This window comes from Oceaniradius stylonematis (genome assembly GCF_965223445.1).
Taxonomy (GTDB): domain Bacteria; phylum Pseudomonadota; class Alphaproteobacteria; order Rhizobiales; family Rhizobiaceae; genus Roseitalea; species Roseitalea stylonematis.
In genome coordinates this window covers 170,362-226,650 of sequence record NZ_OZ244994.1, presented here as the reverse complement: position 1 = coordinate 226,650, position 56,289 = coordinate 170,362, and the positions used below count along the sequence as shown (strand labels likewise).

At 64.6% G+C, this 56,289-nt stretch carries 52 protein-coding genes, 1 tRNA gene and 1 pseudogene (2 of these 54 cut by a window edge); 33 read left to right on the top strand and 21 right to left on the bottom strand.

What is annotated here, in order from left to right; translation table 11 throughout:
• Positions 1-1,058, top strand: the 3' portion of a protein-coding gene (locus tag ACOQOU_RS01160) for a hypothetical protein (protein ID WP_306025626.1). It extends 67 nt beyond the left edge of the window; 1,058 of the gene's 1,125 nt are visible here — the last part of the coding sequence; its start codon lies beyond the left edge, outside the window; its stop codon occupies positions 1,056-1,058.
• Between the two features lie 10 nt (positions 1,059-1,068).
• Here ACOQOU_RS01160 and ACOQOU_RS01155 read toward each other — a convergent pair whose 3' ends face one another.
• From ACOQOU_RS01155 to uvrA, 3 genes are all read right to left on the bottom strand, one after another.
• Positions 1,069-1,875, bottom strand: a complete 807-nt coding sequence (locus tag ACOQOU_RS01155; protein ID WP_420578765.1) for a DUF72 domain-containing protein — start codon at positions 1,873-1,875, stop codon at positions 1,069-1,071.
• 61 nt (positions 1,876-1,936) lie between these two features.
• A complete protein-coding gene (locus ACOQOU_RS01150; protein ID WP_306025624.1) occupies positions 1,937-3,697 on the bottom strand; it encodes a DUF3422 family protein in 1,761 nt (586 codons plus the stop codon).
• 47 nt (positions 3,698-3,744) lie between these two features.
• The gene (uvrA, locus tag ACOQOU_RS01145; RefSeq protein WP_306025623.1) at positions 3,745-6,675 is read right to left on the bottom strand and encodes an excinuclease ABC subunit UvrA; all 2,931 of its coding nucleotides are present in this window, start codon (positions 6,673-6,675) and stop codon (positions 3,745-3,747) included.
• 308 nt (positions 6,676-6,983) lie between these two features.
• On the opposite strand from uvrA, the gene ssb reads away from it, so the two are divergent.
• Both ssb and ACOQOU_RS01135 read left to right on the top strand, forming a co-directional pair.
• Positions 6,984-7,499, top strand: coding sequence for a single-stranded DNA-binding protein (gene ssb / locus ACOQOU_RS01140; protein WP_306025622.1), 516 nt, complete (start codon positions 6,984-6,986; stop codon positions 7,497-7,499).
• Between the two features lie 13 nt (positions 7,500-7,512).
• Positions 7,513-7,947: a hypothetical protein gene (locus tag ACOQOU_RS01135; RefSeq protein ID WP_306025621.1), complete on the top strand. Its 435-nt coding sequence runs from the start codon at positions 7,513-7,515 to the stop codon at positions 7,945-7,947.
• Between the two features lie 23 nt (positions 7,948-7,970).
• Here ACOQOU_RS01135 and ACOQOU_RS01130 read toward each other — a convergent pair whose 3' ends face one another.
• Positions 7,971-8,597 carry a MarC family protein gene (locus ACOQOU_RS01130; protein ID WP_306025620.1) on the bottom strand — a complete coding sequence of 209 codons (627 nt, stop codon included), beginning with the start codon at positions 8,595-8,597 and terminating at the stop codon, positions 7,971-7,973.
• Positions 8,598-8,893: 296 nt separating this feature from the next.
• Between ACOQOU_RS01130 and gyrA the strand changes: the two genes are divergently transcribed.
• Together gyrA and ACOQOU_RS01120 are read left to right on the top strand one after the other, a co-directional pair.
• Positions 8,894-11,614 (top strand): DNA gyrase subunit A, encoded by a 2,721-nt coding sequence (gene gyrA, locus ACOQOU_RS01125; protein WP_420578895.1) that lies wholly within the window; start codon positions 8,894-8,896, stop codon positions 11,612-11,614.
• 6 nt (positions 11,615-11,620) lie between these two features.
• Positions 11,621-12,250, top strand: a complete 630-nt coding sequence (locus ACOQOU_RS01120; RefSeq protein WP_109767091.1) for a LysE family translocator — start codon at positions 11,621-11,623, stop codon at positions 12,248-12,250.
• Positions 12,251-12,259: 9 nt separating this feature from the next.
• On the opposite strand, the gene glp is transcribed toward ACOQOU_RS01120, so the two are convergent.
• From glp to ACOQOU_RS01095, 5 genes are read right to left on the bottom strand one after another with little or no spacing between them, the layout of a single operon-like run.
• Positions 12,260-13,477 (bottom strand): gephyrin-like molybdotransferase Glp, encoded by a 1,218-nt coding sequence (gene glp, locus ACOQOU_RS01115; protein ID WP_306025618.1) that lies wholly within the window; start codon positions 13,475-13,477, stop codon positions 12,260-12,262.
• Complete coding sequence (gene moaC, locus ACOQOU_RS01110) at positions 13,477-13,974, bottom strand: cyclic pyranopterin monophosphate synthase MoaC (protein ID WP_306025617.1); 498 nt, start codon at positions 13,972-13,974, stop codon at positions 13,477-13,479. The genes glp and moaC overlap by 1 nt, the downstream gene beginning before the upstream one ends.
• 1 nt (position 13,975) lies before the next feature.
• Positions 13,976-14,782 (bottom strand): indole-3-glycerol phosphate synthase TrpC, encoded by an 807-nt coding sequence (gene trpC / locus ACOQOU_RS01105; protein WP_306025616.1) that lies wholly within the window; start codon positions 14,780-14,782, stop codon positions 13,976-13,978.
• Positions 14,783-14,785: 3 nt separating this feature from the next.
• Positions 14,786-15,802 carry an anthranilate phosphoribosyltransferase gene (gene trpD / locus ACOQOU_RS01100; protein ID WP_109767094.1) on the bottom strand — a complete coding sequence of 339 codons (1,017 nt, stop codon included), beginning with the start codon at positions 15,800-15,802 and terminating at the stop codon, positions 14,786-14,788.
• 11 nt (positions 15,803-15,813) lie between these two features.
• On the bottom strand, positions 15,814-17,709 hold the full coding sequence (locus ACOQOU_RS01095; RefSeq protein WP_306025615.1) for a SurA N-terminal domain-containing protein: 1,896 nt from the start codon (positions 17,707-17,709) through the stop codon (positions 15,814-15,816).
• Between the two features lie 151 nt (positions 17,710-17,860).
• On the opposite strand from ACOQOU_RS01095, the gene tpiA reads away from it, so the two are divergent.
• From tpiA to ACOQOU_RS01070, 5 genes are all read left to right on the top strand, one after another.
• Positions 17,861-18,628 (top strand): triose-phosphate isomerase, encoded by a 768-nt coding sequence (gene tpiA, locus ACOQOU_RS01090; RefSeq protein WP_306025614.1) that lies wholly within the window; start codon positions 17,861-17,863, stop codon positions 18,626-18,628.
• A 116-nt stretch (positions 18,629-18,744) separates the two neighbouring features.
• Complete coding sequence (secG, locus tag ACOQOU_RS01085) at positions 18,745-19,170, top strand: preprotein translocase subunit SecG (RefSeq protein WP_109767097.1); 426 nt, start codon at positions 18,745-18,747, stop codon at positions 19,168-19,170.
• Between the two features lie 100 nt (positions 19,171-19,270).
• Positions 19,271-20,899, top strand: a complete 1,629-nt coding sequence (locus ACOQOU_RS01080) for a CTP synthase (RefSeq protein ID WP_306025613.1) — start codon at positions 19,271-19,273, stop codon at positions 20,897-20,899.
• Between the two features lie 96 nt (positions 20,900-20,995).
• Complete coding sequence (locus tag ACOQOU_RS01075; protein WP_306025612.1) at positions 20,996-23,104, top strand: putative bifunctional diguanylate cyclase/phosphodiesterase; 2,109 nt, start codon at positions 20,996-20,998, stop codon at positions 23,102-23,104.
• A 205-nt stretch (positions 23,105-23,309) separates the two neighbouring features.
• Entirely contained in the window at positions 23,310-23,519 is a 210-nt protein-coding gene (locus tag ACOQOU_RS01070; protein ID WP_109767100.1) for a cold-shock protein, read from the top strand.
• Between the two features lie 65 nt (positions 23,520-23,584).
• Here ACOQOU_RS01070 and ACOQOU_RS01065 read toward each other — a convergent pair whose 3' ends face one another.
• Positions 23,585-24,511: a LysR substrate-binding domain-containing protein gene (locus ACOQOU_RS01065; RefSeq protein WP_306025611.1), complete on the bottom strand. Its 927-nt coding sequence runs from the start codon at positions 24,509-24,511 to the stop codon at positions 23,585-23,587.
• 106 nt (positions 24,512-24,617) lie between these two features.
• On the opposite strand from ACOQOU_RS01065, the gene katG reads away from it, so the two are divergent.
• The gene (katG, locus tag ACOQOU_RS01060; RefSeq protein ID WP_306025610.1) at positions 24,618-26,813 is read left to right on the top strand and encodes a catalase/peroxidase HPI; all 2,196 of its coding nucleotides are present in this window, start codon (positions 24,618-24,620) and stop codon (positions 26,811-26,813) included.
• Positions 26,814-26,961: 148 nt separating this feature from the next.
• On the opposite strand, the gene ACOQOU_RS01055 is transcribed toward katG, so the two are convergent.
• Positions 26,962-27,037 (bottom strand) — tRNA-Lys (locus tag ACOQOU_RS01055).
• A 224-nt stretch (positions 27,038-27,261) separates the two neighbouring features.
• Between ACOQOU_RS01055 and ACOQOU_RS01050 the strand changes: the two genes are divergently transcribed.
• Entirely contained in the window at positions 27,262-28,044 is a 783-nt protein-coding gene (locus ACOQOU_RS01050; RefSeq protein WP_109767103.1) for a cytochrome c biogenesis CcdA family protein, read from the top strand.
• A 17-nt stretch (positions 28,045-28,061) separates the two neighbouring features.
• Here ACOQOU_RS01050 and ACOQOU_RS01045 read toward each other — a convergent pair whose 3' ends face one another.
• On the bottom strand, positions 28,062-28,511 hold the full coding sequence (locus ACOQOU_RS01045) for a DUF4864 domain-containing protein (RefSeq protein ID WP_158585142.1): 450 nt from the start codon (positions 28,509-28,511) through the stop codon (positions 28,062-28,064).
• Between the two features lie 115 nt (positions 28,512-28,626).
• On the opposite strand from ACOQOU_RS01045, the gene ACOQOU_RS01040 reads away from it, so the two are divergent.
• The 11 genes from ACOQOU_RS01040 to ACOQOU_RS00990 all read left to right on the top strand — a co-directional run bounded on the left by ACOQOU_RS01040 (position 28,627) and on the right by ACOQOU_RS00990 (position 39,573).
• Positions 28,627-29,541, top strand: coding sequence for a VOC family protein (locus ACOQOU_RS01040; RefSeq protein ID WP_306025609.1), 915 nt, complete (start codon positions 28,627-28,629; stop codon positions 29,539-29,541).
• Between the two features lie 5 nt (positions 29,542-29,546).
• Positions 29,547-30,392, top strand: a complete 846-nt coding sequence (gene kdsA / locus ACOQOU_RS01035; protein ID WP_306025672.1) for a 3-deoxy-8-phosphooctulonate synthase — start codon at positions 29,547-29,549, stop codon at positions 30,390-30,392.
• 106 nt (positions 30,393-30,498) lie between these two features.
• Complete coding sequence (gene eno, locus ACOQOU_RS01030; protein WP_306025608.1) at positions 30,499-31,770, top strand: phosphopyruvate hydratase; 1,272 nt, start codon at positions 30,499-30,501, stop codon at positions 31,768-31,770.
• Between the two features lie 105 nt (positions 31,771-31,875).
• Entirely contained in the window at positions 31,876-32,235 is a 360-nt protein-coding gene (locus tag ACOQOU_RS01025; RefSeq protein WP_306025607.1) for an FtsB family cell division protein, read from the top strand.
• Between the two features lie 135 nt (positions 32,236-32,370).
• A complete protein-coding gene (pdhA, locus tag ACOQOU_RS01020) occupies positions 32,371-33,417 on the top strand; it encodes a pyruvate dehydrogenase (acetyl-transferring) E1 component subunit alpha (protein WP_109767106.1) in 1,047 nt (348 codons plus the stop codon).
• A gap of 9 nt (positions 33,418-33,426) precedes the next feature.
• Positions 33,427-34,806, top strand: a complete 1,380-nt coding sequence (locus ACOQOU_RS01015) for a pyruvate dehydrogenase complex E1 component subunit beta (protein WP_306025606.1) — start codon at positions 33,427-33,429, stop codon at positions 34,804-34,806.
• A gap of 10 nt (positions 34,807-34,816) precedes the next feature.
• Complete coding sequence (locus tag ACOQOU_RS01010) at positions 34,817-36,214, top strand: pyruvate dehydrogenase complex dihydrolipoamide acetyltransferase (RefSeq protein ID WP_109767108.1); 1,398 nt, start codon at positions 34,817-34,819, stop codon at positions 36,212-36,214.
• An 88-nt stretch (positions 36,215-36,302) separates the two neighbouring features.
• The gene (locus ACOQOU_RS01005) at positions 36,303-36,539 is read left to right on the top strand and encodes a YdcH family protein (protein WP_306025605.1); all 237 of its coding nucleotides are present in this window, start codon (positions 36,303-36,305) and stop codon (positions 36,537-36,539) included.
• A gap of 43 nt (positions 36,540-36,582) precedes the next feature.
• Positions 36,583-38,031, top strand: coding sequence for a dihydrolipoyl dehydrogenase (gene lpdA / locus ACOQOU_RS01000; RefSeq protein ID WP_306025604.1), 1,449 nt, complete (start codon positions 36,583-36,585; stop codon positions 38,029-38,031).
• Positions 38,032-38,123: 92 nt separating this feature from the next.
• Complete coding sequence (gene lipA, locus ACOQOU_RS00995) at positions 38,124-39,095, top strand: lipoyl synthase (RefSeq protein ID WP_306025603.1); 972 nt, start codon at positions 38,124-38,126, stop codon at positions 39,093-39,095.
• 4 nt (positions 39,096-39,099) lie between these two features.
• Positions 39,100-39,573: a type II toxin-antitoxin system RatA family toxin gene (locus tag ACOQOU_RS00990; protein ID WP_306025602.1), complete on the top strand. Its 474-nt coding sequence runs from the start codon at positions 39,100-39,102 to the stop codon at positions 39,571-39,573.
• On the opposite strand, the gene ACOQOU_RS00985 is transcribed toward ACOQOU_RS00990, so the two are convergent.
• Together ACOQOU_RS00985 and ispF are read right to left on the bottom strand one after the other, a co-directional pair.
• A complete protein-coding gene (locus ACOQOU_RS00985) occupies positions 39,574-40,098 on the bottom strand; it encodes a CinA family protein (protein WP_306025601.1) in 525 nt (174 codons plus the stop codon).
• A 2-nt stretch (positions 40,099-40,100) separates the two neighbouring features.
• Positions 40,101-40,598 (bottom strand): annotated as a pseudogene (gene ispF, locus ACOQOU_RS00980) (2-C-methyl-D-erythritol 2,4-cyclodiphosphate synthase); the annotation flags it as partial.
• A gap of 144 nt (positions 40,599-40,742) precedes the next feature.
• On the opposite strand from ispF, the gene dusB reads away from it, so the two are divergent.
• The 9 genes from dusB (at position 40,743) to hflX (ending at position 52,226) form a co-directional block, all read left to right on the top strand.
• Entirely contained in the window at positions 40,743-41,753 is a 1,011-nt protein-coding gene (gene dusB, locus ACOQOU_RS00975; protein WP_306025600.1) for a tRNA dihydrouridine synthase DusB, read from the top strand.
• Complete coding sequence (locus ACOQOU_RS00970; RefSeq protein ID WP_306025599.1) at positions 41,750-42,895, top strand: two-component system sensor histidine kinase NtrB; 1,146 nt, start codon at positions 41,750-41,752, stop codon at positions 42,893-42,895. The genes dusB and ACOQOU_RS00970 overlap by 4 nt, the downstream gene beginning before the upstream one ends.
• Positions 42,892-44,352, top strand: coding sequence for a nitrogen regulation protein NR(I) (gene ntrC / locus ACOQOU_RS00965; RefSeq protein ID WP_109767117.1), 1,461 nt, complete (start codon positions 42,892-42,894; stop codon positions 44,350-44,352). The genes ACOQOU_RS00970 and ntrC overlap by 4 nt, the downstream gene beginning before the upstream one ends.
• Positions 44,353-44,462: 110 nt before the next feature.
• Positions 44,463-46,802 (top strand): ATP-binding protein, encoded by a 2,340-nt coding sequence (locus tag ACOQOU_RS00960; RefSeq protein ID WP_420578764.1) that lies wholly within the window; start codon positions 44,463-44,465, stop codon positions 46,800-46,802.
• Positions 46,799-48,160 (top strand): sigma-54-dependent transcriptional regulator, encoded by a 1,362-nt coding sequence (locus ACOQOU_RS00955; protein WP_109767118.1) that lies wholly within the window; start codon positions 46,799-46,801, stop codon positions 48,158-48,160. Before ACOQOU_RS00960 ends, ACOQOU_RS00955 begins: the two co-directional genes overlap by 4 nt.
• 5 nt (positions 48,161-48,165) lie before the next feature.
• The gene (trkA, locus tag ACOQOU_RS00950) at positions 48,166-49,542 is read left to right on the top strand and encodes a Trk system potassium transporter TrkA (protein ID WP_306025597.1); all 1,377 of its coding nucleotides are present in this window, start codon (positions 48,166-48,168) and stop codon (positions 49,540-49,542) included.
• Between the two features lie 33 nt (positions 49,543-49,575).
• The gene (locus tag ACOQOU_RS00945; protein WP_306025596.1) at positions 49,576-50,466 is read left to right on the top strand and encodes a D-amino-acid transaminase; all 891 of its coding nucleotides are present in this window, start codon (positions 49,576-49,578) and stop codon (positions 50,464-50,466) included.
• A gap of 135 nt (positions 50,467-50,601) precedes the next feature.
• Positions 50,602-50,853 carry an RNA chaperone Hfq gene (gene hfq, locus ACOQOU_RS00940; RefSeq protein WP_109767121.1) on the top strand — a complete coding sequence of 84 codons (252 nt, stop codon included), beginning with the start codon at positions 50,602-50,604 and terminating at the stop codon, positions 50,851-50,853.
• A gap of 26 nt (positions 50,854-50,879) precedes the next feature.
• Complete coding sequence (hflX, locus tag ACOQOU_RS00935) at positions 50,880-52,226, top strand: GTPase HflX (protein WP_306025671.1); 1,347 nt, start codon at positions 50,880-50,882, stop codon at positions 52,224-52,226.
• A 9-nt stretch (positions 52,227-52,235) separates the two neighbouring features.
• Here the strand turns inward: hflX and mazG are convergent, their stop codons facing one another.
• The 3 genes from mazG to ACOQOU_RS00920 all read right to left on the bottom strand — a co-directional run bounded on the left by mazG (position 52,236) and on the right by ACOQOU_RS00920 (position 53,931).
• Positions 52,236-53,072: a nucleoside triphosphate pyrophosphohydrolase gene (gene mazG / locus ACOQOU_RS00930; RefSeq protein ID WP_306025595.1), complete on the bottom strand. Its 837-nt coding sequence runs from the start codon at positions 53,070-53,072 to the stop codon at positions 52,236-52,238.
• 69 nt (positions 53,073-53,141) lie between these two features.
• A complete protein-coding gene (locus ACOQOU_RS00925) occupies positions 53,142-53,612 on the bottom strand; it encodes an SRPBCC family protein (RefSeq protein WP_306025594.1) in 471 nt (156 codons plus the stop codon).
• 1 nt (position 53,613) lies between these two features.
• Complete coding sequence (locus tag ACOQOU_RS00920) at positions 53,614-53,931, bottom strand: ArsR/SmtB family transcription factor (RefSeq protein ID WP_306025593.1); 318 nt, start codon at positions 53,929-53,931, stop codon at positions 53,614-53,616.
• 140 nt (positions 53,932-54,071) lie between these two features.
• Between ACOQOU_RS00920 and ACOQOU_RS00915 the strand changes: the two genes are divergently transcribed.
• Positions 54,072-54,386, top strand: coding sequence for a YciI family protein (locus tag ACOQOU_RS00915; RefSeq protein WP_109767125.1), 315 nt, complete (start codon positions 54,072-54,074; stop codon positions 54,384-54,386).
• Positions 54,387-54,510: 124 nt separating this feature from the next.
• Here ACOQOU_RS00915 and ACOQOU_RS00910 read toward each other — a convergent pair whose 3' ends face one another.
• The 4 genes in view from ACOQOU_RS00910 to ACOQOU_RS00895 are tightly spaced (at most 20 nt apart) and all read right to left on the bottom strand, a layout consistent with a single transcriptional unit that may run on beyond the window.
• Positions 54,511-54,975: a YbaK/EbsC family protein gene (locus ACOQOU_RS00910; RefSeq protein WP_306025670.1), complete on the bottom strand. Its 465-nt coding sequence runs from the start codon at positions 54,973-54,975 to the stop codon at positions 54,511-54,513.
• A 20-nt stretch (positions 54,976-54,995) separates the two neighbouring features.
• The gene (locus ACOQOU_RS00905; RefSeq protein ID WP_306025592.1) at positions 54,996-55,211 is read right to left on the bottom strand and encodes a hypothetical protein; all 216 of its coding nucleotides are present in this window, start codon (positions 55,209-55,211) and stop codon (positions 54,996-54,998) included.
• Positions 55,208-56,035, bottom strand: coding sequence for an MBL fold metallo-hydrolase (locus tag ACOQOU_RS00900; RefSeq protein WP_306025591.1), 828 nt, complete (start codon positions 56,033-56,035; stop codon positions 55,208-55,210). The genes ACOQOU_RS00905 and ACOQOU_RS00900 overlap by 4 nt, the downstream gene beginning before the upstream one ends.
• Positions 56,025-56,289, bottom strand: the final stretch of a protein-coding gene (locus tag ACOQOU_RS00895) for a TatD family hydrolase (RefSeq protein ID WP_306025590.1). Its footprint extends 533 nt past the window's final position; the window shows 265 of its 798 coding nt (coding positions 534-798); the start codon falls outside the window, past its right edge; its stop codon occupies positions 56,025-56,027. Before ACOQOU_RS00895 ends, ACOQOU_RS00900 begins: the two co-directional genes overlap by 11 nt.

Sequence of the window (56,289 nt, the reverse complement as noted above, 5' to 3'; positions counted from 1 at the left end):
CCTTCGGCGCCGGCACGATGCTGGTCGTCGTCATTGGACTTGTCGCCGGCGAGGTTCTGGCGCGCAGCTATGACGCGCTGCGGGCTCCGCCGCCGGGGTTCGACTGGTATGCGCTGATGGACGCCATGCAGCCAGGCGACGAAGGCGCGCCGCCGCGCTTTGCCCCGGGCACCGAAGCGGGCGGCATCGCCATCAACGCGCTGGGCTTTCGCGGGCCCGATATTGCGGCCGACAAGCCGGAGGGCACGATCCGTCTGGCCTTTCTGGGCGATTCCAAACTGTTCAGCGCCGAACATGCCGAAGAGGAGATGATCGCCGCGCAGGTGACCGACCGGCTGGCCGCCCGCGCGCCGGCCTGCCGCTTCGATCAGGTGACCGTCGCCGGCCCGGCCTATACGATGGATCATCTGGCGCAACTGGTGCGCACCGATGTCGCACCGCTTGACCCCGACGTGCATGTGGTGCTGTCGGGCTCGATGCGGGACGTTCTTCACCTGCACGCCGAGGCCGATGCGCGGGGCGGCTACACACTTCATTATCCTTGGCTGGTGCTGCAATCGCGGCTTGCCGACAAGCTGTTCCGCGCTTTTCATCTGGCACGCCAGGAACGCCAGGCACGGCATGAGGGCCCCAAACCGGACGGGGAATTGGCCGACATCGCGAAGGCCTTCGACGGGCCGGCGGTTCGCCTTGCCGATGCCATCGGCCAAACCCCGGTGCTGGCGATCGGCTATCGCGGCCAGTTGCGTGAAGGGCTGCCGCTCGACGAGCAGATGGCCCATACGCGGCAATTGCGGCACGAGACGCGCGGGCTGGGCGCGCGTGACCTTGCCCGGCTGAACACGCTGTTGGTGACGGCCCAGGACCAAGCGGCGCAGCGCCTTGGCTGGACCTTCATCGATCCGATCGCCGACATCGCGCCGGTCGCCGAGAACTTCACCGACCAGTCGCACTTCTCGCGCCGGGGGATCGCACAACTCTCCGATGCGGTCGCAGACGCGCTGCTGCCGATGCTGGCCGATCAGGGCATGGCATGCCTTGGCGGGGAAGCCGGCTAGCCGCGATGCCTCAGGCGTCGTCGTCCACCAGCCTTTGCAGCGCCATCGCGCCGGCGGGCGCGCGGGATTTGCCGCTGGAAATCAGATAGGCGAAGACATCGCGCGGGCGGTTTTGCGCAGGCGTTTCGGGCGCGGTCAGCGGCAGGTCGTCGGGCGCTTCACCTTGCGACCATTGCCGCAGGCGTTCGGCCCATGCCGACAATTCGTTGCCGCCATAGCAGGTCTCGATATCGTCCGAGCCGGTCTGCAGCCGCACATAGGCGAAATCGGCGGCGACATCCCAGATCGCGGGGTAAGTCTCGTGCAGCGCGCCGACGATGGCGATGCCGTGGCTGCGGGCCAGTGCGACGAATTCCGGCACCTGAAAGCTCTCGTGGCGCACCTCGACCGCATGGCGCAGCGCCACGCCCTCCTGTTCGCGCGGCAGCATGTCGAGAAAGGCGCCGAGATCGTCCGGATCGAATTTTTTCGTCGGTGCGAACTGCCACAGGATCGGGCCGAGCCGGTCGCCCAGTTCGGTGACGCCGGTGGCAAAGAACCTGTCCATCGACTCGCCCGCCTCGGCCAGCACCTTGCGGTTGGTGACGAACCGGTTGCCCTTGACAGCGAAGACAAACCCGTCCGGTGCCGCCGCCGCCCATTTGGCGAAGGTTTCCGGCTTCTGCCCGCGATAATAGGTGCCGTTGATCTCGATCGTCCGGAGCTGGCGGGACGCGTAGTCGAGCTGGTTCTTCTTCTTCACCTCGGGCGGATAGAAGGTCTGGTTCCACGCATCGAACGTCCAGCCGCCAATGCCGGTGCGTATGGGCATGGCCATGAACTCCTTTCGCTGAAGTAGACCGAGACAAGATCGACAAAGCACCGCTCACCTCTTTAATCTATTCGTCTTCTGACGACAGGGACCGCCGGTGCGATATCCGTCGATAGTTGAACCAAGCTATGCCGAGACAAAGCGATCCGAACAGGCAAAAGCCAAGAAGCGAGTTTTCCTTATCATTATAAAATTCTTTAAATAGAAACATGCTTTGAAGGAAACTCAAATGCGACAACGATTTCATAATATAATAAACAACATATCCCCCATAGTATCCGACAGCAATTAATTCAATCACGTGTTGAACCTTATGAGAATCGTGGATTTTTCTCTGGATCTTTTCGATACTTTTCGTATTCCTTTCAAAACCACTGAATCTAAGAATATTTGACTTTCGTTGCATTTTATTTCGTAGCGATTCTAACCGGTCACCGACTCGGCCGATGAAATCATATGCCGAGTAAAGTCTTCGACGAACAAATTCATCGTAAGGTTGCCAGCCTTCTATTCTTAAAACTCTTAAATCGGCAACTATATTCTTGAACGAAGAGGCATGAAATGCTGATCTGTATACACGATACATTAAACCCCCATATAGTTCTGCTCCTACTTCGTCGATTTCTCGACTGAGATTTCTTAACGCTTCCTCATTATCCGCTTCATCGACTCTCCGACCAATTCGACGAATCTCGAGGCTGCTCTTCCGAATGCGTTGTAGATCCCGCAGGGCGAGTAAACGGGCGGTTCCGAGAGTATTTATCCGTTGTACGAGCCGACCGATTTGCCATCGATTAATGTCGGCTACCGACACGGCAAAGACGACGGGAACGGTTATGGATCGGTTGGGTACACGATTGCCAGCTACAACAGTAGAGCCCAGTGGCGAAACGTAAACGGCTCGCCGACCGATCATGGTACAGGCGATCAGCTCCCGCATGTGGAGGCGTGGATCGCCGAGCACGAAAATCGGCAATAGCCGGTCTAGAGCATCAGCTTGCGTTTGTTGCGTGAAGCGCTTTCCGTTGTTTCGTGCTCGCCGGTGGCGACTTTTCTCGCCCAAGTCAAAAGTTCCCTCATCGAGGTAGGGAAGAACAATTCCACGAAAGTCGGCAAATACCCTAAGTTCGGAATTCGCCCAGCATTCGAAGTCGTTGAACAATTCTCTACCCAAAGTATTCCAGAATTCATCCTGAAAGAAGTTTCGCGAGTTGATGGCAGCCTGCCGACCGTTTTCATCTTTGTTGCCGGAGACGTACTGAAAATATGAACCGAAATAGAGATCGGCTTCGGCGCGTAGACTGGATTGGCTGGATTCATCAAATAGCCGAAAATGATCGGGCATCGGATTCTTGTCTGGCGGTCTCTTTGAAAAATCAGCAATGACCGTAACCGTAATGTAGTCGCTATGCACTTCTACGATCAGCTTAATTAGGATACCGCTGTAGACACAAAATAACGTCTCAGTGTCGGTGGCCGACCAATCCTCATTAGCTGAGCTTAGAGTTTCGCCTTCTGCCACGCGTCCTGAAGACAGTGGAACTGCCGATTTTGCGGGGGGGAAGTAGATGCTTTCGTCGCCTGCGTCTGCCGAGCCGCCAGCCACGCATCGCTTGTCGATTTCGTGCAAGATTTGCCGGGCATTTTCCAAGATGATGCGGCGTACGTTGCGGTCTTCCTGATGGGGCGGATCAATCGGGTTTTCAACGAACATCCCGAGATGCCAGACTAGGCTCGGTGCACCTACGGCGACAGCGCCCCTCTTGTGGGCTTCGTCTCCCAATTCTGAGTATTCTTTTGAATAAACAAGCCGTCCGAATGCGCCCATTACTCGACTTCAAAATTTCTCTAAACGAAAGTCAACATGTAAGTTACCTACTCCGCCGCCTCGATGCGCTTGACCGGACGGCGTTCGAGCAGGTCACGCAGGAACTGGCCGGTATAGGAGCGGTCGGCTGCCACGATGTCCTCCGGCGTGCCCTCGGCGACAATCTCGCCGCCACCGTCGCCGCCCTCCGGGCCCAGATCGATGACCCAGTCGGCGGTCTTGATGACCTCCAGATTGTGCTCGATCACCGCGACCGTGTTGCCCGCATCGACCAGTTCGTGCAGCACTTCCAAGAGCTTGGCCACATCGTGGAAGTGCAGGCCGGTGGTCGGCTCGTCGAGAATGTAGAGCGTGCGGCCGGTTGCCCTGCGCGACAGCTCCTTGGCCAGCTTGACGCGCTGCGCCTCGCCGCCCGACAGGGTCGTCGCCTGCTGGCCGACCTTGATATAGCCGAGGCCGACGCGCTCGAGCGTCGCCAGCTTGTCGCGCACGGCGGGCACCGCTGCGAAGAACTCCACGCCTTCCTCGACGGTCATTTCCAGAACGTCGGAGATCGACTTGCCCTTGAACTCCACCTCCAGCGTCTCGCGATTGTAGCGCTTGCCGTGGCAGACATCGCAGGTCACGTAGACGTCGGGCAGGAAGTGCATTTCGATCTTGGTGACGCCGTCGCCCTGGCACGCCTCGCAGCGTCCGCCCTTGACGTTGAAGGAAAAGCGCCCGGGCTGATAGCCGCGCGCCTTCGCCTCGGGCAATTGGGCGAACCATTCGCGGATCGGCGTGAAGGCGCCGGTATAGGTCGCCGGGTTCGAGCGCGGCGTGCGGCCGATCGGCGACTGGTCGATGTCGATCACCTTGTCGATATGCTCGAGCCCCTCGATCCGCTCATGTTCGGCGGGGGCCTCGCGGGCGCCGTTGATGCGCCGCGCGGCCGCCTTGTAGAGCGTTTCGATCAGGAAGGTGGACTTGCCGCCGCCCGAAACGCCGGTGACGCAACTGAAGGTGCCGAGCGGCAACGCCGCCGACACGTCCTGCAGATTGTTGCCGCGCGCGCCGACGACCTTGATCGCCCGGTGTTTGAGGTCTACCGGACGGCGCTCGGCCGGCACGGCGATGCCCTTGGCGCCCGAAAGGTACTGGCCGGTGAGCGAGGCGGGATTGGCCATGATCTCGGCCGGCGTGCCCGACGCCACGATGTGGCCGCCATGGATGCCGGCGGCCGGGCCGATATCGACCACATGGTCGGCGGTCAGCACCGCGTCCTCGTCATGTTCGACGACGATGACCGTGTTGCCGAGATCGCGCAGATGGCGCAGCGTATCCAGAAGCCGCGCATTGTCGCGCTGGTGCAGGCCGATGGACGGCTCGTCCAGCACGTAGAGCACGCCCGTCAGGCCCGAGCCGATCTGGCTGGCAAGGCGAATGCGCTGGCTCTCCCCGCCCGACAGCGAGCCCGAGCCGCGCGACAGCGTCAGATAGTCGAGGCCTACGTCGTTGAGGAATTTCAGCCGGTCGCGGATCTCCTTGAGGATCCGCACCGCAATGGCGTTCTGCTTGTCGTTGAGCGCGTCCGGCAGGTCGGCGAACCAGTCCTTTGCCGCGCGGATCGACATGGCCGAGACCTGCGAGATGTGCAGCCCGTCGATCTTCACCGCCAGCGCCTCGGGCTTGAGCCGGTGACCGTTGCAGACCGAGCAGGGGTTCTGCGCCATGTAGCGCTCGATCTCCTCGCGCATCCAGGCCGAATCCGTCTCGCGCCAGCGGCGCTCCAGATTGCCGATCACGCCCTCGAAGCTTTTCCTCGCCTTGTAGGTGCGCAGCCCGTCATCATAGGAGAACTCGATCTCCGCGCCGCCGGTGCCGTAAAGGATCGCGTTCTGGCTCTCATCGGTCAGGTCGGCCCAGGCATCGGTCAGCTTGAAGCCGTAGGCCTTGCCGAGCGCGGTCAGCGTCTGCGTGTAATAGGGCGACGGATTGGTCGATTTCGACCAGGGCGCGATCGCGCCCTTTTTCAGCGTCAGGCCCGGATCGGGGACCACAAGCGACGGATCGACGCCCTGTTCGGTGCCGAGGCCATCGCAATGCGGGCAGGCGCCGAACGGGTTGTTGAACGAGAACAGGCGCGGTTCGATCTCCGGAATGGTGAAGCCGGAGACGGGGCAGGCGAACTTTTCCGAAAAGACGATCCGCTCATGGGTGTCGTTCTTGGACTTGTTGGCCGAACCCTGACTGGTCTCGGCGTCGGGCAGGGGCCTGTCGGCATATTCGGCGACCGCCAGCCCGTCCGACAGGCGCAGCGCCTGTTCGAGCGAGTCCGCCAGCCGCGCGGCCATGTCCTCGCGCACGATGACCCGGTCGACCACCACGTCGATATCGTGCTTGAACTTCTTGTCGAGCGCCGGAACGTCGGCGACCTCGTGGAACACGCCGTCCACCTTGACCCGCTGGAAACCCTTCTTCATCAGCTCGGCCAGTTCCTTGCGGTACTCGCCCTTTCGCCCGCGCACGATGGGCGCCAGCAGATACAGCCGCGTGCCTTCCTCGAGCGCCAGAATGCGGTCGACCATCTGGCTGACCGTCTGGCTCTCGATCGGCAGGCCCGTCGCCGGCGAGATCGGCACGCCGACGCGGGCAAACAGAAGCCGCATGTAATCGTAGATCTCGGTCACCGTGCCGACCGTGGAACGCGGATTGCGGCTGGTCGTCTTCTGCTCGATGGAGATGGCCGGCGACAGACCGTCGATCTGGTCGACATCGGGCTTCTGCATCATTTCGAGGAACTGGCGCGCATAGGCCGAGAGGCTTTCGACATAGCGGCGCTGGCCCTCGGCATAGATCGTATCGAACGCCAGCGAGGACTTGCCCGAGCCCGACAGGCCGGTCATCACGATCAGCGCGTCCCGCGGCAGGTCGAGATCGACGTTCTTGAGATTGTGCTCGCGCGCGCCGCGAATCGTGATGAATTTCTGGTCGGTCATGAAAGTCTGTTCGGGTGTGATGGTCCGGTCGATGCCGGCGCTGGAAAAACGATCCCTAATGTAGGCCCCTAAGGCGCCATGTCGACCCGCCCGTGACGATATGCTGACAGGAAACACCGCATCTGTGGATCACCGGGGCGGTTGACATTGCGTTTCCGCCAAAATAGAACAAAAAGGGAACTTATTGCAAGCGTCGCACGTTACGCGGGGCGCGCCCGGAAAAGTCCCTGTGGACAGCGGGCGGCCGTCTTCATCGGCCGTGCGCGAAGGCCTAGGATGCGCCAAACAGGCATTGGAGTGCGAACATCATGGCAGGCAGCGTCAACAAGGTTATTCTCGTCGGCAATCTGGGGGCGGACCCGGAGATTCGGCGGCTGAATTCGGGCGATCCGGTGGTCAATCTGTCGGTGGCAACGTCCGAGACATGGCGCGACAAACAGTCGGGCGAACGCCGCGAGCGCACCGAATGGCATCGTGTGGTGATCTTCAACGAGAATCTCGCCAAGGTGGCCGAGAACTATCTGAAGAAGGGCGCCAAGGTCTATATCGAGGGCCAACTGCAGACGCGCAAATGGACCGACCAGAACGGCCAGGACAAATACACGACCGAGATCGTGCTGCAGCGCTTCCGCGGCGAATTGCAGATGCTCGACAGCCGCGCCGACGCCGAAGGCGGCTATGGCGGCCGCGGGCAGGGCGGCGGCTATGGCAATGACCGCGTCGGGCAGGGCGCCGGCGGCATGGATCGCGGCGGCGGTCAGCAGAGTGGCGAGCAGGGCGGCAACGACTTTGTCCGCGATCTCGATGACGAGATTCCGTTCTAGGACCCGCAATACCGTGCGCGCCGAGGCGGGATCGGGCTTCGCCTTCATGCCGGTGGCGCGGGAGTTCGCGCTCAGGCCGCTGTTCGCCGTCAGCGTTCTGGCGCTTTTGCTTGCCATGTCCGCGATGGCGCTTGCGGGCGAAGCCGATGTGGTCGGCGTCGAGGCGCGCCAGGCCGACAGCGGCACATGGCGGTTCGACGTGACCGTCGCCCACGCCGACGAGGGCTGGGACCATTATGCCGATCTGTGGGAGGTCGTCGGCCCCGACGGCGCGGTGCTTGGCAGCCGCGTTCTGGCGCATCCCCATGTCGACGAGCAGCCCTTCACCCGCTCGCTGTCCGGCATTTCGATTGGCGAGACCATCGGGTCGGTGACGGTGCGCGCCCGCGACAGCGTGCACGGTTTCGGCGGTGCGGAGATGAATGTCGATCTCGACGCGCTGCGCTGAGCCAAGGCCGAACGGGCAGGCGGTCAGGCGGCCATCAGCGTCCTGACGCCGTCGGCGACGAACTGCACGGCCAGCGCCGACAGGATGACGCCCAGAAGCCGCGTCAGCACCGACCGGCCCGTTTCGCCCAGAAGCCGGTCGACCCGTTCGGCCAGGATGAAGATTACCCAGGTGACCGCCAGGATCGCGGCGACGATGCCGATCAGCGCGCCGCGTTCGACCGGACCGGCGAAATCGCCCGACAGAAGCACCAGCGCCGAGATCGCGCCCGGCCCGGCGATCAGCGGGATGGCCAGCGGAAAGACCGCGACCGAGCGCACCTGATCGGCGGAGATCGCCCGTTCGGCGGTGTTTTCGTGCCGTTCCTGCCGCTTTTCAAAGATCATCTCGAAGGCGATCCAGAACAGGAGCAGCCCGCCGGCGACGCGGAAGGCCGCCAGCGTGACGCCGAACAGGTTGAGGATCGCCGTGCCGAGAACCGCAAACAGCACCATGATCACGAAACCGATCAGAATGGCGCGCGTGCCGACCTCGCGGCGCTGCGAACGGTCCATGCCGCCGGTCACCGCCAGAAACAGCGGCGCCAGCCCCACCGGATCGATGGTGACGAGCAGCGTCACCGTCGCATTGATGATCAGGTCCGCGTCCATGGCGATCGCCTACACCGGGGACTGCGCGCCGGCAATCGAAATCCCGCTCCGCCGGCGATCCGTGCCCATGGCCGGTCACGGCGCGAAACCCGCGTTTTCATCTGTGTGCGGGCGCTTGCCCAACTGCCTGTGAAAAAGCGCCCAAATATCTTGGAAATCTTGGTTTTTGGCGCTTCAGGCACTATGTTCAGCGGAACGATTCTCACACGGGAAACCAGCGTTTGAACGACGAGACACCCCCCGGCGCCGATGGCGGCGCCGGAGACGGCATCGAGCCGATTTCCATCCTCGAGGAGATGCAGCGGTCCTATCTCGATTACGCGATGAGCGTGATCGTCAGCCGGGCGCTGCCGGACGTGCGCGACGGGCTGAAACCGGTGCACCGGCGCATTCTCTATGCGATGCATGAGAGCGGTTATCACTGGAACCGCAAATATGTGAAATCCTCGCGCATCGTCGGCGACGTGATGGGTAAATATCACCCCCATGGCGACTCCGCGATCTACGACGCGATGGTGCGCATGGCGCAGGACTGGTCGCTGCGTGTGCCGCTGGTCGACGGGCAGGGCAATTTCGGCTCGATCGACGGCGATCCGCCGGCGGCGATGCGCTACACCGAGTCGCGGCTGCAGAAGGTCGCCCACGACCTGCTCGAGGACATCGACAAGGACACTGTCGATTTCCAGGAGAATTATGACGGCTCGGACTCCGAGCCCGTCGTCCTGCCGGCCCGCTTCCCCAACCTTTTGGTCAACGGCTCGGGCGGCATCGCGGTCGGCATGGCGACCAACATTCCGCCGCACAATCTGGGCGAGGTGATCGACGGCTGCATCGCGCTGATCGACAATCCGGCGATCTCGCTGATCGAGATGATGGCGCACATTCCCGGCCCCGATTTCCCGACCGGGGCGATCGTGCTTGGCCGTTCGGGCATCAGGAGCGCCTATGAGACCGGGCGCGGCTCGATCGTCATGCGCGGCAAGACGCATATCGAACAGCGGTCGGGCGACCGCGAGTCGATCATCGTCACCGAAATTCCCTATCAGGTGAACAAGGCCTCGATGATCGAGAAGATGGCCGATCTGGTGCGCGACAAGCGCGTCGAGGGCATCTCCGACATTCGCGACGAGAGCGACCGGCAGGGCTATCGCGTGGTGATCGAGCTCAAGCGCGACGTCAACGCGGACGTGATCCTCAACCAGCTCTACCGCTTCACGCCGCTGCAGACCTCGTTCGGCGCCAACATGGTTGCGCTCAATGGCGGCAAGCCCGAGCAGATGAACCTGCTCGACATGCTGCGCGCCTTTGCCGCCTTCCGCGAGGTCGTCGTCAGCCGCCGCACCAAATATCTGCTGCGCCGCGCCCGCGAGCGCGCCCATGTGCTGGTCGGCCTTGCCATCGCGGTCGCCAACATCGACGAGGTGATCGCGCTGATCCGCGCCGCGCCGGACCCCGCGACCGCGCGCGAACAATTGATGACGCGGCGCTGGCCGGCCAAGGATGTCGCGCCCCTGGTGGCGCTGATCGACGATCCGCGCCACATGCTCAACGAGGACGGCACCTACCATCTGTCCGAGGAGCAGGCGCGCGCCATTCTCGATCTGCGGCTGCAGCGCCTGACCGCGCTCGGCCGCGACGAGATCGCCGACGAACTGAACACGATCGGCGAGCAGATCCGCGACTATCTCGACATCTTGTCGTCGCGCCAGCGCATCCAGCAGATCGTCAAGGACGAGCTTTCCGCCGTGAAAGACGAGTTCGGCACGCCGCGCCGCACCGAACTGGCCGAGGGCGGCCCGGACATGGACGATGAGGACCTGATCGCGCGCGAGGACATGGTCGTCACGTTCTCGCACCAGGGCTACATCAAGCGCGTGCCGCTCGACACCTATCGGGCGCAGCGCCGCGGCGGCAAGGGCCGGGCGGGCATGTCGACCAAGGACGAGGATTTCGTCACCCGGCTGTTCGTCGCCAACACGCACACGCCGATCCTGTTCTTTTCCTCGCGCGGCATCGTCTACAAGGAAAAGGTCTGGCGCCTGCCTGTCGGCACGCCGCAGTCGCGCGGCAAGTTCCTGCGCAACATGCTGCCGCTTGAGGCCGACGAGCGGATCACCACGATCATGCCGCTGCCCGAGGACGAGGAAAGCTGGGCCGATCTCAATGTGATGTTCGCGACGACGTCCGGTTCGGTGCGCCGCAACAAGCTGAGCGACTTCGTGCAGGTCAACCGCAACGGCAAGATCGCCATGAAGTTCGAGGATGGATCGGACGATGCGATCCTGAGCGTTGCGACCTGCTCGGAGGATGACGACGTTCTGCTGACGACCGCAAAAGGCCAGTGCATTCGCTTCCCGGTCACCGACATCCGCGTGTTTGCCGGCCGCTCGTCGACCGGCGTGCGCGGCATTGCGCTGGGCGCCGGCGACCATGTGATCTCGATGACAATCCTCGGCCACACCGAGGCGACGCCGGGCGAACGCACCGCCTATCTCAAGCGCGCCAGCGCGCTGCGCCGGGCCGATGACGGCGCCGAGGACGAGGCCGCACCCGCCATCGCCGACGAGGAGGAGGGCGCGACCGACGTGGCGCTCGACGATGATCGCTTCAACGCTCTGGCGGCGCGCGAGCAGTTCGTGCTCACCGTCAGCGAGTTCGGTTATGGCAAGCGCGCCTCGTCCTATGATTTCCGCGTCTCGGGGCGCGGCGGCAAGGGCATCAAGGCGACCGACACCTCCAAGGCCGGTGACATCGGCGATCTCGTCGCCGCGTTCCCGGTCGACGATGGCGACCAGATCATGCTGGTGACGAATGCGGGACAGGTGATCCGCGTGCCGGTCGGGGGCATCCGCTTTGCCAGCCGCGCCACCAAGGGTGTGACGATCTTTTCGACGCGCGAGGGCGAAAAGGTCGTCTCGGTCGAACGCATTCCGGAAACCGAGAATGGCGATGGCGAAGATGATGAAGCCGCGCTAGAAACGGGTGCCGAAGACACGGTTGAAGGCACGCCGGAGTAAGCCGCCATGATCGACTGGCCGACCCTTGTCGCCTATACGCTTGCCTGCGCGCTGATCGTCATCGTGCCGGGGCCGACCGTCACCGTGATCATCGCCAATTCGCTGCGAACCGGCGCGCGCTCGGGGCTTGCCAATGTCGCGGGCACGCAGGCCGGCCTTCTGGTCATGATCGGCGTTCTGGCGCTGGGGCTCGAAACGGTCGTCTCGGTGATGGGCGAGATGTTCGTCTGGCTCAAGCTGGCCGGCGCGGCCTATCTGATCTGGCTCGGCATCAAGCTGTGGCGTTCGGACGGTTCGCTTGGCGATCCTGACGCGAAGGATGTGGCGGAGCGGTCGCTGCGCGGCTATTTCTGGCAGGGCTTCTTCGTCATCTGGTCCAACCCCAAGGCGCTGTTCTTCTTCGGCGCCTTTATCCCGCAATTCATCGTGCCCGAGGGCAATGCCGCGTTGCAGACGCTGCTGCTGGGCCTGATCTTCATGGCTGTGGCAACGGTGCTCGACGGCGCCTATGCGCTCGCCGCCGGCAAGACGGGGGGACTTCTGAGCCGCCGCAACGTGCGCATCCTCGAGAAGGTCTCGGGCACGTTCCTGATCGGCGGCGGCATCTGGCTGGCCCTGTCCAAGCGGACGGCCTGACGCCGGCGCTTAGCGCGGCTCGCGCAGCACGACGATCTCGACCGTTTCGCCCGCTTCCGCCGCTGGCGCGTCCGGCGCCCGGACGATCAGCGCGTCCGCCGCCGCATAGAGCCGGATGATCGAGGAATCCTGATTGTCGAAGGCCGTTGCGACAAGCGCGCCGCGCTCGTCCCGCTCAAGGCTTGCGCGCATATAGTGTTCGCGTGGGCCGGTCTTGCCGATCGGGGCGCCGAGCCGCGCCACTGTCCGCCGCTGGCTTTGCGGGCGGCCGCCAAGGGTCTCGAGCAGCGGCACGACAAACAGATGCGTGCAGACGAGGCTGGAAACGGGATTGCCGGGCAGGCCCAGCACGCGCATCGCGCCGAGCCGGCCGAACATCATCGGCTTTCCCGGGCGCATCGCGATCTTGTAGAAATCGAGGGTCATGCGGCGCCCGGTGAAGACGGGGCGGACGAGATCGTGATCGCCGACCGAAGCCCCGCCCAGCGTGATCAGAACGTCGCATTTGGCGGCGAGCGCCGCGTCCAGCCTGGCTTCGAGCGAGGCGGCGCTGTCGCGCGCAATGCCAAGGTCGATCACTTCGGCGCCGGCGTCGCGGGCGATCGCGGCAACGCCATACCCGTTGGATGCAACGATCTGGCCGGGCCCGGTCTCGTTGCCCGGAGCGACCAGTTCGTCGCCGGTGGCCAAAACGCCGACGATCGGGCGACGGATGACGGGCAGGCCGGCATGATTGCCGGCGGCGGCAAGGCTCAGATGGCCGGCATCGAGCACCGTGCCTTTTTCGAGCAGCACATCGCCTTCGGCAAAATCGAGCCCGGCAGGGCGCAGATAGCGGCCGGCCACCACAGGTTCCAGCGCGCGGATCGCCTGTTCGCCGGCGGGCTCGGCATCTTCCTGGATCAGGATCGCATCGGCACCGTCGGGCAGCGGCGCTCCGGTGAAGATGCGGACGGTCTGGCCGGGCTCCACGCGACCGGAAAAGACCTCGCCGGCGGCAACCGCGCCGATCACTTCCAGTGTTGCGGGCGTCCCGCCGACATCGGCGGCGCGCACCGCATAGCCGTCCATGGCCGAGGCGGTGAAGGGCGGCTGGGTGCGCAGGGCGGCGATGTCGTCGGCGAGAACGCGGCCCCTGGCGTCATGCAGCGCTACCGTTTCGGTTTCGAGCGCGCCTGCATCGGCGAGAAGCCGTCCAAGCGCGTCGGCGACCGGCATCATCGCCATCAGCGCTTGTCCGCCGCCGCATCCGGACGACGCCATTCGCCGGACTTGCCGCCGGTCTTTGAAAGAAGGCGAATGTCCTTGATCTCCATCGCCTTATCGAGCGCTTTTGCCATGTCATAGATGGTCAGGCAGGCGACGCTGACGGCGGTCAGCGCTTCCATCTCGACCCCGGTCTTGCCGGTAACGCGCACGGTGGCGCGCACATCAAGACCACCGCTGGCCGGTTCGATTTCGACGGTCACCTTGGCGATCGGCAGCGGGTGGCACAGCGGAATCAGATCGGATGTCTTCTTGGCGGCCATGATGCCGGCCAGCCGTGCCGTGCCGATCACGTCGCCCTTGGCCGCGTCGCCGGCAAGGATCGCGTCGAGCGTCGCCGCTGCCATCGCAACATGGCCTTCGGCGGTTGCCTCGCGCACGCTGTCCGCCTTGGCCGACACATCGACCATGTGCGCGGCGCCGCTGTCGTCCAGATGGGTGAGGGGCGTATCGCCCATCTCAGGCCGCCGCCGTCTGCCGGGTGAGCAGCGCGCGTGTAGCCGCCGTCACGTCGGTCTGTCGCATCAGGCTTTCGCCGACCAGAAACGTGGTGATGCCGGCGCGCGCCAGCCGCGCGCAATCCTCGGGCGCGAAGATGCCGCTTTCGCCGACCAGCAGCCTGTCATCGGGCACCATCGGCGCCAGATGCTCGCTGGTCGCAAGATCCACCTCGAAGGTGCGCAGATTGCGGTTGTTGATGCCGATCAGCTTTGAATCGAGGCGCAATGCGCGCTCCATTTCCGTGGCATCGTGCACCTCGACCAGCGCATCCATGCCCAGATCGAAGGCGGCCTGCTCGAGATCGCGCGCCAGCGCGTCGTCGACGCTCGCCATGATGATCAGGATCGCGTCGGCGCCCCAGGCGCGCGCTTCGAGCACCTGATAGGTATCGAACATGAAGTCCTTGCGCAGCGCGGGCAGGGCGGTCGCGCCACGCGCCACGGTCAGAAAGTCCGGTGCGCCCTGAAACGACGGCGTATCGGTCAGCACCGAAAGACAGGCCGCACCGCCCGCCTCATAGGCCCTGGCGAGTGCCGGCGGATCGAAATCGGCGCGGATCAGTCCCTTGGAGGGGCTGGCCTTCTTGATCTCGGCGATCAGGCCATATTCGCCGGCAGCGGCCCTGGCGCCCAGCGCATCGGCAAAGCCGCGCGGCGGTCCGGCGTCGGCGATCCGGTCTTCGAGCGCCGATACCGGTACGGCGGCCTTGGCCGCGGCGATCTCTTCGCGCTTGTAGGCTTCGATCTTGCGCAAAATGTCGGCCATGGCTCAGCCCTTCCCCGTCGAGATGGCGACGACCTTGTCCAAGACGGCTTTGGCGCTGCCATCGTCGAGTGCGGCCTGGGCCTTCGTCACACCCTCGGCTATGTCGCCGGCAAGACCGGCCACCACCAGCCCGGCGCCCGCATTGAGGCAGGCAATGTCGCGATAGGCGTTGTGGGCGCCTTCGAGCACCGCGCGCAACGCCGCGGCGTTTTCGGCCGGTGCACCGCCCTTCAGGTCGTCGGGTCTGGCGCGCGGCAGACCGGCATCCCCGGGTGCAAGCGTGAAGGTATGCACCGCGCCGTCCCTGAGTTCGGCGACCATCGTCTCGCCGGCGGTGGTCAGCTCGTCCAGCCCTTCGCCATGGACCACCCAGACATGTTCCGATCCGAGCGCCTTGAGCACATGGGCGAGCGGTTCGACCCAATGGGGGGCGAACACGCCGACAACCTGCCGCGACGCGCTGGCCGGGTTCGACAGCGGGCCGAGCAGGTTGAAGATGGTGCGCGTGCCCAGTTCGACCCGGTAGGGGCCGACATGGCGCATCGCCGGATGGTGGACCGGCGCGAACATGAAGCCCAGGCCGGCCCCATCGATGCAGCGCGCGATCGTCGCCGGTTCGGCCTCGATGTCGACGCCCAGCTCGGCCAGCGCATCGGCGGCGCCCGATTTTGACGACAGCGACCGGTTGCCATGCTTGGCGACATGGGCGCCGGCGCCCGCGGCGATGATCGCGGCAAGCGTCGAGACGTTGTAGGAGCCGGAGTTGTCGCCGCCCGTGCCGACAATGTCGATCACCGGCTTGTCGGTCTTCACCGGCCGCATCTTGGCGCGCATTGTGGCAACCGCGCCGACGATCTCATCGACCGTCTCGCCGCGGACCCTCAGACCCATCAGGAACCCGCCGATCTGCGCGGGCGTCGCATCGCCCGACATGATGATGTCGAAGGCCTGACGCGCCTCGTCGCCTGTCAGCGGATGGCCGTCGGCAGCCTTGGCGATCAGCGGTTTGATGTCGGCCATGTCGGTTCGCCTCAGGTGCCCGCGTCGAGCGCGCGCTCGAGCGCGGTCGGATAAAGCGTCACCGGAAACTCGCTTTGCAGCCGGTTGACCATCTGGTTGAGCAGATCGTCGGCCAGATTGCCGCCGAGATTTGCGCGCAGCGACGGATCGATGCTCTCGGCGCCGCCGAGCGGGTTGGTGATCTGGTCGACCCGGAAGACCAGCCGCCGGTCGCCGGTCGCGCCCTCGGCGATGTCGACGCCGCGCGGGCCGACACCGAATACCGCCGCAAGGGCCGCTGCGCCGAAATCGGCATCTTCGCCGCTGCGCGACAGGCCGAATTTGACATCGGCGCGATAGCCATTGTCGGCGGCGATCGTTGAGGGATCGCCGCCATCGCGCAGGGCTTGCGCGACCGCGTCGGCGGCTGCATCGAGCGCGTCTTCGATCTGCGCGGCCTGCCAGTCGGCGATCACCCGGTCGCGCACCTCGTCGAGCGTGCGGTCCCGTTCGGGGTCGATGCCGGTCACCTCATACCACAGGAAACCTTCGCGGCCGGCGTCCAGCGGCCGCGATTCCTCGCCGATCTCGGCGGCGAACGAAGCCTGCAGCAGCGCGCCGGCTTCCGGAATTCCCTCGACCGGCTGGCCATCCTCGCCATTGCCGTTCGCATCGATAGCGGGAAGCGTTTCCATGGCGATTCGCTGCGTTGCGGCGGCTTCGGCCATGGATGACCCGCCGGCACGGGCATCCTCATATCCGTCATGAATGTCGAGCAGCACGTCACGCGCTTCCAGCGCGGCCAGTTCTTCGCGAATGCCGTCTGCCACCTCGTCGAACGGCTGGACCCGCTCGGGCTGAATTTCCGTCACCCGCACCAGCACCGAACCGAAAGCGCCGTCGACCACGTCCGAGATATCGCCTGCCTCGGCAAGGCCGAACGCCGCTTCGGCCACTGCCGCGTCGGGAACGTCGGCACGCTCGAGCGTGCCGAGCGACGCGTCGGCCATCGTGCGGCCGGTGTCCGCAACCGCGTCCTCGAAGCTCTGTCCGGCAAGGATGCGCTCGCGCGCGGCCTGCGCGCTGTCTTCATCGGCAAAGACGAGCTGCTGGATCGTGCGGGTTTCGGGTTGCGCGTAGCGGGCGCGATTGTCTTCATATTCGGCGCGCACGGTCTCGGTATCGATCGCGCCGGGATCGGCGATGCTCTCGGGCGTCAGCAGTACATACTGGATGGTCCGGTATTCCGGTGCGCGGTAATCGTCCTTGTTCTCCTCGAAGAACGCTTCCAGCGCAGCCTGATCGGGCGTGCCCGGCGGCGTCAGCGCCGACGAGTCGATTTCCACGAAGCTGACATCGCGGGTCTGGCCCTGATAGCGATGAACGGCCTCCAGGAAGGTGTCGGGCATCGTGATGCCGTCGGCGACCGCCTCGATGATCTGCTGGCGGATCGCGGCCTGTTCGCGGTCGACGATATAGTCGGCCTCGGTCATGCCGACCTCGCGCAGAATCAGGCGGAACTGACTGCGGTCGAAGCGTCCGTCCAGCCCCTGGAAGGCCTGGTCCTCGGCGATCAGGCCGGCCAGCCGGTCCTCGGACAGGCCAAGTCCCATGACGCGTGCCTGCTCGTCGAGCACGGCCGAGCCGACCATGCGCGCCCGCACCGCATTGTCGATGCCCAGAAGGCGCGCCTGTTCGCGCGTCAGCCGGGTGCCGAACTGTTGCGACTGGATCGCAAGCTGGCGGTCATAGGCGAGGCGGTACTGCTGCGCGGTGACCGACGTTTCGCCGGCCTCGATGACGACATTGCCGCCACCGCCGCCCAGGATCTGGTCGGAAATGCCCCAGACGGCAAACGACAGGATCAGCAGCAGCAAAAGCAGTTTGGCGACCCATGTCTTGGCCGCATCGCGCAGGGAACCGAGCATTTAATCCACCGGTTGAGTTTCTTGCGCCTTCTTAGGTAGCCAATGCGGCCGATGCAAGCGCCGGCGGATGGCGCGGTCATGGCCCGCACGGGGCTTTTTTTGCGGCGTCAAACACGCTAGCAGGCGGCAACCGAACCTGGAGAGACCGACCATGGCCGACCGCGTCCGCCCGCTGATCGCCGGAAACTGGAAGATGAACGGCACCGCAGCCGAATTGCCCGAACTCAAGCGGATCGCCGACGGTGTTGACGGCACCCGGTCCAGTTCGCCCTACGACGCGCTGATCTGCGTGCCGGCGACGCTTATCGACCGGGCGATCAAGACAGTGGTCGGCTCGCCGCTCGCCATTGGCGGCCAGGATTGCCACGGTGCCGAGAGCGGCGCGCATACGGGCGACGTCTCGGCGGCGATGCTCGCCGATGCGGGCGCAACCCATGTCATTGTCGGCCATTCGGAACGGCGTGCCGACCATGGCGAGACCGATATCGACGTGATGGACAAGACGCTGGCCGCCCATGCCCAGGGACTGACGGCCATCGTCTGCGTCGGCGAAACGCGGCAGGAGCGCGAGGACGGCCAGGCGATGGATGTGGTCGACACCCAGCTTGCGGGCTCGCTGCCCAAGGATGCGGAGCCCGGAAACACCGTCGTCGCCTATGAGCCGGTGTGGGCGATCGGCACCGGCCTGACGCCGTCGCTGCACGATATCGAGGCAATGCACGATCACATGCGCCAACGTCTGCGTGAACGCTTCGGCCCGGCCGGCGCACGCTTCCGGCTGCTTTATGGCGGGTCGGTCAAGCCGGCCAATGCGGGCGAAATCTTCGGGATTTCCTCGGTGGACGGCGCGCTGGTCGGCGGGGCGAGCTTGAAATCGGACGACTTCCTTGCCATCTGCGCGACAGTGCAGGCGCGCTGATCACGGGACGGGCATCGGCCCGGCCTTGGCAGGGCGTGGCAATCCATGTACAGACGCGCCAATTCATCCATCGGCCCCGACATCGCATCCGCGCCGAAGACGGAAATCCTTGATCCATGCAGACCATCCTGATCGTCATTCACCTCATGATCGTGATCGCGCTTGTCGGCGTCGTGCTGTTGCAGCGGTCCGAAGGCGGCGGCCTGGGCATTGGCGGCGGCAACAATGCGATGAGCGCGCGCGGTCAGGCCAATCCGCTGACGCGGCTGACCGTCATTCTGGGCGCCGCCTTCTTCGTCACCTCGGTGAGCCTGGGTCTTCTGGGCCGCTACGGCACCGACCCGACCGACGTTCTCGACCGCATTCCGGCGATCGGCGAGTCGATCGACGCCGAGACCGGCGAGCCGGTGCCGGGCGAGGGCGGGGTGCTCGATCTTCTGGGCGGTGAAAGCCCGTCCTCCGACGTGCCTTCGGGCAGCGAGGTGCCGGCGGGCGGCGTACCCTCGGGCGGCGGCGCATCGGGCGGCGTCCCCAACAACTGACCGGTCGATCGGCGGCGGGCTTGTCGCCGGCCATCCTTTCTGTTCGCAACACGATTTTTCCTTTGCGGAATCGCATCCGCCCCTCTAAGCGTGAGGTCCCATGGCACGGTACGTCTTCATCACCGGTGGCGTGGTCTCCTCCCTTGGAAAAGGCATTGCTTCCGCCGCTCTGGGCGCGCTTCTGCAGGCGCGCGGCTATTCGGTCCGGCTGAAAAAGCTCGACCCCTATCTCAATGTCGATCCGGGCACGATGAGCCCCTATCAGCACGGCGAGGTGTTCGTCACCGACGATGGCGCCGAGACCGATCTCGACCTTGGCCATTACGAGCGGTTCACGGGAAGGTCGGCCAACAAGCACGACAACATCACCACCGGGCGCATCTACCAGAACATCATCACCAAGGAGCGGCGCGGCGACTATCTGGGCGCGACGGTGCAGGTGATCCCGCACGTCACCGACGAGATCAAGCAATTCGTGGTCGAGGGCAATGAGGGCTACGATTTCGTCCTGTGCGAGATCGGCGGCACCGCCGGCGACATCGAGGCGATGCCCTTCATGGAGGCGATTCGCCAGCTCGGCAACGATCTGCCGCGCGGCAACGCGGTCTATGTCCATCTGACGCTGATGCCGTGGATTCCGGCGGCGGGCGAACTGAAGACCAAGCCGACCCAGCATTCGGTCAAGGAGCTGCGCTCGATCGGCATCGCGCCCGACATATTGCTGGTGCGCGCCGACCGGCCCATCCCCGAAGCCGAGCGGCGCAAGCTGTCCCTGTTCTGCAACGTGCGCGAAAGCGCCGTCATCCAGGCGCTCGACGTCAAGAACATCTACGACGTGCCCAAGGCCTACCACGGCGAGGGGCTGGACGCCGAAGTGCTCGCCGCATTCGGGATCGAGCCGGCGCCCAAGCCCCGCATGCATGTGTGGGACGATGTGTGCGCCCGCATCCACAATCCCGAAGGCGAGGTCACCATTGCCGTCGTCGGCAAGTATACCGGCCTCAAGGACGCCTATAAATCGCTGATCGAGGCGCTTCACCATGGCGGCATCGCCAACCGGGTGAAGGTCAACATTGAATGGATCGAATCGGAGATCTTCGACAGCGAGGACGCCGCGCCGCACCTTGAAAAGGTGCATGGCATCCTGGTGCCGGGCGGCTTCGGCGAACGTGGCGCGGAAGGCAAGATCAAGGCGGCCAGCTTCGCCCGTGAGCGTAAAGTGCCCTATTTCGGCATCTGCTACGGCATGCAGATGGCTGTGCTGGATGCGGCGCGCAACCTGGCCGGCATCGATGACGCCGTCTCCTCGGAGTTCGAAAAGCCGGGCACCAACGTGGTCGGCATCATGACCGAGTGGCTGAAGGGCAACATGCTCCAAAAGCGCACGCGCGAGGGCGATCTTGGCGGCACGATGCGGCTTGGCGCCTATGACGCGGTGCTCGAAGAGGGCAGCCGGATTGCGTCCATCTACGGCGATACGCGCATCTCCGAGCGCCACCGGCATCGATACGAGGTCAATATCGAGCACAAGGACGCGCTGGAGCAGGCCGGCCTGACGATTTCCGGCCTGTCGCCGGACGGCGTGCTGCCCGAGACGATCGAATATGCCGACCATCCCTGGTTCATCGGCGTGCAGTATCACCCCGAACTCAAATCGCGCCCGTTCGAGCCGCATCCGCTGTTCGCCAGCTTTATCGAGGCGGCGATCGGTCAAAGCCGGTTGGTATAGTCGTCATCCGCCGGCCCAATATTCCGGGGTTCGGCGGTTTACTTTGCCGAAACCCTATCATGTTTCCCTGTCTTGCTGAGGAGCGGGGGAAACCGAGTGACACGGGCCAAGGGCAGCTATCTGGTCGACGACTATCTCGAGGTCGCCGATTTCTGGGCCTGGGAAACGGACGAGAACCTCGTCCTGACCTATCTCAGCAACGGGTTCTCCGAGCTGACCGGTCTGCCGGCCCGCGATTTCATCGGCCGATCGCGCTCGCAGATTGCCACCCGCGATCTCGATGCCGACATCTGGACCGAACATCGGCGGACGCTCGAAGAGCGCCGGCCGTTCCGCCGTTTCCGCTATCCGCTGGAAGCCAGCGACGGCTCCGTGCGCTGGTTTGAATCGAACGGCATTCCCCACCACGGCCCCGATGGCCGTTTCGTCGGCTATCGCGGCGTCGCGCGCGATATCACCGAGCAGATGCGGGATCGGGCGTTGCTGGCGGCGACCGGCCGCGAGGCAAAGCTGCAGCAGACCCTTCTGGCCCATATCGAGCGGGTGTCGCGCATCGGCGCCTGGCGCTGGGCCGTCGGCGACGGACACATCTCGATGAGCGACGAGATCTACCGCATACTGGGGGCGCCGATCGGCGCGCCGATGACGCCGGAAATGTCGAAGCGTCCGTTTGCGCCGAAATCCCGCGCGGTTTTCCAGGCCGCGATCGCCGAGGCCATCAGGCACCAGCAGCCTTTCGATCTGATTCTCGAGCTGGATGCTTCGGCCAGCGCGCATCGATGGGCCCGCGTGATCGGCGAGCCGGAGGTGGTGGACGGGCGCACGGCCCGGCTGTTCGGCACATTCCAGGACGTGACCGAGCAGCGCGAACAGGAGCTGAAGATGCGGCACCTGGCGCTGACCGACGCGCTGACCGGGATCGCCAATCGCGCCGCCTTCAACGAAAAGCTGGACGAGGTGGCGGAAAAGGCGGCCAGGAGCGGCCGCAGTTTTCTGCTGTGCGTGATCGATCTCAACCGTTTCAAGCAGGTCAACGATCAATACGGCCATGATGTCGGCGATCAGGTTCTGGTGCGTTTTGCAGACCAGTTCGGGTCGGCCTTGCCGCAGCACTGGTTCTTCGCGCGGATGGGCGGCGACGAGTTCGCCGTCCTGATCGGCGACGGGCACAGGTCGATCGAACTGACGTCTGCCGTCGATACGCTCTATGAGGCGCTGCAGCACGAAGTCGAGATCGCCGATGTCAATGTCACCGTGCAGGCCACCGCCGGATACACCGTCGCACCGACGCACGGCACCGACGTGCAGGCCTTGCTGCGGCGCGCCGATCTGGCGCTTTACGACGGCAAGCGCGACGCGGCGACCAATCTGAAGTGTTACGAGCCGGAAATGGAGGAAAGCTTCCATCGGCGCGTGCTGGTCGTCCAGGAGTTTGCCGATGCGCTGAAACAGGGGCGCGTGGTGCCCTGGTACCAGCCGGTTGTCGAACTCTCGAGCGGCCGGATCACCGGGATGGAGGCGCTTGCGCGCTGGGATCATCCCGAACAAGGCATTCTGACCGCCGGCCAGTTCGTCGAGGTCTTCGACGATGCAAGGGTCAGCGTGGAGTTGAGCAATGCGATGCTGGAACAGGTCTGCCTGGACATGGCGGACTGGCAGCAAAAAGGCGGCTCCTTCGGCCGAATCGGGATCAATGTCACGGCGGCGGTGCTGCGCCAGCCCGGCTTTGCGCTGCGGGTGATCGAGGCGCTGTCGCGCCATGGCCTGCAGCCGCACAATTTCATCGTCGAAGTCACCGAAACGACGATCATCAGCCATGCCGCGCCGGCGGTGACGGATCAGCTCAGGCATCTGCGGGAAGCCGGCGTCTCGATCGCGCTCGACGATTTCGGCACGGGTTACTCCTCGCTGACCCACCTCAAAAGCCTGCCGTTCAACATCCTGAAGATCGACAAGTCCTTTATCAAGGATCTGTCGCGCTCGGCGGCCGACCAGTCGATCGTCCGTTCGCTGATCCATCTGGGTCGAGACCTTGGCTATACGACGGTGGCGGAGGGCATCGAGGTGCAGGCCGAAGCCGAATTGCTGCGCAGGATCGGCTGTGAAAGGGGGCAGGGGTTCCTGTTCCACAAACCGATGCCCAAACGCGATGTCGATGTTCTGATCGGTGCCGATGTCCGCAGGGCCGCCGAGCCCGCCCGATAGCGTCCGGAGCGCGCCGCGCATCATCTTGCCTTGCTATTGGCACAATTACCCGCCATATGGGGGCATCGACACTTTTTGGCCCGACGTACTTTGGCCTCGCGTTATCCACGCCTGCTGACGTTCTCACTTCCAAAAGACGACTCGATCGGAAAGCGGCCCGGCTTGGCCGCACGTCAATAAGCGTTCAACGAAAAGGATTACGCAAATGGCAACAGGTACCGTCAAGTGGTTCAACGCCACCAAGGGTTTTGGTTTCATCGAGCCTGAAGCAGGCGGCAACGATGTGTTCGTGCACATCTCCGCGGTTCAGCGCGCCGGCATGCACGGCCTCGACGAAGGCCAGAAGATCAACTACGAGGTGGTTCAGGACCAGCGCTCGGGCAAAAGCTCGGCCGACAATCTGACCGCGGCCTGATCGACCCACATATCCCATAACGGGATCACCAAACGAAAACGGGCCTTTGCGGCCCGTTTTTTGTTTCAGGCACCGTCCGGCTGCATCGAATGCGCAACGCGCAGCGTCTCGGCGGATTGCCGGACAAGTCCCGCGATCTGCGTCAATTGCTTGGCAAGCGGGCTCGTCCGCCGCCAGATCATGCCGACCGTACGCGACGGTTGCGGGTCGCCGAAGCGCGCGACCGAGACCGATGCCGAGCGCGTTTCCACCGGCACCGCCATTTCCGGGATCAGCGTGACGCCGATGCCCGCGCCGACCATCTGGACCAGCGTCGACAACGAACTGCCGTCCAAAAGCTCGCGCGGCAGCGGCGAGCGCAGATTGCAGAAGGACAGCGCCTGATCCCGGAAACAGTGGCCCTCTTCAAGCAGCAACAGCCGCATCTCGCGCAGCATTTCGGGGCTCGGCACCGGCTTGCCGGCGTCGGCGCCCGGCCGGACGAGCACGAAGTCCTCCTTGAACAGGGCCGTCTCGGCAAAGGACGGTTCTGATACGGGCAAAGCGACGATTGCGGTGTCGAGCCGGCCTTCGGTCAGTTCACGCATGAGCTTTGGCGTAACGGTCTCGCGCACCCGGATATCGAGATCGCCATGGGTCCGCGCCAGATCGCCGATAATGGTCGGCAGCAGGTAGGGCGCGATGGTCGGAATGACGCCGATGCGCAACCGACCGGCCAGCCGGTCAAGCGATGCCCGCGCGAGGTCCCCCAACTCGTCGATGGACCGCAGGATCACCCGTGCCCGCTCGGCGAATTCATCGCCAAAGCCCGTCAGCCGGACCTGCCGTGCGCCGCGCTCGAACAATGCCGTGCCGAGCGCATCCTCCAACTCCCTGATCTGCATGGAAAGTGCCGGCTGCGAGATCGCGCACGCCTCCGCGGCCCGTCCAAAATGGCCGTGCCGGGCCAAAGCCTCGAAATAGCGCAGCTGTTTCAGCGTCAGGTTGTTCATAAGGTGAGCTTATCGCACAAATCAGCAAATACAACTTCACCTGATGAGCCTAGTTTGGTACGATTCTAAAGAGCCCCAAAACCCATGCGCATATTCGGAGGAACCCATGAACGCTCCCACCGGCGAAATCACCGGCAAATGTCCCGTGATGCACACCAATTTCGGCGTCCGGTCGAACCGCGACTGGTGGCCGAACCAGCTCAACATCAAGATTTTGCACCAGAATTCGGCGCTGACCGACCCGATGGGCGGCGCGTTCGACTATGCCGAAGCGTTCGGCAAGCTCGATCTGGGCGCGGTCAAGAAGGATCTGCACGCGCTGATGACCGACAGCCAGGAATGGTGGCCGGCCGACTACGGCCATTATGGCGGCCTGTTCATCCGCATGGCGTGGCACAGCGCCGGCACCTACCGCACGGCGGACGGCCGGGGTGGGGCTTCGTCGGGCACGCAGCGTTTCGCGCCGCTCAACTCCTGGCCGGACAACGCCAATCTGGACAAGGCGCGGCGCCTTTTGTGGCCGATCAAGCGCAAATATGGCAACGCGATCTCCTGGGCCGATCTGATGATCCTCGCCGGCAATGTCGCGCTCGAATCGATGGGCTTCAAGACGTTCGGCTTTGGCGGTGGCCGCGCCGATATCTGGGAGCCGGAAGAGGACATTTATTGGGGTTCGGAAACCGAATGGCTCGGCGATGAGCGCTACAGCGGCGAGCGCGATCTGGAAAATCCGCTCGCAGCGGTTCAGATGGGCCTGATCTACGTCAATCCCGAAGGCCCCAACGGCAAACCCGATCCGGTCGCCTCGGGCCGCGACATCCGCGAGACCTTCGCCCGCATGGCGATGGACGATTACGAAACCGTGGCGCTGACCGCCGGCGGACACACGTTCGGCAAGACCCATGGCGCGGGCGACGCCGCTTTGGTGGGCCCCGAGCCCGAGGGCGCGCCGATCGAAGCGATGGGCCTTGGCTGGCTGTCGACCCATGGCAGCGGCAAGGGCGCCGACACGATCACCAGCGGCATCGAGGGTGCCTGGACGCCCAATCCCACCCAATGGGACAACGGCTATTTCGACGTGCTGTTCGGCTATGAGTGGGAACTGGTCAAGAGCCCGGCGGGCGCCTGGCAATGGACGCCCAAGGACCTCAAGCCCGAGGACCACGCGCCCGACCCCGAGACCGGCGAGCGCAACCGCAAGATCATCATGACCACCGCCGACATGGCGATGCGCATGGACCCGATCTACGAGCCGATTTCCCGTCATTTCCATCAGAATCCGGACGAACTGGCCGATGCGTTCGCGCGTGCATGGTTCAAGCTGACCCACCGCGACATGGGGCCGAAAGCGCGCTATCTGGGCGCCGAGGTGCCAGCCGAAGACCTGATCTGGCAGGATCCGGTGCCGGCGGTCGACCACGCGCTGATCGACGATGCCGACATCGCCGGTCTGAAGGCGAAAATCCTCGCATCGGGCCTGTCGGTGGCCGAACTCGTCTCGACGGCCTGGGCCTCGGCCTCGACCTTCCGCGGCTCGGACAAGCGCGGCGGCGCCAATGGCGCCCGTGTCCGCCTTGCCCCGCAAAAGGACTGGGAAGCCAACGATCCGGCGCAGCTGGCCAAGGTGCTCGGCGTGCTCGAAGGCATTCAGAGCGCCTTCAATGACGGCGCCTCGGGCGGCAAGAAGGTTTCGCTCGCCGACCTGATCGTGCTTGGCGGCGGCGCGGCGATCGAAAAGGCGGCCGCCGATGCCGGCCATAACGTCACAGTGCCGTTCGCGCCCGGCCGAACCGACGCCACCGACGAGCAGACCGATGCCGCCTCGTTCGAGCCGATGGAGCCGGTTGCCGACGGCTTCCGCAACTACCAGAAGGGCGACTACACGACCTCCGCCGAAGAGATGCTGATCGACAGGGCCCAGCTTCTGACGCTGACCGCGCCGGAAATGACGGTGCTGGTGGGCGGCATGCGGGCGCTCGGCGCCAATGCCGGGCAGAGCAGCCATGGCGTCCTGACCGACCGGCCGGGCACGCTGACCAACGACTTCTTCGTCAATCTGGTCGACATGGGCACCACATGGTCGCCCGTGTCGGACAAGCAGGACGTGTTCGAGGGCCGCGATGCGGCAACCGGCGCGGTCAAATGGACCGGCACCCGTGTTGATCTGGTGTTCGGCTCCAACTCGCAATTGCGGGCGCTGGCCGAACTCTATGCCCAGGACGATGCGAAGGAAAAGTTCGTCGCCGACTTCGTCGCGGCCTGGACCAAGGTGATGAACGCGGACCGCTTCGATCTGGCCTGACCCGCCCGCTCGTCAAACCTCATGCGGCCGGCTCTTTCGAGGGCCGGCCGTTTTCTTTGGCACGTTGGGTAGCCATGCGGGACTGGCCAACACCGAAGGCGGAACCGGCCGAGCCAAGTGAAAAAAATCGAAAACCGCTTGATTTTGTTGGTGAGCGCGCAGGGGCTCGAACCCTGGACCTACTGATTAAAAGTCAGTTGCTCTACCAGCTGAGCTACGCGCTCCCGACAAGGGAAACCGCGCCGGGATGCCGGCGCGGGCAAAGGGTCCATACGCAAAGCCGGCGGTCCGGTCAACCGGGTTTCCCGCAGCCGAACGCCAATGACATTGTGCCGCGCCGCATCACGCAATTGGCATGTGATTGCGAACGTCGTTCTGTGTTAACAGCGACCAAATCCCGGCCCTGAAGCCGGGCGAACGAACCCGAAGGCATAGCAACCGCACGGCCATGGCGATCGACATTTCCTATCTAAGCGCATTCGGCGCGGGCATGATCTCGTTCGTCACGCCCTGCGTGCTGCCGCTCGTTCCGCCCTATCTGTGCTACATGGCCGGCGTGTCGATGGATCAGTTCCGCGACGCGGACGGCGACCCCGGCATCACGCCCGACGCGTCCGGCGCGGCGACAGCGCGCCTGACCGCGGTGCGTCTGCCGCTCATGACCGCGGCTCTTGCTTTCGTGCTTGGTTTCTCAACCGTCTTCATCGCGCTGGGGGCTGGCGCTTCGACCATTGGCGGGTTCCTGCGCGTCTGGCAGACCGAGCTGGCCATGATCGCCGGCGTCGTGATCATCATCATGGGGCTGAATTTTCTCGGCCTGTTCCGCATTGGCCTCCTGTCGCGCGAGGCGCGGTTCCAAAGCCGGGGGGTGCCCGCCAACCCGGCCGCCGCCTATGTGATGGGGCTTGCCTTCGCCTTTGGCTGGACGCCCTGCATCGGACCGGTCCTGGGCCCGATCCTGACGCTTGCCGGCGCCCAGGACAGTGTCGGGCAGGGCGCGAGCCTTCTGGCGGTCTATTCGGCGGGCCTCGGAATTCCGTTTCTGATCGCGGCGATGTTCTCGGGCCAGTTCATGCGCTTTCTGACTCGCTTTCGCGCGCATCTAGGGACGGTCGAAAAGCTGATCGGCGCACTTCTGGTTCTCGCCGGCATCCTTTTCCTGACCGGCGGCATGCAGGCGATGGCCTTCTGGCTGCTCGAACAGTTCCCGGCCTTGGGGCGTCTCGGCTAGGCCAAGAGCAGGTCAAGTCAGGTCAGGCCCGCCGCGCCCTTGCGCAGATTGACGCCGTCAACGCGCCATGTGCCGTCGTCCTGCAACTCCATATAGTAGACCGCCGTCCAGTCGCTGCCGTCCGGCGCGCGGATCAGTACCTCCTGGATGATCCGCCCGTCGGCCATGCGGTCGGCGCGCCCGAATGCGTAATTGCCGGGCCGAAGCACGGGCAGATAGCCGCGCTCGACCATCGACATGAAGCCGTCCAGCGTCGGGTAGATGCGCTTGATGTCTTGGGAGGCGTATCCGTAGGCACGTTCGAAATCGCGCGCCAGAAAGCTCTCGAGCTGCTCGGTGATGACGTTGCGTGCGGCGTTCTCGTCGGCATGGGCCCGATCCAAGGGCGCCAGAAGGAAGGCGAGCGCGAAGGCCATGGTCGCGGCGGCGGCAAGGGCCAGCGGGATGAAACGGGGGCGTCTGGTCATGGCAGGTCTCCTCTCGTGCATGGAAAAGTAGGCCGCGGCGGGCGCTTGGCAAATCCCCGGCATCGACGCCGAGGCCTTGCTTGCGCGGCGCCGGCAAATCGGGCACACGGGCGCCATGACCGGCCATGCCATATCGCCCTATCGCCCCCGCGCCTTCGACCATTGCGTTCTGCCCGTCGGGGAACTGAGCGTGGCCCGCGCACGGCTGACCGCCCTGGGCTTTCAGGTGGCCGCCGATGCCAAGCATCCGTTCGGCACGGAGAATGCCTGCGTCTATTTCGACGACGGCACGTTTCTGGAACCGCTGGCAATCGACCAGCGCGAGAAATGCGAGCGCACGGCGCAGCGCGGCAACGTCTTCACCGCGCGCGATCAGGCCTACCGGTTCCGCAACGGCGACAACGGGTTTTCCGCGATTGCGCTCGGCACCGACAATGCCGATGCCGACCACAAGGGCTTCCGCCGCCAGGGCATTTCCGCCGGCCGCAAGCTGCTGTTCGGCCGGACGATGACCGATGGGTCCGGCGCCAAGGCGCGCGCCACCTTCAAGCTCGCCTTTGCCGCCGATCTTCGCTCGCCCGACAGTTTCCTGTTCACATGCCAGCGGGTGAACACGCCGGCGGTCGACCGGGCGGCGCTGCAAACCCATCCGAACACGGTGACCGGCACGGCGGAGATCATCGCCTCGGAGGCGAACCCGGCCGATTTCCAGTATCTGTTGCAGGACGTCATCAACAACCGCGCCACGCAGGCCCATTCCTTTGGCATTGAGATCGCCGGGGCCGATTTCACGCTCAACGTGATGACGCCGGAAGGTTTGCGCATCCATTTCGGCGTGGAGCGCCATGTGCCAACGCGCGGCCTGCGCTTCGAAGGCATCGTTTTCACCGTCGCCGACCCGGAAGCTCTTCGGGCATTGCTCGCCGAAAACGGCATCAAGACGCACGAGCACGGCTCTTGGCTGGTGGCCGACCGTGCGCCGGGTCAGGGCGCCTTTTTCGCCTTCGACATGCGGGGAGAAAGCCGATGAACACGATGGACGCCCCAGCCATGGCACCGGCCGAGACCGTGGCAGCCGGCAAGGTACGCTTCGGCAACCATCTGCCGCTCGCCATCATTGCCGGCCCCTGCCAGATGGAAAGCCGCGACCATGCGGTGATGATGGCCGAGGCGCTCAAGACAGTTGCCGACGATCTGGGCGTCGGTCTCGTCTTCAAGACGAGCTACGACAAGGCCAACCGCACCTCGCTGTCGGGCCGGCGCGGCATGGGGTTGGAGGCGGCGCTGCCGGTCTTTGCCGAAATCCGCGAACGGTTGGGCGTTCCGGTTCTGACGGACGTGCATTCGCCCGAACAGTGCGCAGCGGTCGCCGATGTCGTGGACATATTGCAGATCCCGGCTTTCCTGTGCCGGCAGACCGACCTTCTGGTTGCCGCAGCGCAGACGGGCAGGATCGTCAACATCAAGAAGGGCCAGTTCCTGGCGCCCTGGGACATGGTCAATGTCGCCGCCAAGGTGACCGGCAGCGGCAATCCGAATGTGCTTCTGACCGAGCGCGGGGCGAGCTTTGGCTACAACACGCTGGTCTCCGACATGCGGGCGCTGCCGATCATGGCCGCAACCGGCGCGCCGGTGATCTTCGATGCGACCCATTCGGTCCAGCAGCCGGGCGGGCAGGGCGCCTCGTCGGGCGGCGACCGGACCATGGTTCCGCCTTTGGCGCGCGCCGCCGTTGCGGTCGGCGTTGCCGGCGTCTTCATCGAAACCCATGACGATCCGGACAATGCGCCGTCGGACGGGCCGAACATGATGCCGCTTGGCGAGATGGAAGCCCTGTTGCGGCAATTGATGGCGATCGACGCGCTCGTGAAGGGCAGCTAACGCCCCGACCGACCACTTTGCGCGCCTCCAGCGGTTTTCCTTTTCACAAAGCTCGGCTAAGGCAGCGGCGACAGTGCCAAACGCGATCCTGAGGGGAATGCCAGCCATGGGTGCCATCATCGACATTATCGGACGACAGATCATCGACAGCCGCGGCAATCCGACCGTGGAAGTCGATGTGCTGCTCGACGACGGCGCGTTCGGCCGCGCCGCGGTTCCGTCCGGCGCATCGACCGGCGTGCATGAAGCGGTCGAACTTCGCGACGGCGGCGGCGCATGGCTCGGCAAGGGCGTCGGCAACGCGGTCGACAATGTCAACGGGTCGATCTTCGACGCCATTGGCGGCATGGACGCCACGGACCAGGCCAAGATCGACGCGGTGATGATCGATCTCGACGGCACCGACAACAAGGGAAAGCTGGGCGCCAATGCGATCCTGGGCGTGTCGCTGGCGGTCGCCAAAGCCGCCGCGCAATCGGCCGGCCTGCCGCTCTACCGCTACGTCGGCGGCACCAACGCCCACATCCTGCCGGTGCCGATGATGAACATCATCAATGGCGGCGCGCACGCCGACAATCCGATCGATTTCCAGGAATTCATGATCATGCCGACCGGCGCGGCCTCGCTCGCCGACGCGGTGCGGATGGGCGCGGAAACCTTCCACACGCTGAAAAAGAAGCTGACCGCGGCCGGCCACAACACCGGCATTGGCGACGAGGGCGGCTTTGCGCCGAACCTCAAAAGCGCCGAGGCCGCGCTCGACTTCATCATGGAAGCGGTGACCGAGGCCGGCTATGCGCCGGGCGAGGATATGCATATCGCGCTCGATTGCGCAGCGTCGGAATTCTTCAAGGACGGCGCCTATGTCTATGAGGGCGAGGGTGTGACGCGCAGCGGCCAGGAGCAGGCCGAGTATCTGAAGAGCCTGGTCGACGCCTATCCGATCATCTCGATCGAGGACGGCATGCATGAGGACGATTGGGAAAGCTGGAAGATCCAGACCGAGCTGATCGGCGGCACATGCCAGCTTGTGGGCGACGATCTGTTCGTCACCAACACGTCGCGACTGTCACGCGGCATCGACGAGGGCATCGCCAATTCGATCCTGATCAAGGTCAACCAGATCGGCACGCTCACCGAAACGCTGCGCGCGGTCGAAATGGCGCACAAGGCCGGCTACACGGCGGTGATGTCGCACCGGTCGGGCGAGACCGAGGATGCGACCATCGCCGATCTGGCGGTCGCCACCAATTGCGGGCAGATCAAGACCGGCTCGCTCGCCCGTTCCGACCGGCTGGCCAAATACAACCAGCTGATCCGCATCGAGGAAGAGCTGGGCGATCTGGGCCGTTACGCGGGCGCATCGATCCTGCGCTGACCGCTGGGCGGTTTGGGAAGGCGCGCCGCCGATTTCGGCGCGCCTTAGGAGCCGCTTAACCAAACTGCCGTACCACTGGACACCGCGCAGCTTTGGTTCCGGGTCATGTGGACGCGCCAATACAGAAAATCTCCGCTTCGGCATCTCGTCATCCCGTCCATCGCGGCCCTGTCGCTGGGCTATTTCGGCTTCCATGGGATCACCGGCAATCTGGGGCTGACCTCGAAGGCCGAATATGAGCAGCGCCTCGCCGGTCTCGAGGCGGAGCTGCAAGCCCTGTCGACGGCGCGCGCCATGCTGGAGACGCGCACCGCGGCGCTCAGCGACGGTTCGCTGCAGCGCGATGTGATCGACGAGCAGGCGCGGCTTTCGCTCGGCCTGGCCAATCCCAACGAGTTGATCTTGTTGCATAATGGCATTGATCGCACTGCAACATTGGACGAATTGCTGCAGCGCACGAATTAACTCGATTTCAGTTAATTGTTGAATTTTCAAGCGATTTTATGACGTTATCGTCATGAAACCTATGCCAAAGTGCGTCTTGATGTCCGCGTTCGGCGCGATAGGATATGCCGAAATTCAACAGGGACGGAAACCCAGATGGCGACACGCGCACGCAAGGCGCCGGCAAAATCCAAGGCCGGTGCGAACAAGGGCGGCCTATCGGCGCCCAAGCCCGCCGAATTCACCAAGGATGAGGAACTGACCGCCTATCGCGACATGCTGCTGATCCGGCGTTTCGAGGAAAAGGCCGGCCAGCTGTACGGGATGGGCTTCATCGGCGGTTTCTGCCACCTCTATATCGGCCAGGAAGCGGTGGTCACCGGCATTTCCATGGCGATGGAGGATGGCGACCAGACGATCACCACCTATCGCGACCACGGTCACATGCTGGCGATGGACATGGAGTCGCGCGGCGTGATGGCCGAACTGACGGGCCGCCGGGGAGGTTACTCCAAGGGCAAGGGCGGCTCGATGCACATGTTCTCGAAAGAGAAGAACTTCTATGGCGGCCACGGCATTGTCGGCGCCAACGTGTCGCTGGGCGCGGGGATCGCGTTCGCCAACAAATATCGCGACAACGGCAAGGTGTGCTGCACCTATTTCGGCGACGGCGCGGCCAACCAGGGCCAAGTCTATGAGAGCTTCAACATGGCCTCGCTGTGGAAGCTGCCGGTCGTTTTCGTCATCGAGAACAACCGCTATGCCATGGGCACCTCCGTCGCCCGATCCTCGGCCGAGACCGATTTCTCCCAGCGCGGCGTCTCCTTCAAGATCCCGGGCTTTCAGGTCGACGGCATGGATGTGCGCGCGGTCAAAGCCGCCGCGGATCTGGCGCTCGGCCATGCCCGCTCGGGCGAAGGGCCGGTGATCGTCGAGATGATGACCTACCGCTATCGCGGCCACTCCATGTCCGATCCGGCCAAGTACCGCACCAAGGACGAGGTGCAGAAGATGCGTTCGGAGCGCGATCCGATCGAACAGGTGAAGGCGCGGGTGATCGAGCAGAAGTGGGCGACCGAGGACGAGCTGAAGGCGATCGACAAGGAGGTCCGCGCGATCGTCGCCGATGCCGCCGAATTCGCGCAGAACGATCCCGAGCCGGACGTTTCCGAACTGTACACCGACATTTTGCTCGAAGCGTGAGGGGCGACCATGCCGATTGAGATTTTGATGCCGGCCCTTTCCCCGACCATGGAAGAGGGCAATCTGGCCAAATGGCTGAAAAAAGAGGGCGATTCGGTCACCGCCGGTGACGTGATCGCCGAGATCGAGACCGACAAGGCGACCATGGAGGTCGAAGCGGTCGACGAGGGAACGATCGGCAAGATCCTTGTCGATGAGGGCGCCGAGGGCGTCAAGGTGAACACGCCCATCGCGGTGCTGCTCGAAGAGGGCGAAAGCGCCGACGACATCGGCACGTCTTCGGCACCTTCGGCCCAGCCTGCGCCCGCACCGGAGACCGAAGGCGCGTCCGATCCCGCGCCGGTGCCCGCTGCGCCCGCCGCCCAGGAAGCGCCCGCCGATCCCGAAGTGCCCGAGGGCACCGAAATGGTGCCGACCACCGTGCGCGAAGCGCTGCGCGATGCCATGGCCGAGGAAATGCGCGCCGATGACAGCGTCTTCGTCATGGGCGAGGAAGTCGCCGAATATCAGGGCGCCTACAAGGTCACACAGGGACTTCTGGACGAGTTCGGACCGCGGCGCGTGGTCGACACGCCGATCACCGAACACGGCTTTGCCGGCGTCGGCGTCGGCGCGGCGATGACCGGCCTAAGGCCGATCGTCGAGTTCATGACCTTCAACTTCGCCATGCAGGCGATCGACCAGATCGTCAATTCGGCCGCCAAGACGCTGTACATGTCCGGCGGCCAGATGGGTGCGCCGATGGTGTTCCGCGGCCCGAACGGCGCCGCAGCCCGCGTCGCCGCACAGCATTCGCAATGCTATGCGGCCTGGTACAGCCACATACCCGGCCTCAAGGTCATCCAGCCCTACAATGCGTCCGACGCCAAGGGGCTTTTGAAGGCCGCAATCCGCGACCCGAACCCGGTCGTCTTCCTCGAAAACGAGATCATGTACGGCCAGACCTTCGACGTGCCGAAGCTGGACGATTTCGTCCTGCCGATCGGCAAGGCGCGGCTGCAGCGGGCGGGCAGCGACTGCACGATCGTCTCGTTCGGCATCGGCATGAAATACGCCATCGAAGCGGCGGAAAAGCTGGCCGGCGAGGGCATCGATTGCGAGGTGATCGACCTGCGCACGCTGCGCCCGATGGACCTGCCCGCCGTCATCGCTTCGGTGAAGAAGACCGGCCGGCTGGTGACGGTCGAGGAGGGCTTCCCGCAAAGTTCTGTCGGCGACTATATCGCCAATCAGGTCACGCGCGAGGCGTTCGACTATCTCGACGCGCCGCCGATCACCATCGCCGGCAAGGATGTGCCGATGCCGTACGCGGCCAATCTCGAAAAGCTCGCCCTGCCCAATGTGGGCGAGGTGATCGAGGCGGTCAAAGCCGTCACCTACGCGGGTTGAGGAGAGCGCAATGCCCATCACCATCACAATGCCCGCGCTGTCGCCGACCATGGAGGAGGGGAACCTCGCCAAATGGCTGGTCAAGGAGGGCGATACCGTCTCGGCCGGCGACGTGATCGCCGAGATCGAAACCGACAAGGCGACCATGGAAGTGGAAGCCGTCGATGAAGGCACAATCGCCAGCATCCTCGTGGCCGAGGGGACCGAGGCGGTGAAGGTCAACGCACCGATCGCCGTTCTGGCCGAGGAAGGCGAGGATGTGGCCGAAGCCGCCAAGGCAGGGCCATCAGGCGGTTCCGCGCCGGCGTCCGATCAGAGCGGGTCGGCATCGGGCGAGGCCGACGCCGCTTCGGAGGCGCCGGCAGCCTCCGGCAACGGCGCCGAAGCCCCGCCCGCACCGCCGAAAGCGGCCAAGAGCGGCGGCGACATCCCCGACAGCGTCAAGGCCGGCCCGGTGCCGGTCAAGGACGGTCAGAAAGTGTTCGCCTCGCCGCTGGCGCGCCGCATCGCCAACAATGAAGGCATCGACATCACCGCGATTTCCGGCTCCGGCCCGAAAGGCAGGATCGTCAAGCGCGATGTCGAAGCCGCGCTCGCCTCCGGCGCCAGGCCCGCCGCCGAAGCGCCGGCAGCAAAGGCCGACGCGCCTGCTCCCGCCATGGCGGTCGGCGCCTCTTCCGAACAGGTCCTTGCCAACTTCGCCGAGGGCTCCTACGAACTCGTCAAGCATGACGGCATGCGCAAGACGATCGCCAAGCGCTTGCAGGAATCCAAGCAGACCATCCCGCACTTCTATGTCACGGTCGATGTGGAACTGGACGCGCTTTTGGCCTTGCGTTCGCAGCTTAACAAGGCCGCGCCCGTCAAGGACGACAAGCCGGCCTACAAGCTGTCGGTCAACGACATGGTGATCAAGGCGCTGGCGCTGGCGCTGCGCGATGTGCCCGACGCCAACGTCTCCTGGACCGACGAAGCCATGGTCAAGCACCGCCACGCAGATGTCGGTGTCGCGGTGTCGATCCCCGGCGGGCTGATCACGCCGATCGTGCGCCGCGCCGAGGAGAAGACCCTGTCGGCGATCTCCAACGAGATGAAGGATCTGGGCGCCCGCGCCAAGGACCGCAAGCTGAAACCCGAGGAGTATCAGGGCGGTACAACGGCAGTCTCCAACATGGGCATGATGGGCGTCAAGGATTTCGCCGCCGTGGTCAACCCGCCGCATGCGACCATTCTGGCGGTTGGCGCCGGCGAACAGCGCCCGGTGGTCAAGGACGGCGCACTGGCGGTCGCGACCGTGATGAGCGTGACGCTGTCGACCGACCATCGCTGCGTCGACGGCGCGTTGGGCGCGGAGCTTCTGGCCGCCTTCAAGGGCTACGTCGAAAACCCGATGGGGATGCTGGTTTGACGCCGGGCATCAATTGACACCGATCAAGGAGGCATGACGGCCGGCGGCTAGGGTGTTGGCAAATCACGGACACAGAGGAGCAATGTCCATGGCGCACACGCCGCACGAACTGGCCGAAGAATTCCCAGACCATGTTGAAAAGATGAGCGAAATGAAGGGCTCCAACGCCCATTTCGCGCGCCTCTTCGACGAGTATCACGAAATCAACCGGGCCATTCACCGCGCCGAAACGGATATCGAGCCCACGGACGATTTCAACATGGAAGACATGCGCAAGAAGCGCATGCACCTGAAAGACGAAATCTACGGGATGCTGACCGGCTGATCCTTCGCTTCGGTCGCCTCCCCGAAAGGACAGGAGAGGCGACTTGGCTGACAATTCCTACGACGTGATCATCATCGGCTCGGGGCCCGGCGGCTATGTGACGGCCATCCGGTCCGCACAGCTCGGTTTCAAGACGGCGATCGTCGAGCGCGAGCATCTGGGCGGCATTTGCCTCAACTGGGGCTGCATTCCGACCAAGGCGCTGCTGCGCTCGGCCGAAGTGATGGATTATGCCAGCCATATCGGCAATTACGGCCTGACGCTGGACGGCACGGTCAAGGCGGACGTGACCGCCGTGGTCGACCGCTCGCGCAAGGTGTCGGCGCGGCTCAATGGCGGCGTCGGCATGCTGATGAAGAAGAACAAGATCGACGTGATCTGGGGCGAGGCCAAGCTGGCCGGCAAGGGCAAGGTCAGTGTCGGCAAGCCCTCCAAGGCGCCGATGGAGCCGCAGCATCCGGCGCCCAAGAACACCAAGGGCGAGGGCGATTACACCGCCAAGCACATCATCGTCGCGACCGGCGCGCGGCCGCGCGCGCTGCCCGGCATCGAGCCCGACGGCAAGCTGATCTGGACCTATTTCGAGGCGATGGTGCCGCAGACAATGCCCAAGAAGCTCGTCGTCATGGGTTCGGGCGCCATCGGCATCGAGTTTGCCTCCTTCTACAATTCCATGGGCGTCGACGTGACCGTCGTCGAACTGATGGACCAGGTCATGCCGGTCGAGGATGAGGAAATCTCCAAGCTCGCCCGCAAGCAGCTCGAAAAGCACGGGCTCAAGATCATCACCGGCGCCAAGGTCACCAAGGTCGACAAGAAGTCCGATTCGGTCGTCGCCCATGTCGAGGACAAGGACGGCAAGACGACGCCGATCGAGGCCGACCGGCTGATCTCCGCGGTCGGCGTTCAGGGCAACATCGAAAACCTCGGCCTCGAGGCGCTCGGCGTGAAAACCGACCGCGGCTGCGTGGTGATCGACGGCTATGGCCGCACAAATGTCGAGGGCATCTTTGCGATCGGCGATGTGGCCGGCCCGCCCATGCTGGCGCACAAGGCCGAGCATGAGGGCGTGATCTGCATCGAAAAGATCGCCGGAATCCCCGGCGTGCACGCCATGGACAAGAGCCTGATCCCCGGCTGCACCTATTGCCATCCACAGGTTGCCTCGGTCGGGCTGACCGAAAAGGCGGCCAAGGCCGAGGGCCGCGACATCCGCGTCGGCCGGTTCCCGTTCGCCGCCAACGGCAAGGCGATCGCGCTCGGCGAAGACCAGGGCCTGATCAAGACCATCTTCGACAAGAAGACGGGGCAATTGGTCGGTGCTCACATGGTCGGTGCCGAGGTCACCGAACTGATCCAGGGCTTTGTCGTCGCGATGAACCTGGAGACCACCGAGGAAGAGCTGATGCACACCGTCTTCCCGCATCCGACCCTGTCGGAGATGATGAAGGAAAGCGTGCTGGATGCCTATGGGCGGGTGCTGAACTCGTAATTGGTGCGCTTCGTCGCAGGCCGGTTGCGGCCGCGGCTTACCATCCATATTTTAGGCACGGTCAGCGGGCTTGTTGCCCAAGGAAACAGCCAATGGTCACCGTTGTCGATACGGTCAAATCCGAAAAATCAAAACCCCGCCATCCGGAAAAAGCGCACCGGCCCGACCAGGACTCCGGGCTGAAGAAGCCGGACTGGATCCGCGTGCGCGCGCCCGTCTCCAAGGGCTTTCACGAGACCAACCGGATCGTCCAGTCGCACAATCTGGTGACGGTGTGCGGCGAGGCCGGCTGCCCGAACATCGGCGAGTGCTGGGACAAGAAGCATGCCAGCTTCATGATACTGGGCGAGATCTGCACGCGCGCCTGTGCCTTCTGCAACGTGACGACGGGCATGCCGACCGGCGTCGACAGCGAGGAACCGGTCAACGTTGCCAAGGCCGTCAAGACGATGGGCCTCAATCACGTCGTCATCACTTCGGTCGACCGGGACGATCTGCCCGATGGCGGCGCGCGGCATTTCGTCGACGTGATCAACGCCATTCGCGAACACTCGCCGGGCACGACGGTCGAGGTGTTGACGCCCGACTTTCTCCGCAAGGATGGCGCGCTCGAAATGGTCGTTGCGGCACGGCCCGACGTCTTCAACCACAATCTGGAAACGGTCGCGTCCAACTATCTGACCGTGCGGCCCGGCGCGCGCTATTTCCATTCGATGCGGCTGTTGCAGCGGGTCAAGGAACTCGATCCGACCATGTTCACCAAGTCGGGGATCATGGTGGGGCTGGGCGAAACGCGCAACGAGGTGCTGCAGCTGATGGACGATCTGCGCACCGCCGATGTGGATTTCCTGACGATCGGCCAATATCTGCAGCCGACCAAGAAGCACCACAAGGTGATGGCCTATGTCACGCCGGACGAGTTCACCTCCTACGAGACGGCGGCTTATGCGAAGGGCTTTCTGATGGTGTCGGCCAGCCCGCTGACGCGGTCGTCGCACCATGCGGGCGAGGATTTCGACAAGCTGCGCGCCGCGCGCGCCAAGAAGCTGGCAGCCGCCGAGTAGCCCGATGCCGCAATTTTCCTCGACACGGCGCGTGCAGCACAGTGCCGATGCCATGTTCGCGCTTGTGGCCGATGTCGAAAGATACCCCGAATTCGTGCCTCTCTGCGAGGCGCTGACAGTGCGTTCCCGGCGCGAAAAAGCCGGCCGGACGCTGATGATCGCCGACATGACCGTCGGCTACAAGGCGATCCGGGAGACGTTCACCAGCCAGGTCATTCTCAAACCGTCAGAGCGCGAGATCGACGTGTCCTATGTCGACGGGCCGTTCAAATATCTCAGCAATGTCTGGCGCTTTGCCGATTGCGGCGATGGCTGCTGCGACGTGCATTTCCACATCGACTACGAGTTCAAAAGCCGTATGCTGGGTGCGCTGATGGGCGCGATGTTCGACCGCGCGTTCCGGAAGTTCTCGCAGGCCTTCGAGGAACGCGCCGACGCGCTGCATGGCCGCATGGCGCGGCCCGCCGCCGGCGCCTGATCAGTCGCCGCCTGGCTTCTCCGGCATGCTGTCGCCAAGTTGCAGCAGCAGTTCCAGTGCCGTCACCACGGAAACCTGGCGAATGAAGGCGCGTCCATGATCCTCGAACTGGCGCTTGATGACGAGTGTCGAGCCAAACGAGGATGCCGCGCCGAACCAGACCGTACCAACGGGCTTGATGTCCGACCCGCCGTCCGGGCCGGCAATGCCGGTGACCGCCACCGCGATATCGGCATCGGAGCGCGCCAATGCTCCTTCTGCCATGGCGCCTGCGACCTCGCCGGAGACCGCGCCGACCGTGTCGAGCACCTCCGCATCGACGCCCAGCATCGCGATCTTGGCGGCATTGGAATAGGTCACGAACGCACGGTCGAAGGCGGCCGACGAGCCGGCGTGATCGGTGATCGCCGCGGCGATCATGCCGCCGGTGCAGCTTTCGGCGGTGGCGGCCATCAGACCCTTTTCGGTGAAGCTGCGGACCATCTCCGCCGACAGCGTCTCGATGGCCTCTTTCGCGTCGTCCATCGTCAGTCTCCCTTTTGCGCGTAGACGACGCTGGCCGTTGCGATCGCCGCGATGCCTTCGCCGCGCCCGACAAAGCCCATCTTTTCGTTGGTCGTCGCCTTGACCGAGCAGCGGCCGACCTCGATGCCGAGGATCGCGGCCAGCCTCTCGCGCATGGCCTGCCGATGCGGCGCGATCTTCGGCGCTTCGGCGATGATCGAGACATCGGCGTTCATGATCGTGCCGCCAGCATCGCGGACGATGTGCGCGGCATGTTCGAGAAACAGCGACGAGGCCTGATCCTTCCATTGCGGGTCGGACGGCGGGAAATGGTCGCCGATATCGCCGGCGCCGCAGGTGGCCAGCAGCGCATCGGTCAGCGCGTGCAGGCCCACATCGGCATCGGAATGGCCCGACAGGGTCTTGTCATGCGGGATGGCGACGCCGCACAACATGACATGGTCGCCGGAGCCGAACCGGTGCACGTCATAGCCATTGCCGGTACGGACGTCGGGGAGGGCGGCGGTGGGCGCAGCGGCGTCTGTCATCGTTGGATCCTGACCAAATCCGTTCCGGTTTATCAAAGAGCAGCGATTGCGCAATCGCGCGGTGATGTATAAAGATTAGGCACGATGGCTGATTGCCCAAAAAACATACAGGACCGAATGCCAATCGATCTTGAAGCTCCGATCGCGATCGGACCGGTGGTCGCACGCAACCGGGTGTTTCTGGCGCCCATGTCAGGCATCTCCGACGCGCCGTTCCGCAAGCTCGCCTATGGCCACGGTGCCGGCCTCGTCGTCAGCGAGATGATCGCCAGCCGCGAATTCTGCGAAGCCCATGCCGAAAGCCGCAAGCGCGCCGCGCGCCATGACGGGCAGGGGCCGCTGATGCTGCAGCTTGCCGGCCGTGAGGCACGGTGGATGGGCGAGGCGGCGCGCATCGCCGAGGGCGAAGGTGCCGACATCATCGACATCAATATGGGCTGCCCGGCCAAGAAGGTGACGGGCGGGCTGTCAGGCTCCGCGCTGATGCGCGATCTCGACCATGCCTTGACGTTGATCGAGGCGACGGTGTCGGCCGTCACCGTGCCCGTGACGCTGAAGATGCGGCTTGGCTGGGACGATCGATCGATCAATGCGCCCGAACTCGCGCGCCGGGCAGAAGCGGCCGGCGTCCGCATGATCACCGTGCATGGCCGCACGCGCGCGCAATTCTATGAGGGCACAGCCGACTGGCGTGCCGTCGCCGCCGTCCGCGCGGCGACATCGTTGCCGCTGGTCGTCAATGGCGACATCGCCGACCGCACCTCTGCCCAAGCCGCGCTCGCCGCGTCGGGTGCCGACGCAGTGATGGTCGGCCGGGCCGCCTGCGGCCGGCCCTGGCTGGCCGGTGCCGTTGCCGGGCAGGGCACGGGTATTCCCGGCGCCGCCGCGATCGGCGCCTATGTGATCGCCCATTATGAGGCGATGCTGGCCCACTATGGCGAAGAGGCTGGCGTGCGCCACGCCCGCAAGCATCTGGGCTGGTATCTGGACGTCCATGCGAGCCATGTGAACGATATTTCGGCGCGCAAGGGCACGATCCTGCGTGAACGCGATGCCGAAACGGTCAAACAGCATCTCGCCGTCCTCTTCGCCGAGGCCGCTTCCGGTGTGCGGAGCATGGCCGCATGACCGTGAATGACACGCGCAATGGCGGCGGCGCCCGGGCGCTTCAGGTGCTCAACACGATCCGCGATCCGGTCATTCTTCTCGACGCCGACAATCTGATCCGCTTCGCCAATCTGGAGGCGGAATATTTCTTCCTGTCCTCGTCGACCCATCTCGAAGGCCGCAGGATCGACGATTTCCTGCCCTTTTCGAGCCCGCTGATCGCGCTGATCGGCCAGGTGCGTCAGGAGGGTTCGCCCGTCAACGAATATCGCGTCGACCTGTCCTCGCCGCGCCTTGGCGCAGAGCGCGTGGTCGACATCCACGTCACGCCGGTGCCCGAGGAGCCCGGCGCGATGGTCATCGTCTTCCGCGAACGGTCCATGGCCGACAAGTTCGACCGGCAGATGACCCACCGCGGCGCGGCCCGCTCGGTGACCGGCCTGGCCGCCATGCTGGGCCATGAGATCAAGAACCCGCTTTCGGGCATTCGCGGTGCCGCGCAACTTCTCGAAGTGTCGGCGAACGACGAGGACAAGGCGCTGACGCAGCTCATCCGCGCCGAAACCGACCGGATCGTCCAGCTTGTCGACCGGATGGAGGTCTTCTCCGACGAACGGCCCGTGGATCGCGAAGCGGTCAACATTCACATTGTGCTGGACCGTGTTGAAAAAATTGCCAAAACAGGCTTTGCCAAACATGTGCGCTTCTCCAAGGCATACGATCCCTCGCTGCCCTTCGTCGCCGGCAACCAGGACCAGCTGATCCAGGTCTTCCTGAACCTCGTGAAGAACGCGGCCGAAGCCTGTGCGGCTGCCGACCGGCCGCACATCAAGCTGCGCACCGCTTACCGGCCGGGCGTGCATCTCTCAATTCCCGGCGCCAACGAGCGCGTGTCGCTGCCGCTCGAATTCTCCGTCGAGGACAACGGGCCGGGCGTGCCCGAGGATATCCGCATGCACATGTTCGATCCGTTCATCACCACCAAGCCGAACGGCTCGGGCCTCGGTCTGGCGCTGGTTGCCAAAATCGTTGGCGACCATGGCGGGGTGATCGAATGCGACAGCGCGCCGAGCCGGACGCTGTTCCGCATTCTGATGCCCGCCGCACCAAGGGCGATGGTGCCGGATGCCGTGTCGACCGAAACACACGAGGCCCTGACATGAGCAACGGCACGGTTCTGGTCGCCGACGACGATGCCGCCATTCGCACGGTCGTCAGCCAGGCGCTGTCGCGTGCCGGCTACGATGTGCGGGTGACATCGAACGCGGCAACGCTGTGGCGCTGGGTGGCCGCCGGCGAGGGCGATGCGGTGGTCTCCGACGTCGTCATGCCGGACGACAATCTGTTCGACCTTCTGCCGCGCATGAAAAAGCTCCGCCCGGACCTGCCGGTGATCGTCATGAGCGCGCAGAACACCTTCATGACGGCGATCCGGGCGACGGAAAAGGGCGCCTACGAATATCTGCCCAAACCGTTCGATCTGGTCGAACTGACGGGCATTGTCGGCCGCTCGCTGACCGAACTCAAACGCAAGGATGACGGGCGCGGCATCGCGCCGGACCAGAGCGGCGAGACCATGCCGCTGGTCGGCCGCTCGGCGGCGATGCAGGACATCTATCGCGTGCTGGCGCGGATGATCCAGTCGGATCTGACCGTGCTGATCAATGGCGAGTCGGGCACCGGCAAGGAACTGGTCGCCCGCGCGCTGCACGAATATGGCAAGCGCAAGAACGGCCCGTTCGTGGCGATCAACATGGCGGCGATTCCGCGCGATCTGATCGAGTCCGAACTGTTCGGCCACGAGAAAGGGGCCTTTACCGGCGCGATGACCCGCTCAACCGGCCGGTTCGAGCAGGCCGAAAACGGCACGCTTTTCCTCGACGAGATCGGCGACATGCCGATGGATGCGCAGACCCGCCTTCTGCGCGTGCTCCAGCAGGGCGAATACATGACCGTCGGCGGCCGCACGCCGATCAAGACAAACGTGCGGATCGTCGCGGCGACCAACAAGGATCTGCGCGCCCTGATCAGCCAGGGCCTGTTCCGCGAAGACCTCTACTACCGGCTCAACGTGGTGCCGCTGCGCATCCCGCCGCTGCGCGAGCGGCTCGAGGATATCGGCGATCTGGTCAGCCATTTCCTTGCCAAGGTCCAGGAGGAGGGGCTGGAGGCCAAGCGCATCCTGCCCGACGCGCTCGAACTGATGCGCCGATATGACTGGCCGGGCAATGTGCGCGAACTCGAAAACCTGATCCGGCGCCTCGCCGCGCTCTATCCGCAAGACGAGATCACCGCCGAGATCGTCGCCAGCGAACTGCGCTCTTCGGATGGCGCGGGCGCCGGGGAAAGCGACGCGCAAGGCGCGATCGCGGCCGGCGACATGACGATCGCGCAAGCCGTCGAACTGAACATGCAGCGCTATTTTTCCTCGTTCGGCGACGCGCTGCCGCCGCCCGGGCTCTATCATCGCGTTCTCGCCGAGTTGGAGTATCCGCTGATCATGGCGGCGCTGACCGCCACGCGCGGCAACCAGATCCGCGCCGCCGACGTGCTCGGCCTCAACCGCAACACGCTGCGCAAGAAGATCAAGGACCTCGGCGTCACGGTCATCAAGGGCTGAGACCCGTACCGCTTTTCCACGACAATGCACTTGCCCAACCCCGTCGCGTTGCATTATTGCCACAATGTGTTGCGCAAATGCGACGCTGGCGCGGGGGCGATGAGGCAGGCATGGTTTCGGCGGAACAGAGCGCTCCCCGTTCGGCGATAACGCGGACCTTCGGCGGCGGGCACGTCAGCCCGGCCGGGGGGATCGCGCTGGTTGCAGCCGCTCTTCTGACCGCGACGGTCTCCTTCATCATCCTGATCGGCCTGACACCGATCCGGCCGGACAACCGGGTCACGGTCGGCGCCATCGTCATCAACGGCCTGTTCGTCGGCGCGCTGCTGCTGCTGATAGGGCTTGAGTTGCGCAACATATGGCAGGCACGCCGCGCGGGCAGGGCGGCGGCCCGGCTGCATGTGCGCATCGTCGCCATGTTCTCGGTTGTCGCTGCCGCACCGGCGATCGTCGTCGCGCTCGTTGCCGCGATCACGCTCGATCTCGGTCTCGACCGCTGGTTCGAAATCCGTACCCGGACGATCGTCGACAGCTCCATCCAGGTCGCCGAATCCTATGTGAACGAGACGGCGGTGAACCTGCGCGATTCGACCATCAACATGGCGTTCGCGCTCGATTCCCAGCGGCGCCTGTTCAATCTCGACCGCACCGGATTTCGACGCTTCCTGACCCAGCAGGCGCTGGGCCGGGCGCTTCTGGGCGCATCCGTCATCCGCCCTGACGGCAGCGTCATCCAGTCCGCCGACATCGACGTGGACCGGCCGCTGCCCCTGCCGCCGCAGGATGCGCTGGACGCGGCCGCCGACGGCAAGCCGGTGATCATCCCGCCGGGCACGACCAACCTTGTCGGCGCGGTGATCCAGTTGCGCGAGATCGACAATGCGCTGCTGTACACGCTGCGCACGATCGACGCGGATGCGCTCGATGCGGTGCGGCTGATGCAGCAGAACCGTGCCGAATATCAGAACCTCGACGCGAACCAGGGCACGCTGCAACTCGCCTTCGCGCTGCTTTACTTCGGGCTGACGCTGATCCTGCTGCTGTCGGCGATCTGGACCGGGATCGCGGTCGCCAACCGGATCGTCCGGCCCATCCGGCAGCTGATCAACGCGTCGGACGAGGTGGGGCGCGGCAATCTGGAGGTGCGCGTGCCTGTGCGCGCGTCGGATGGTGACGTCGCCCATCTGGGCGAGACGTTCAACGACATGCTCGGGCAGCTCAAGAGCCAGCGCGACGAGATTTTGAGTGCCAAGGACGTCATCGACAAGCGCCGCCGCTTTTCGGAAGCCGTCTTGTCGGGCGTCTCCGCCGGTGTTCTGGGCGTCGACGACCGCGCACGCATCTCGGTGGCCAACCGCTCGGCGGCCAACATCCTCAATGGCGGCAAGCCGATCGCCGCCGGCGCGACGCTCAAGGATGTGGCGCCGCCCGTCCATGCCGGCTTCGTCAAGGCAATCGAATCGCGCCGCGCCGACTATCGCGCCCCGGTCTCCTACATCGATCGCAACGGGCGCGAGCGCGTGCTCAACATCCAGGTCAATTTCGACCGCCAGCCCGCCGGCCAGGCCGGAAAGCCGGCGCGCACTCATGTCGTCACGGTCGACGACATTTCCGATCTGGTCGACGCACAACGCTCGAGCGCCTGGGCCGATGTCGCCCGCCGAATCGCGCACGAAATCAAAAACCCGCTGACGCCGATCCAGCTGTCCGCCGAGCGGATCAAGCGCCGTTACGGCAAGGCGATCGCCGACGACGACCGGGAGGTGTTCGACCAGTGCACCGACACGATCATCCGGCAGGTCGGCGATATCGGCCGCATGGTGGACGAATTCTCCTCGTTCGCGCGCATGCCCAAACCTGTGATGACCGGTCAGGACCTGCGCGAGACAATCCGCGAGGCGGCGTTTCTCGTCGAGGTCAGCCGCAACGAGATCACCGTGGAGCGGGACCTGCCGGACGAGGCGCTGCCGGCGGTCTTCGATGCGCGTCTGGTCGGCCAGGCGATCGGCAATGTCATCAAGAACGCTTCGGAAGCCATCGAAGCGCGGCTGGCCGGTCATCAGGATGATGATGTTGCCGGTCATATCCTCGTGCGGGCCTACCGCACGGACGATGGCGCGCACATCCATGTCGACGTGATCGACAATGGCCGCGGCCTGCCGCGCCAGAACCGGCAGAAGCTTCTCGAACCCTATATGACGACGCGCGAAAAGGGCACGGGTCTCGGGCTCGCCATCGTGCGCAAGGTCATGGAAGACCACGCGGGCGCGCTGGAGCTGCATGACGCGCCCGACGATTTCCACAATGGCATCGGCGCCCTGGTGCGGCTGGTCTTTCCGGCTCGCGGCGGGGCAGGGGTTTCCGATGCCCGCATCACAAAAGAAGAACCCGAAACGGACGCGGCGCGCCCCGGCGCGCCGTCCAAGGGACACCCGGAGGCAGCCCCATGAAAGCCGACGTTCTCGTCATCGACGATGAAGACGATATCCGCGACATCGTTTCGGGCATTCTGGACGATGAGGGCTACGAGACGCGCACCGCCCATGACAGCGATTCAGCGCTGGCGGCCATTTCCGACCGCGTGCCGCGGCTGATCTTCCTCGACATCTGGCTGCAGGGCAGCAAGCTCGACGGGCTCGAACTGCTCGATGTCATCCAGCAGATGCATCCGGGCCTGCCGGTGGTGATGATCTCCGGCCATGGCAACATCGAAACCGCGGTGTCGGCGATCAAGCGCGGCGCCTACGACTACATCGAAAAGCCGTTCAAGGCGGACCGGCTGATCCTTGTCGCCGAACGTGCGCTGGAAGCCCATGCGCTCAAACGAGAGATCGCCGCGCTGAAGCGCCATTCGAGCGATCAGGGAGAACTGACCGGCCAGTCGCCGGCGATGAACACGCTGCGCCAGGCCATCGGCCGGGTGGCGCCGACCAACAGCCGGGTGATGATCACCGGGCCGTCCGGCTGCGGCAAGGAACTGGTTGCCCGCGCAATCCATGCGGCCTCGGACCGGTCGGCGGGCCCGTTCGTCGCGCTCAACGCGGCGGCGATCACGCCCAGCCGCATGGAGATCGAGCTGTTCGGCACCGAGGCCAACGGCGCCGAGCGCAAGGTCGGCGCGCTCGAACAGGCCCATGGCGGCATTCTCTATCTCGACGAAGTCGCCGACATGCCGCGCGAGACCCAGTCGAAGATATTGCGCGTGCTGGTGGAACAGGAATTCGAGCGCGTCGGCGGTGTCCGGCGGGTCAATGTCGATGTGCGCATCATTTCATCGACCGCCTTCGATCTTGAAGCGCTGATCGCCGAGGACCGGTTCCGGCGCGATCTCTACAGCCGGCTGGCGGTGGTGCCCGTCGCGGTGCCGGGGCTTGCCGAGCGGCGCGAGGACATCGCCATGCTGGTGGACGGTTTCGTCAAGCAGATCAGCGCCCAGACCGGCATCCGCCCGCGCATGATCGACGACGAGGCGATGGCCGTGCTGCAGGCGCATTCCTGGCCGGGCAACATCCGCCAGTTGCGCAACACGGTCGAGCGCGTGCTGATCTTGGCGCGCGACGAACCGGACGACCGGATGATCTCGCCGGACATGCTGCCCGCCGAACTGAGCGAAAACCTGCCCAAGGCGCCGACGGCGGAGGATACGCACATCATGTCGCTGCCGCTGCGCGAGGCGCGGGAGCGCTTCGAGCGCGACTATCTGCTGGCGCAGATATCGCGCTTTGGCGGAAACATCTCGCGCACCGCCGAGTTCATTGGTATGGAACGCTCCGCCCTGCACCGCAAACTCAAATCCCTGGGAGTGTGATCTAGATGCGCGTCATCATCTGCGGCGCCGGTCAGGTCGGGTTCGGCATCGCCGAGCGGCTGGCCAGCGAGGACAATGACGTCTCGGTCATCGACACCTCCCAGGACCTGATCCAGCGGGTGCGTGACACGCTCGATGTGCGCGGCATCGTCGGCCATGGCAGCCACCCGGACGTGCTGGCTGCCGCCGGCGCCGACCAGGCCGAAATGATCATCGCGGTCACGCTCTATGACGAGGTCAACATGACCGCCTGCCAGGTGGCGCACTCGCTTTTCGACGTGCCGACCAAGATCGCGCGCGTGCGTGCGCAATCCTATCTGGGCGCCCATTTCGGCGATCTGTTCTCGCGCGACCATCTGCCGATCGACGTCATCATCTCGCCGGAAAAGGAAGTCGGCGAGGTTGTGCTCAAGCGCATCGCGCTGCCCGGTGCCACCGATGTCGTCCAGTTCGCCGACGACAATGTGACGATGATGGCGATCGAGTGCCGCGAGGATTGCCCGGTCATCAACACGCCGCTGAGCCAGCTGACCGATTTGTTCCCCGATCTCAGCGCGACGGTCGTGGGCGTCTGGCGCAATGAGAAACTGTTCGTGCCCCATTCGGCGGACCAGCTTCTCGTCGACGATCTGGTCTATGTGATCTCAAATCGCGACCAGGTGCGGCGGACCCTGTCGCTGTTCGGGCATGAGGAAACCGAGGCGCGGCGGATCGTCATCGCCGGCGGCGGCAATATCGGCCATTTCGTCGCCACCGAACTGGAACGCAGCGGCGCGCGCACCAACGTCAAGATCATCGAGCACAATCGCGAACGCGCGATCAGCGTCGCCGACACGCTGCGCCGCACGATCGTGCTGCATGGCAGCGCGCTCGACCAGCAGATCCTGCACGAAGCCGACATTCAGGACGCCGAACTGATGGTCACGCTGACCAATGACGACCAGGTCAACGTTCTGTCGGCGGTCATGGCCAAGAAGCTGGGGTGCGATGCGACGATGAGCCTGATCAATGATCTTGGCTATCAGAGCTTCACCTCGACGCTCGGCATCGACGCGCACATCAACCCGCGTGCGGTGACGATCTCGCGCGTGCTGCAGCATATGCGCCGCGGCCGCATCCGCCAGGTCCACTCGGTGCAGAAGGGTCAGGCGGAGGTGCTGGAGGCCGAGGCGCTGGAGACTTCGCCGCTTGTCGGCGTGCCGCTGCGCGAACTCGATCTGCCCGAGGACATCCGGATCGGTGCGCTCTACCGTGACGGCGAAGTGGTCAAGCCGGACGGCGAAACCCGCATCAAGGCACATGACCGCGTGGTGATCTTCGCCAAGACATCGGCGGTCAAGAAGGTCGAGCAGCTGTTCCGCGTCAGCCTGCAGTTCTTCTGAGAGCGCCGCCGCGCGCGAAAGGGAAGGGGACGGATGTCACGCATTGCCTATGTCAACGGCCGCTATGTGCCGCATGCGCAAGCCCAGGTGCATGTGGAGGATCGCGGCTACCAGTTTTCCGACGGCGTCTATGAGGTGTGCGAGGTTTCCGGCGGCTTCATCATCGATCGGACGCGACATCTGGACCGGCTGGACCGCTCGTTGAGCGAACTGGCGATGGCCTGGCCCGTGGGCCGCGACGCGCTCGGTCGGATCATGATCGAAGTGACAAGCCGGAACCGAGTGCGCGACGGGCTGGTCTACCTGCAGGTGACGCGCGGTGTGGCACGCCGCGACCATCCGTTCCCGCCTCCCGGCACGCCGACGGCGCTCGTCGTGACAGCCAAATCGACCGACCGCCGGGCGTTCGCCGAAAAGGCCGAAAAGGGTGTCGCCGTGATCACCGTGCCCGACAATCGCTGGGACCGGGTGGACATCAAGACGATCGGCCTGCTGCCCAACGTTCTGGCGCGGCAGCAGGCGCGCGACAGCGGCGCGGCCGAAGCCTGGATGGTCGACGAGGACGGCATGGTCACCGAGGGCGCGGCCACCAATGCCTGGATCGTGACGATGGACAATGTGCTGGTCACCCGTCCCGCCGAAAACGGCATCCTGCGCGGTGTGACACGTGCGACCGCGCTCGATGCGGCGGCGAAACTGGGCCTGGCCGTCGAGGAACGTGGTTTTACCGTTGCCGAAGCCAAGGCTGCGCGGGAGGCGTTCATGACGTCTGCGACCTCGCAGATCATGCCGGTGACGAGCATTGACGGTGCGCCGGTCGCCAATGGTCATCCGGGAGAAACGGCACGCCAGCTGGGGCGGGCTTTCTTCGGTGCGGCCGAAAAAATCGCTGTTGCCGGCTCGCTTTCCCTTGAAAAGCGGTGATCTTTTCGCAAATCTCATCATGAGACAGTCGAAACTGTCACAGATGGCCAGCCATTGTCGCAAAATCGGGCCGTTGAGCGGCGGTCGCAGGATAGTGATACGATAAACAAAAAGCACCGAAGTGGGGCATCAGGAATGGCCGAAAGGTCGCAGAACCTTCAAGACCAGTTTCTCAACGCAGTCAGAAAACAGAAAATCCCGCTGACCATCTTCCTGGTCAACGGCGTTAAGCTGACCGGTGTCGTGACGTCGTTCGACAATTTCTGTGTGTTGCTGCGCCGGGATGGAAGCGCGCAGCTCGTCTACAAGCACGCCATATCGACGATCATGCCGAGCCAGCCCGTGCAGCTGTTCGACAGCGAAAGCGCGAGCCAGAAGCCCGAGTGACGCAGCGCGTTTCCCGGCCAGAGACGATGAAGCAGGGGCGCGGCGGCGGCGTGGACCGCCGCGGCGAGCCGACGCGTGCCGTCGTGCTGGCGCCCGACATCGCCAAACGGGACAATGATGCCGATCGGGCCGGGTTGCCGGTGCGGACGGCGGGCGAGCGGCTGGCCGAGGCCGCCGGTCTCGCGCGCGCCATCGACCTGGTGATCGCCGACCAGATGGTGGTGCCGGTCGCCAAGCCCGTTCCGGCGACGCTGATCGGCTCGGGCAAGGTCGCTGAACTGGCGGGCGTGATCGCGGCGCACGAAGCGGGACTGGTGGTTGTCGACCACGCGCTGACGCCGGTTCAGCAGCGCAATCTCGAAAAGGCGTGGAACGCCAAGGTGCTCGACCGCACCGGACTGATCCTCGAAATTTTCGGGCGCCGGGCGCGCACGAAAGAGGGCTCGCTTCAGGTCGAACTGGCGCATCTGAACTATCAGCGCGGACGCCTCGTGCGCTCATGGACGCACCTTGAGCGCCAGCGCGGCGGGGCAGGGTTCCTGGGCGGTCCCGGCGAAACGCAGATCGAGGCCGACCGGCGCATCCTGCGCGACAAGATCAAGCGGCTGGAGACCGAACTCGAACAGGTGCGCCGCACCCGCACGCTGCACCGCGCCAAGCGCAGGAAGGTGCCGCTGCCGGTGGTGGCGCTGGTCGGCTACACCAATGCCGGCAAGTCGACCCTGTTCAACCGGCTGACGGGCGCCGCCGTCATGGCCGAGGACATGCTGTTCGCCACGCTTGATCCGACCTTGCGCCGCGTGCGCCTGCCGGGCGGGACCGAGATCATTCTGTCGGACACGGTCGGCTTCATCTCCGACCTGCCGACGCATCTGGTGGCCGCGTTCCGCGCGACGCTCGAAGAGGTCGAGGAAGCCGACCTGATCGTCCATGTTCATGACGCGTCCGATCCGCAGGCGGCGGCGCAGAGTTCAGACGTGCGCGCCGTTCTTGCCGAGCTCGACGTGACGCCGGACGACGAGCATGTGATCGAGGTGCACAACAAGACCGATGCGCTCGACGCCGATGCCCGCGCCGCGCTCTCGGCCAGGGTGTCCGGGCAGGGCGAGGTGGCCGTGTCGGCGCTGACCGGCGAGGGGATGGATGCGCTTCTGGCGCTGATCGAGGAACGCATTGCCGGAGCGCTGGTGACCCGGCAATTCACGGTACCCGCCGCCCGGTTCGCCGATGTCGCCTGGCTGTACGAGAACGCGGTTGTCCGCGACCGGCAGGACGGCGACGATGGCAGCGTCTCGGTCAGCGTGCAGATGACGCGAGACACCGCCGATGCCTATGACCGACGGACGGCGCGGGTTACCGAGAAGACCGGGTAACAGCCGTCGTCAGGCCGGTTTTTCCACCTTTTTGACCGCGTTCCAGATCGCATCCATCTCGGCGAGATCGGCGGCTTCGACCGACGAGCCGCGCGCAGACAGCTCTTCCTCGATCCGTTTGAAACGGCGCGCGAATTTGGCGTTGGCTTCGGTCAGCGCGGCCTCGGGTTCGAGATCGAGATGCCGGCCAAGATTGACCATCGCGAAAAGCAGGTCGCCATACTCCTCGCGAATGCGGTCGGGATCGGCCTCGTCCATCACCTCGGCCAGTTCCTCGGTTTCCTCGCGAATCTTGGCAAGGATCGGCGGCGCGGTGTCCCAGTCGAAGCCGACATTGGCGGCACGCTTTTGCAGCTTCAGGGCGCGCATCAGGGCGGGCAGGGTGCGCGGCACATCGTCCAGCAGGGACGGGGTTTCGTCCGACCCGTCGGCGGTGCCGGCCGCCTTGTGTGCCGCCACGCGCTCGGCCTTTTCGGCGGCCTTGATCTTCTCCCACATGCCCTTGGCGAGCTTTTTGCCGCGCACCGTCTCGTCGCCGAAGACATGGGGATGCCGGCGGATCATCTTGCGGGTGATCGCCTCGACCACCGAGCCGAAATCGAAGGTGCCGGCTTCCTCGGCCATCCGCGCGTGGAACACCACCTGGAGAAGCAGATCGCCCAGTTCGTCGACCAGATCGATCATGTCGTCGCGTTCGATCGCGTCGGCCACCTCATAGGCTTCCTCGATCGTATAGGGCGCGATCGTCGCAAATGTCTGCTCGACATCCCACGGACAACCCGTTTCGGGGTCGCGCAGGCGCGCCATGATCTCGATCAGCCGGTCGATGTCGCGGGAGGGTTCCATGGCCGCAAACTGCGGCGGGTCGCCCGTACTGTCATGCCGCCTTTTGGCGGCGCGCGTCCTTATGCACAGCTATTCGGCCAGCACGTCGCGCAGCGATCCGAACGAAGCCTCCCAGCCGCCGCCAATGCCGCGCCGCGCATCCTCGGTCCGGACGGCGGAATGGACGAGCCGCACCATCGTGCCCGAACCCTTGGGCGTGAACGTCACCTCGATCCGCGATTCCGGCGTCGCCTCGCGGGCGCCATCGGCCCGGGTGATCACATGCGACCAGGAAAAGACCAGCCGCTCGTCCGGCTCGATTTCCGCATAGGCGCCTTCAAACCCCATGGTCTGTTCGGCGGTACTGGAATGCAGAAAGCGCCATGCGCCGCCGGGCCGCAGATCGATATCGGCCGAATGCAGCGAGTTCGGCTCGAGACCGAACCATTTCATGACGATGTCCGGATTGGTCCAGGCGTTGAAGACGCGGGCCGGCGAGGCGGCGAAGAAGCCTTCGACCACGATCGGGTCGTCGCCCGGAGGCGATTGAACGAACTGCATCTCAGTCTCCGTTTTCGGCCAGATAGCGGGCCAGATTGTCGAACTGCTGGCCCCAGAAGGTCTCATAGTCCGACAGCCACTCGGCCGCCTGCTTCATCGGCGCCGCGTTGAGCCGGCAATAGCGGCTGCGTCCGCGCTGTTCGACGGTGACGAGGCCCGCATCGCTGAGAACCCGCACATGCTTGGAGACGGCGGTCTGGGACATGGCAAACGGGCCGGCGAGATCGGACAGGCGGGTTTCTCCATCGGCAAGCCTGGACAGGATGGCGCGCCGCGCCTCGTGGCTGAGCGCGGCAAAGGTGGTGTCGAGTGCATTCATGCGGCCGACATATCACTCAACCATATGGTTGACAATACGGCGCAATTCTATTAGTCAACCACATGGTTTAGTATTGATGAACCCGCCGCTCGGCACCCGGCTGGGCGGGGCAAACCATCCGACATTCAAGGAGATCGATCATGTCACATTTCATCTTCGCCTATCATGGCGGCAACAGGCCCGACACGCCCGAGGAAGGCGCCAAGGTCATGGCGCAGTGGGAAGCCTGGTTCAAGGAGATGGGTGACGCCGTCGTCAATCCGGGCAATCCGGTGGGCATGTCGAAGACCGTCAGCGGCTCAGGCGTCACAGATGATGGCGGCGCCAACCCTCTGTCGGGCTTCACCATCGTCAGCGCCGGCGGCATCGATGCCGCAGTCGCCATGGCCAAGGGCTGCCCGATGGTCGCTGATGGCAGCGGCACGGTCGAGGTCGCCGAGATCATGGAAATGTGACGGCGCGCGCAGGGCAGGCCGGCATCAGCACCGAGGCGATGCCGGTCCGCCCGTCACCAGACCAACGCACACATTTGTCGCATAAGATTGATTATGGAACTGAAAGGTGTGCCCGGATGGCGTTTCAGGGCTTGGGCACAACGTCGATCTTCTCGGCGTCAATGGCCTTGGCCAACGCATTCGGATCGACGCTGAAGACGCTGTCGGGCCTTCCGGCCGCCGCCCAGACCGTCTCATAGTCCAGAAGCGTCGTGTCCATATAGATCGGGATCGGCGCCAGATGGCCGATCGGTGCCACGCCGCCGATGGCAAAGCCGGTCTCGTCGCGCACACGCCGGCCGTCACATCGCTTCAAAGTCAAGCCGTAACAATCTGAAATAAATTCCAAATCCGCATTGTGACCGCCCGAGACCAGCAACAGGGCCAGTGCCCCGTTCGCCGCGTCCTCGAAAACCAGCGACTTGACGATCTGGCCGACGTGGCAGCCGCAGGCGCGCGCCGCATCCTCTGCGGTGCGCGTGGATTGCTCCATCACCTTGAGCTCGATTGAAAGCCCGAGTGCCGCCGCAGCGTCCGCGACACGCGCCATGGACGATCCTGGTTTGGGCGTCACGGCGTGTCGTCCTGATCCACGAAGATGCCGGCAATCTCGGAGGCTTGCAGCCGGTACGGCGCACCGCCGCCATACATCAGGTTGCCAACCAGATTGACGCCCGCCTGATCCCATTCGCTGTAGAACGCACCGATGAGCGTGTCGGCCTGGACCGGCTCGGCGGCAAGGCGAACCACGGCGCCGGATTTGAAGACGACCACGATTTGGGTCATGGCATTGTTCCTCCCGTTTCGATCACCAGCCCGTCATAGCACGGCTCGACGTGATCGGGCGTTTCGGCCAGCACCACGTCATAGTCCAGCGGAATGTGCATGTGCGTGAGGAATGCGCGCTTCGGCCTGATCCGGTCGATGACGTCCAGCGTCTGTGCCAGCGACAGATGGCTTGGATGTTCGCGGCATTGCAGCGCGTCGACGATCAGCACGTCGAGATCGCGCATCTTGTCGAGCGTCGCGTCGGGAAAGGCCGACACGTCCGGGCAATAGGCCAGATCGCCGATGCGGAACCCCAGTGAGTGGATGGAACCGTGATGCTGGTACAGCGGCACGAAGGTGAGGGGCCCGCCCTGCCCTTCGACCGTGAACGGCGTTTCGTGGTCGATCCGGTGATCGATCAGGATCGGCGGATAGGCGCTGCCGTCCGGCGTTGCAAAGCAATAGCCGAACGCCTCGTGCAGCCGATGGGCCGTTGCCGCGTCGGCATGGATCGGCATCATCTGGCCCTGGGCGAACACGAAGGTCCGCACATCGTCGACGCCGTGAATGTGGTCCGCATGGGCGTGCGTATAGACGATGGCGTCGATCTGCCGGACATCGGCCATCAGCATCTGCGCATGGAAATCGGGGCCGGTATCGATGACGACGCTGGTCGTTCCCGATCGCCCGGCCCGCTCGACGAGGATCGACGCGCGCATGCGGCGGTTCTTCGGATTGTGCGGGTTGCATTTGCCCCAATCGCCGTTCGGGCGGGGCACGCCGGGCGACGAACCGCAGCCCAATATGGTCACGCGCACGGTGCTGCTCGCGTTACCCGTCATGGCGCGGCACCTTGGCAAACAGGCGATAGAAATTTTCGGTCGTCTGCGCGGCGAAAGTGTCGGCATCGTCGCCCAGATGATCGGCAAGGATCGCTGCCGTGTGCGCTACATAGGCCGGTTCGTTGCGCTGGCCGCGATGCGGCGGCGGTGCGAGATAAGGCGCGTCGGTTTCAACGAGGATCCGGTCGCGCGGCAGGTCGCGGGCGATGTCGCGCAGTTCGACCGAGCGCTTGAACGCCGCAATGCCGGAAAAG

Excerpts from the sequence above, each read along its gene's own strand:
- katG (WP_306025610.1), top strand. The coding sequence starts at position 24,618 with ATGAACGCTCCCACCGGCGAAATCACCGGCAAATGTCCCGTGATGCAC.
- ACOQOU_RS01150 (WP_306025624.1), bottom strand. The coding sequence starts at position 3,697 with ATGGGCGCATTCGGACGGCTTGTTTATTCAAAAGAATACTCAGAATTG.
- ACOQOU_RS01050 (WP_109767103.1), top strand. The coding sequence starts at position 27,262 with ATGGCGATCGACATTTCCTATCTAAGCGCATTCGGCGCGGGCATGATC.
- ACOQOU_RS01080 (WP_306025613.1), top strand. The coding sequence starts at position 19,271 with ATGGCACGGTACGTCTTCATCACCGGTGGCGTGGTCTCCTCCCTTGGA.
- uvrA (WP_306025623.1), bottom strand. The coding sequence starts at position 6,675 with ATGACCGACCAGAAATTCATCACGATTCGCGGCGCGCGCGAGCACAAT.
- dusB (WP_306025600.1), top strand. The coding sequence starts at position 40,743 with ATGCCAATCGATCTTGAAGCTCCGATCGCGATCGGACCGGTGGTCGCA.
- ACOQOU_RS00910 (WP_306025670.1), bottom strand. The coding sequence starts at position 54,975 with ATGGCGCGTGTCGCGGACGCTGCGGCGGCACTCGGGCTTTCAATCGAG.
- mazG (WP_306025595.1), bottom strand. The coding sequence starts at position 53,072 with ATGGAACCCTCCCGCGACATCGACCGGCTGATCGAGATCATGGCGCGC.
- ACOQOU_RS00990 (WP_306025602.1), top strand. The coding sequence starts at position 39,100 with ATGCCGCAATTTTCCTCGACACGGCGCGTGCAGCACAGTGCCGATGCC.
- ACOQOU_RS00920 (WP_306025593.1), bottom strand. The coding sequence starts at position 53,931 with ATGAATGCACTCGACACCACCTTTGCCGCGCTCAGCCACGAGGCGCGG.
- ACOQOU_RS00985 (WP_306025601.1), bottom strand. The coding sequence starts at position 40,098 with ATGGACGACGCGAAAGAGGCCATCGAGACGCTGTCGGCGGAGATGGTC.
- lipA (WP_306025603.1), top strand. The coding sequence starts at position 38,124 with ATGGTCACCGTTGTCGATACGGTCAAATCCGAAAAATCAAAACCCCGC.
- ACOQOU_RS00915 (WP_109767125.1), top strand. The coding sequence starts at position 54,072 with ATGTCACATTTCATCTTCGCCTATCATGGCGGCAACAGGCCCGACACG.
- ACOQOU_RS01155 (WP_420578765.1), bottom strand. The coding sequence starts at position 1,875 with ATGGCCATGCCCATACGCACCGGCATTGGCGGCTGGACGTTCGATGCG.
- ACOQOU_RS00905 (WP_306025592.1), bottom strand. The coding sequence starts at position 55,211 with ATGACCCAAATCGTGGTCGTCTTCAAATCCGGCGCCGTGGTTCGCCTT.
- hfq (WP_109767121.1), top strand. The coding sequence starts at position 50,602 with ATGGCCGAAAGGTCGCAGAACCTTCAAGACCAGTTTCTCAACGCAGTC.
- hflX (WP_306025671.1), top strand. The coding sequence starts at position 50,880 with ATGAAGCAGGGGCGCGGCGGCGGCGTGGACCGCCGCGGCGAGCCGACG.
- ACOQOU_RS00925 (WP_306025594.1), bottom strand. The coding sequence starts at position 53,612 with ATGCAGTTCGTTCAATCGCCTCCGGGCGACGACCCGATCGTGGTCGAA.
- moaC (WP_306025617.1), bottom strand. The coding sequence starts at position 13,974 with ATGGGCGATACGCCCCTCACCCATCTGGACGACAGCGGCGCCGCGCAC.
- trpD (WP_109767094.1), bottom strand. The coding sequence starts at position 15,802 with ATGGCCGACATCAAACCGCTGATCGCCAAGGCTGCCGACGGCCATCCG.
- secG (WP_109767097.1), top strand. The coding sequence starts at position 18,745 with ATGCAGACCATCCTGATCGTCATTCACCTCATGATCGTGATCGCGCTT.
- ACOQOU_RS01005 (WP_306025605.1), top strand. The coding sequence starts at position 36,303 with ATGGCGCACACGCCGCACGAACTGGCCGAAGAATTCCCAGACCATGTT.
- ACOQOU_RS00955 (WP_109767118.1), top strand. The coding sequence starts at position 46,799 with ATGAAAGCCGACGTTCTCGTCATCGACGATGAAGACGATATCCGCGAC.
- ACOQOU_RS00900 (WP_306025591.1), bottom strand. The coding sequence starts at position 56,035 with ATGACGGGTAACGCGAGCAGCACCGTGCGCGTGACCATATTGGGCTGC.
- ACOQOU_RS01070 (WP_109767100.1), top strand. The coding sequence starts at position 23,310 with ATGGCAACAGGTACCGTCAAGTGGTTCAACGCCACCAAGGGTTTTGGT.
- ACOQOU_RS00960 (WP_420578764.1), top strand. The coding sequence starts at position 44,463 with ATGGTTTCGGCGGAACAGAGCGCTCCCCGTTCGGCGATAACGCGGACC.
- ACOQOU_RS01130 (WP_306025620.1), bottom strand. The coding sequence starts at position 8,597 with ATGGACGCGGACCTGATCATCAATGCGACGGTGACGCTGCTCGTCACC.
- kdsA (WP_306025672.1), top strand. The coding sequence starts at position 29,547 with ATGGACGCCCCAGCCATGGCACCGGCCGAGACCGTGGCAGCCGGCAAG.
- eno (WP_306025608.1), top strand. The coding sequence starts at position 30,499 with ATGGGTGCCATCATCGACATTATCGGACGACAGATCATCGACAGCCGC.
- ACOQOU_RS01095 (WP_306025615.1), bottom strand. The coding sequence starts at position 17,709 with ATGCTCGGTTCCCTGCGCGATGCGGCCAAGACATGGGTCGCCAAACTG.
- tpiA (WP_306025614.1), top strand. The coding sequence starts at position 17,861 with ATGGCCGACCGCGTCCGCCCGCTGATCGCCGGAAACTGGAAGATGAAC.
- ACOQOU_RS01025 (WP_306025607.1), top strand. The coding sequence starts at position 31,876 with ATGTGGACGCGCCAATACAGAAAATCTCCGCTTCGGCATCTCGTCATC.
- glp (WP_306025618.1), bottom strand. The coding sequence starts at position 13,477 with ATGGCGATGATGCCGGTCGCCGACGCGCTTGGACGGCTTCTCGCCGAT.
- ntrC (WP_109767117.1), top strand. The coding sequence starts at position 42,892 with ATGAGCAACGGCACGGTTCTGGTCGCCGACGACGATGCCGCCATTCGC.
- gyrA (WP_420578895.1), top strand. The coding sequence starts at position 8,894 with ATGCAGCGGTCCTATCTCGATTACGCGATGAGCGTGATCGTCAGCCGG.
- ACOQOU_RS00945 (WP_306025596.1), top strand. The coding sequence starts at position 49,576 with ATGTCACGCATTGCCTATGTCAACGGCCGCTATGTGCCGCATGCGCAA.
- ACOQOU_RS01065 (WP_306025611.1), bottom strand. The coding sequence starts at position 24,511 with ATGAACAACCTGACGCTGAAACAGCTGCGCTATTTCGAGGCTTTGGCC.
- ACOQOU_RS01045 (WP_158585142.1), bottom strand. The coding sequence starts at position 28,511 with ATGACCAGACGCCCCCGTTTCATCCCGCTGGCCCTTGCCGCCGCCGCG.
- ACOQOU_RS01040 (WP_306025609.1), top strand. The coding sequence starts at position 28,627 with ATGACCGGCCATGCCATATCGCCCTATCGCCCCCGCGCCTTCGACCAT.
- ACOQOU_RS00970 (WP_306025599.1), top strand. The coding sequence starts at position 41,750 with ATGACCGTGAATGACACGCGCAATGGCGGCGGCGCCCGGGCGCTTCAG.
- trpC (WP_306025616.1), bottom strand. The coding sequence starts at position 14,782 with ATGGCCGACATTTTGCGCAAGATCGAAGCCTACAAGCGCGAAGAGATC.
- pdhA (WP_109767106.1), top strand. The coding sequence starts at position 32,371 with ATGGCGACACGCGCACGCAAGGCGCCGGCAAAATCCAAGGCCGGTGCG.
- ACOQOU_RS01120 (WP_109767091.1), top strand. The coding sequence starts at position 11,621 with ATGATCGACTGGCCGACCCTTGTCGCCTATACGCTTGCCTGCGCGCTG.
- ACOQOU_RS01010 (WP_109767108.1), top strand. The coding sequence starts at position 34,817 with ATGCCCATCACCATCACAATGCCCGCGCTGTCGCCGACCATGGAGGAG.
- ACOQOU_RS01015 (WP_306025606.1), top strand. The coding sequence starts at position 33,427 with ATGCCGATTGAGATTTTGATGCCGGCCCTTTCCCCGACCATGGAAGAG.
- ssb (WP_306025622.1), top strand. The coding sequence starts at position 6,984 with ATGGCAGGCAGCGTCAACAAGGTTATTCTCGTCGGCAATCTGGGGGCG.
- trkA (WP_306025597.1), top strand. The coding sequence starts at position 48,166 with ATGCGCGTCATCATCTGCGGCGCCGGTCAGGTCGGGTTCGGCATCGCC.